Source organism: Streptomyces sp. SP18CS02, from assembly GCF_036322365.1.
In the GTDB taxonomy this organism is placed as follows: Bacteria; Actinomycetota; Actinomycetes; order Streptomycetales; family Streptomycetaceae; genus Streptomyces.
In genome coordinates this window covers 54,878-112,548 of sequence record NZ_JAQYXC010000254.1, presented here as the reverse complement: position 1 = coordinate 112,548, position 57,671 = coordinate 54,878, and the positions used below count along the sequence as shown (strand labels likewise).

The 57,671-nt window shown below is 72.0% G+C and carries 49 protein-coding genes and 2 pseudogenes (1 of these 51 cut by a window edge); 38 read left to right on the top strand and 13 right to left on the bottom strand.

What is annotated here, in order from left to right:
* Positions 1–613, bottom strand: partial view of a helix-turn-helix domain-containing protein gene (locus PUR26_RS04835; protein WP_329869527.1) — the 5' portion only. The gene continues 389 nt to the left of window position 1, outside the view; the window shows 613 of its 1,002 coding nt (coding positions 1–613); the start codon lies at positions 611–613; its stop codon lies off the left edge, out of view.
* A 104-nt stretch (positions 614–717) separates the two neighbouring features.
* Here PUR26_RS04835 and PUR26_RS04830 point away from each other — a divergent pair, with 104 nt between their 5' ends.
* Positions 718–1,596 (top strand): NAD(P)-dependent oxidoreductase, encoded by an 879-nt coding sequence (locus tag PUR26_RS04830; RefSeq protein WP_329869526.1) that lies wholly within the window; start codon positions 718–720, stop codon positions 1,594–1,596.
* A 23-nt stretch (positions 1,597–1,619) separates the two neighbouring features.
* Positions 1,620–2,912, top strand: a complete 1,293-nt coding sequence (locus PUR26_RS04825; protein WP_329869525.1) for a benzoate/H(+) symporter BenE family transporter — start codon at positions 1,620–1,622, stop codon at positions 2,910–2,912.
* On the opposite strand, the gene PUR26_RS04820 is transcribed toward PUR26_RS04825, so the two are convergent.
* Positions 2,876–3,703 (bottom strand): C40 family peptidase, encoded by an 828-nt coding sequence (locus PUR26_RS04820; RefSeq protein ID WP_329869524.1) that lies wholly within the window; start codon positions 3,701–3,703, stop codon positions 2,876–2,878. The genes PUR26_RS04825 and PUR26_RS04820 overlap by 37 nt on opposite strands.
* A gap of 691 nt (positions 3,704–4,394) precedes the next feature.
* On the opposite strand from PUR26_RS04820, the gene PUR26_RS04815 reads away from it, so the two are divergent.
* The 16 genes from PUR26_RS04815 (at position 4,395) to PUR26_RS04740 (ending at position 22,741) form a co-directional block, all read left to right on the top strand.
* Positions 4,395–4,754 (top strand): NADH-quinone oxidoreductase subunit A, encoded by a 360-nt coding sequence (locus PUR26_RS04815; RefSeq protein ID WP_329869523.1) that lies wholly within the window; start codon positions 4,395–4,397, stop codon positions 4,752–4,754.
* Positions 4,755–4,773: 19 nt separating this feature from the next.
* Entirely contained in the window at positions 4,774–5,328 is a 555-nt protein-coding gene (locus PUR26_RS04810; RefSeq protein WP_329869522.1) for a NuoB/complex I 20 kDa subunit family protein, read from the top strand.
* 144 nt (positions 5,329–5,472) lie between these two features.
* A complete protein-coding gene (locus PUR26_RS04805) occupies positions 5,473–6,225 on the top strand; it encodes an NADH-quinone oxidoreductase subunit C (RefSeq protein WP_329869520.1) in 753 nt (250 codons plus the stop codon).
* The gene (locus PUR26_RS04800) at positions 6,222–7,544 is read left to right on the top strand and encodes an NADH-quinone oxidoreductase subunit D (RefSeq protein ID WP_329869518.1); all 1,323 of its coding nucleotides are present in this window, start codon (positions 6,222–6,224) and stop codon (positions 7,542–7,544) included. The genes PUR26_RS04805 and PUR26_RS04800 overlap by 4 nt, the downstream gene beginning before the upstream one ends.
* A gap of 17 nt (positions 7,545–7,561) precedes the next feature.
* Complete coding sequence (gene nuoE / locus PUR26_RS04795) at positions 7,562–8,395, top strand: NADH-quinone oxidoreductase subunit NuoE (RefSeq protein ID WP_329869638.1); 834 nt, start codon at positions 7,562–7,564, stop codon at positions 8,393–8,395.
* The gene (gene nuoF, locus PUR26_RS04790; RefSeq protein WP_329869516.1) at positions 8,395–9,771 is read left to right on the top strand and encodes an NADH-quinone oxidoreductase subunit NuoF; all 1,377 of its coding nucleotides are present in this window, start codon (positions 8,395–8,397) and stop codon (positions 9,769–9,771) included. Before nuoE ends, nuoF begins: the two co-directional genes overlap by 1 nt.
* A complete protein-coding gene (locus tag PUR26_RS04785; protein WP_329869514.1) occupies positions 9,768–12,266 on the top strand; it encodes an NADH-quinone oxidoreductase subunit G in 2,499 nt (832 codons plus the stop codon). The genes nuoF and PUR26_RS04785 overlap by 4 nt, the downstream gene beginning before the upstream one ends.
* Before the next feature lie 151 nt (positions 12,267–12,417).
* The gene (gene nuoH / locus PUR26_RS04780; protein WP_329869512.1) at positions 12,418–13,785 is read left to right on the top strand and encodes an NADH-quinone oxidoreductase subunit NuoH; all 1,368 of its coding nucleotides are present in this window, start codon (positions 12,418–12,420) and stop codon (positions 13,783–13,785) included.
* On the top strand, positions 13,778–14,410 hold the full coding sequence (gene nuoI / locus PUR26_RS04775; RefSeq protein ID WP_443076970.1) for an NADH-quinone oxidoreductase subunit NuoI: 633 nt from the start codon (positions 13,778–13,780) through the stop codon (positions 14,408–14,410). The genes nuoH and nuoI overlap by 8 nt, the downstream gene beginning before the upstream one ends.
* On the top strand, positions 14,407–15,252 hold the full coding sequence (locus PUR26_RS04770; protein WP_329869508.1) for an NADH-quinone oxidoreductase subunit J: 846 nt from the start codon (positions 14,407–14,409) through the stop codon (positions 15,250–15,252). The genes nuoI and PUR26_RS04770 overlap by 4 nt, the downstream gene beginning before the upstream one ends.
* Entirely contained in the window at positions 15,249–15,548 is a 300-nt protein-coding gene (gene nuoK, locus PUR26_RS04765) for an NADH-quinone oxidoreductase subunit NuoK (protein ID WP_329869507.1), read from the top strand. The genes PUR26_RS04770 and nuoK (PUR26_RS04765) overlap by 4 nt, the downstream gene beginning before the upstream one ends.
* Before the next feature lie 10 nt (positions 15,549–15,558).
* The gene (gene nuoL, locus PUR26_RS04760) at positions 15,559–17,499 is read left to right on the top strand and encodes an NADH-quinone oxidoreductase subunit L (RefSeq protein ID WP_329869505.1); all 1,941 of its coding nucleotides are present in this window, start codon (positions 15,559–15,561) and stop codon (positions 17,497–17,499) included.
* Positions 17,500–17,504: 5 nt separating this feature from the next.
* The gene (locus PUR26_RS04755; protein WP_329869636.1) at positions 17,505–19,085 is read left to right on the top strand and encodes an NADH-quinone oxidoreductase subunit M; all 1,581 of its coding nucleotides are present in this window, start codon (positions 17,505–17,507) and stop codon (positions 19,083–19,085) included.
* Entirely contained in the window at positions 19,082–20,731 is a 1,650-nt protein-coding gene (gene nuoN / locus PUR26_RS04750; RefSeq protein WP_329869503.1) for an NADH-quinone oxidoreductase subunit NuoN, read from the top strand. Before PUR26_RS04755 ends, nuoN begins: the two co-directional genes overlap by 4 nt.
* Positions 20,732–20,880: 149 nt before the next feature.
* Positions 20,881–21,855, top strand: coding sequence for a helix-turn-helix transcriptional regulator (locus PUR26_RS04745; RefSeq protein ID WP_329869501.1), 975 nt, complete (start codon positions 20,881–20,883; stop codon positions 21,853–21,855).
* Positions 21,856–21,898: 43 nt separating this feature from the next.
* Complete coding sequence (locus tag PUR26_RS04740) at positions 21,899–22,741, top strand: dioxygenase family protein (protein WP_329869499.1); 843 nt, start codon at positions 21,899–21,901, stop codon at positions 22,739–22,741.
* Positions 22,742–23,260: 519 nt separating this feature from the next.
* On the opposite strand, the gene fahA is transcribed toward PUR26_RS04740, so the two are convergent.
* Both fahA and PUR26_RS04730 read right to left on the bottom strand, forming a co-directional pair.
* A complete protein-coding gene (fahA, locus tag PUR26_RS04735) occupies positions 23,261–24,478 on the bottom strand; it encodes a fumarylacetoacetase (RefSeq protein ID WP_329869496.1) in 1,218 nt (405 codons plus the stop codon).
* Between the two features lie 88 nt (positions 24,479–24,566).
* Positions 24,567–26,659: pseudogene (locus PUR26_RS04730) on the bottom strand (CocE/NonD family hydrolase).
* 349 nt (positions 26,660–27,008) lie between these two features.
* Here PUR26_RS04730 and PUR26_RS04725 point away from each other — a divergent pair.
* The 4 genes from PUR26_RS04725 to PUR26_RS04710 all read left to right on the top strand — a co-directional run bounded on the left by PUR26_RS04725 (position 27,009) and on the right by PUR26_RS04710 (position 31,723).
* The gene (locus PUR26_RS04725) at positions 27,009–28,019 is read left to right on the top strand and encodes a polyprenyl synthetase family protein (RefSeq protein WP_329869495.1); all 1,011 of its coding nucleotides are present in this window, start codon (positions 27,009–27,011) and stop codon (positions 28,017–28,019) included.
* 448 nt (positions 28,020–28,467) lie between these two features.
* Complete coding sequence (locus PUR26_RS04720) at positions 28,468–29,703, top strand: LolA family protein (protein ID WP_329869493.1); 1,236 nt, start codon at positions 28,468–28,470, stop codon at positions 29,701–29,703.
* 249 nt (positions 29,704–29,952) lie between these two features.
* Positions 29,953–30,891: an ABC transporter ATP-binding protein gene (locus PUR26_RS04715; protein WP_329869491.1), complete on the top strand. Its 939-nt coding sequence runs from the start codon at positions 29,953–29,955 to the stop codon at positions 30,889–30,891.
* Positions 30,878–31,723, top strand: a complete 846-nt coding sequence (locus PUR26_RS04710) for an ABC transporter permease (RefSeq protein ID WP_329869489.1) — start codon at positions 30,878–30,880, stop codon at positions 31,721–31,723. Before PUR26_RS04715 ends, PUR26_RS04710 begins: the two co-directional genes overlap by 14 nt.
* A gap of 192 nt (positions 31,724–31,915) precedes the next feature.
* Here PUR26_RS04710 and PUR26_RS04705 read toward each other — a convergent pair whose 3' ends face one another.
* Both PUR26_RS04705 and PUR26_RS04700 read right to left on the bottom strand, forming a co-directional pair.
* Positions 31,916–33,259, bottom strand: a complete 1,344-nt coding sequence (locus PUR26_RS04705; RefSeq protein ID WP_329869487.1) for a M28 family metallopeptidase — start codon at positions 33,257–33,259, stop codon at positions 31,916–31,918.
* Between the two features lie 196 nt (positions 33,260–33,455).
* Positions 33,456–33,908, bottom strand: coding sequence for a VOC family protein (locus PUR26_RS04700; RefSeq protein WP_329869485.1), 453 nt, complete (start codon positions 33,906–33,908; stop codon positions 33,456–33,458).
* A gap of 21 nt (positions 33,909–33,929) precedes the next feature.
* Between PUR26_RS04700 and PUR26_RS04695 the strand changes: the two are divergent.
* Positions 33,930–34,451: pseudogene (locus PUR26_RS04695) on the top strand (CGNR zinc finger domain-containing protein); the annotation flags it as partial.
* A gap of 81 nt (positions 34,452–34,532) precedes the next feature.
* Complete coding sequence (locus PUR26_RS04690; protein ID WP_329869634.1) at positions 34,533–34,946, top strand: SRPBCC family protein; 414 nt, start codon at positions 34,533–34,535, stop codon at positions 34,944–34,946.
* Between the two features lie 283 nt (positions 34,947–35,229).
* Here PUR26_RS04690 and rarD read toward each other — a convergent pair whose 3' ends face one another.
* Both rarD and PUR26_RS04680 read right to left on the bottom strand, forming a co-directional pair.
* Entirely contained in the window at positions 35,230–36,153 is a 924-nt protein-coding gene (rarD, locus tag PUR26_RS04685) for an EamA family transporter RarD (RefSeq protein ID WP_443076975.1), read from the bottom strand.
* Between the two features lie 259 nt (positions 36,154–36,412).
* On the bottom strand, positions 36,413–37,276 hold the full coding sequence (locus PUR26_RS04680; RefSeq protein ID WP_329869482.1) for an SDR family oxidoreductase: 864 nt from the start codon (positions 37,274–37,276) through the stop codon (positions 36,413–36,415).
* A gap of 92 nt (positions 37,277–37,368) precedes the next feature.
* On the opposite strand from PUR26_RS04680, the gene PUR26_RS04675 reads away from it, so the two are divergent.
* Positions 37,369–37,764, top strand: a complete 396-nt coding sequence (locus PUR26_RS04675) for a winged helix-turn-helix transcriptional regulator (RefSeq protein WP_329869481.1) — start codon at positions 37,369–37,371, stop codon at positions 37,762–37,764.
* Positions 37,765–38,090: 326 nt separating this feature from the next.
* Here the strand turns inward: PUR26_RS04675 and PUR26_RS04670 are convergent, their stop codons facing one another.
* The 5 genes from PUR26_RS04670 to PUR26_RS04650 all read right to left on the bottom strand — a co-directional run bounded on the left by PUR26_RS04670 (position 38,091) and on the right by PUR26_RS04650 (position 44,973).
* Positions 38,091–39,149, bottom strand: coding sequence for a 2-oxoacid:ferredoxin oxidoreductase subunit beta (locus PUR26_RS04670; protein WP_329869480.1), 1,059 nt, complete (start codon positions 39,147–39,149; stop codon positions 38,091–38,093).
* Positions 39,133–41,100, bottom strand: coding sequence for a 2-oxoacid:acceptor oxidoreductase subunit alpha (locus PUR26_RS04665; protein WP_329869478.1), 1,968 nt, complete (start codon positions 41,098–41,100; stop codon positions 39,133–39,135). Before PUR26_RS04665 ends, PUR26_RS04670 begins: the two co-directional genes overlap by 17 nt.
* Before the next feature lie 348 nt (positions 41,101–41,448).
* Complete coding sequence (locus PUR26_RS04660; RefSeq protein ID WP_329869632.1) at positions 41,449–42,108, bottom strand: response regulator transcription factor; 660 nt, start codon at positions 42,106–42,108, stop codon at positions 41,449–41,451.
* A 294-nt stretch (positions 42,109–42,402) separates the two neighbouring features.
* Complete coding sequence (locus PUR26_RS04655; RefSeq protein WP_329869475.1) at positions 42,403–43,716, bottom strand: sensor histidine kinase; 1,314 nt, start codon at positions 43,714–43,716, stop codon at positions 42,403–42,405.
* A 123-nt stretch (positions 43,717–43,839) separates the two neighbouring features.
* Positions 43,840–44,973 carry a sensor histidine kinase gene (locus PUR26_RS04650; protein ID WP_329869630.1) on the bottom strand — a complete coding sequence of 378 codons (1,134 nt, stop codon included), beginning with the start codon at positions 44,971–44,973 and terminating at the stop codon, positions 43,840–43,842.
* Positions 44,974–45,500: 527 nt separating this feature from the next.
* Here PUR26_RS04650 and PUR26_RS04645 point away from each other — a divergent pair.
* From PUR26_RS04645 to PUR26_RS04585, 13 genes are all read left to right on the top strand, one after another.
* Positions 45,501–45,920, top strand: a complete 420-nt coding sequence (locus tag PUR26_RS04645; protein ID WP_329869474.1) for an NADH-quinone oxidoreductase subunit A — start codon at positions 45,501–45,503, stop codon at positions 45,918–45,920.
* Positions 45,911–46,516 (top strand): NADH-quinone oxidoreductase subunit B, encoded by a 606-nt coding sequence (locus tag PUR26_RS04640; protein WP_329869472.1) that lies wholly within the window; start codon positions 45,911–45,913, stop codon positions 46,514–46,516. Before PUR26_RS04645 ends, PUR26_RS04640 begins: the two co-directional genes overlap by 10 nt.
* The gene (locus tag PUR26_RS04635; RefSeq protein WP_329869470.1) at positions 46,513–47,973 is read left to right on the top strand and encodes an NADH-quinone oxidoreductase subunit C; all 1,461 of its coding nucleotides are present in this window, start codon (positions 46,513–46,515) and stop codon (positions 47,971–47,973) included. The genes PUR26_RS04640 and PUR26_RS04635 overlap by 4 nt, the downstream gene beginning before the upstream one ends.
* Entirely contained in the window at positions 47,970–48,935 is a 966-nt protein-coding gene (locus tag PUR26_RS04630) for a complex I subunit 1/NuoH family protein (protein ID WP_329869467.1), read from the top strand. Before PUR26_RS04635 ends, PUR26_RS04630 begins: the two co-directional genes overlap by 4 nt.
* Before the next feature lie 2 nt (positions 48,936–48,937).
* Positions 48,938–49,612 (top strand): NuoI/complex I 23 kDa subunit family protein, encoded by a 675-nt coding sequence (locus tag PUR26_RS04625; protein WP_329869466.1) that lies wholly within the window; start codon positions 48,938–48,940, stop codon positions 49,610–49,612.
* Positions 49,609–50,160 (top strand): NADH-quinone oxidoreductase subunit J family protein, encoded by a 552-nt coding sequence (locus PUR26_RS04620; RefSeq protein WP_329869464.1) that lies wholly within the window; start codon positions 49,609–49,611, stop codon positions 50,158–50,160. Before PUR26_RS04625 ends, PUR26_RS04620 begins: the two co-directional genes overlap by 4 nt.
* On the top strand, positions 50,160–50,525 hold the full coding sequence (nuoK, locus tag PUR26_RS04615; RefSeq protein WP_329869462.1) for an NADH-quinone oxidoreductase subunit NuoK: 366 nt from the start codon (positions 50,160–50,162) through the stop codon (positions 50,523–50,525). The genes PUR26_RS04620 and nuoK (PUR26_RS04615) overlap by 1 nt, the downstream gene beginning before the upstream one ends.
* On the top strand, positions 50,522–52,513 hold the full coding sequence (locus PUR26_RS04610; RefSeq protein ID WP_329869461.1) for an NADH-quinone oxidoreductase subunit 5 family protein: 1,992 nt from the start codon (positions 50,522–50,524) through the stop codon (positions 52,511–52,513). Before nuoK (PUR26_RS04615) ends, PUR26_RS04610 begins: the two co-directional genes overlap by 4 nt.
* Before the next feature lie 27 nt (positions 52,514–52,540).
* On the top strand, positions 52,541–54,094 hold the full coding sequence (locus tag PUR26_RS04605) for an NADH-quinone oxidoreductase subunit M (RefSeq protein ID WP_329869628.1): 1,554 nt from the start codon (positions 52,541–52,543) through the stop codon (positions 54,092–54,094).
* A 29-nt stretch (positions 54,095–54,123) separates the two neighbouring features.
* Positions 54,124–55,722 (top strand): NADH-quinone oxidoreductase subunit N, encoded by a 1,599-nt coding sequence (locus tag PUR26_RS04600; protein WP_329869626.1) that lies wholly within the window; start codon positions 54,124–54,126, stop codon positions 55,720–55,722.
* Positions 55,723–55,808: 86 nt separating this feature from the next.
* Positions 55,809–56,264 carry an MscL family protein gene (locus PUR26_RS04595; protein WP_329869460.1) on the top strand — a complete coding sequence of 152 codons (456 nt, stop codon included), beginning with the start codon at positions 55,809–55,811 and terminating at the stop codon, positions 56,262–56,264.
* A 147-nt stretch (positions 56,265–56,411) separates the two neighbouring features.
* Positions 56,412–57,275: a zinc metalloprotease HtpX gene (htpX, locus tag PUR26_RS04590; RefSeq protein ID WP_329869458.1), complete on the top strand. Its 864-nt coding sequence runs from the start codon at positions 56,412–56,414 to the stop codon at positions 57,273–57,275.
* A complete protein-coding gene (locus PUR26_RS04585; RefSeq protein ID WP_329869457.1) occupies positions 57,272–57,664 on the top strand; it encodes a YccF domain-containing protein in 393 nt (130 codons plus the stop codon). The genes htpX and PUR26_RS04585 overlap by 4 nt, the downstream gene beginning before the upstream one ends.
* The last annotated feature ends 7 nt before the right edge of the window (positions 57,665–57,671 follow it).

Sequence of the window (57,671 nt, the reverse complement as noted above, 5' to 3'; positions counted from 1 at the left end):
CCGCACGGTGGGCGTGCACGACCAGGCGCCGGGCGAGGCGTCCCGCGACCCGGGCGCCCAGATCGCGGCGGACCAGGTGCAGGCACAGGTCGAGCGCCGCCGTGGCACCCGCGCTGGTCAGGACGGTGCCCTCGTCGGTGTAGAGGACGGAGTCGTCGACGATCACGGCCGGGTGGCGGGCCGCCAGTTGCGCGGCGTGCTGCCAGTGGGCGGTGGCGCGGCGGCCGTCGAGGAGTCCGGCCGCGGCGAGCGCGAAGGCGCCGGTGCACAGCGACACCATCCGCGCGCCCGAGGCGGCGGCCGTGCGCAGCGCCTCGACCAGGTCGGCGGGGACGTCGTCCCCGCCGTCGACCACCCGTTCCGGGACGGAGGGCACGATGACGGTGTCCGCCCCGGCGAGGGCGTCCAGGCCGTGCTCCGTGCGCAGTGCGAAGGGTCCGGCCGACGTGGGCGCGGCGGGGCCGCAGAGGCGGAGGTCGTACCAGTGCCCGGCCAGGTCCTGGTGAGGGATGCCGAAGACCGCGAGGGCGATGGAGAGTTCGTACATCTCCCAGGGCGAGATGCCCGTGCCCTCGTCCGGTACGAGGGCGATGGCGACGGTTCCCGGGCTCATGAACGCCGAGCGTACGGCGTCGGCCGGGGGTGCGGCAGGAATTTTGCGGAGGCGGTCAGTACCGCCGCTGTTGGCGGCCCCGGCGCGCTGCGAGTCTGATGATCATGAACAGCCACCACACCGAAGCCGGTGTCACCGTCCTGGGCCTGGGCCGGATGGGCTCGGCGCTCGCCGCCGCCTTCCTCGCCGCAGGCCACCCCACCACCGTCTGGAACCGCACGCCCGCCAGGGCCGACGAGCTCGCCGCGGCCGGCGCGGTCCGCGCGGAGACCGTCGCCGAGGCCGTCACCGCCAGTGACCTCGTCGTGGTCTGCGTCCTCGACCAGCCCGCCGTCACCGCCCTGCTGGACCCGGTCGCCGGGTCGCTCGCGGGCCGCACCCTGGTGAACCTGACGTCCGGATCGCCGGAGCAGGCCCGTGCGATGGCCGCCTGGGCGGCCGGGCACTCCGTCGCCTATCTGGACGGCGGCATCATGACGACGCCGGACGGCGTGGGCCTGCCGACGAGCATGTTCCTCTACGGCGGTTCGCCCGGGGCGCTCGCCGCCCACCACAAGACCCTGTCCGTGCTCGGCGACCCGGTGGACCTGGGCGACGACGCCGGGCTCGCCTCGCTGTACGACGCGGGGCTGCTGGGGCTGATGTGGTCGGTGTTCGGCGGCTGGCTGCACGCCACCGCGCTGGCCGGCGCGGACGGGGTGGCCGCGAGCGCCTTCACCCCGGTCGCCGTCCGCTGGCTGACGACGGTGAGCGGCTTCATGGAGCGGTACGCCGGCCAGATCGACGCCGGCCACTACCCGGGCGACGACGCCACCATCGACGTGCAGCTCGCGGCCATCGAGCATCTGCTGCACGCCGGCCGCGAGCGCGGGATCGACGGGCGGCTGCCGGAGCTGCACCGGGAGCTGATGGCCAAGGCCGTCGCGGAGGGCAACGGCGGCGACAGCTACGCCCGGCTGGTGGACGCCTTCCGCGGGCGCTGAACCGGGTACGGCACGATGGGCCCGTGATCAGTGACCAGCGTGGACCGATAGGCGTCGGTGGAGCCGTTCCCCTCACGGCGGTGACCGCCGGGACGGTCGCCATGGTGGTCTCGTACGCGGGGCCGCTCGCCCTCGTCCTGGCCGCCGCCTCGGCGGCCGGGCTCTCCGGGGCGCAGACCTCGTCGTGGGTGTGGGCCGTCTCCATCGGGGCGGGCGTCACCTGCGTCGGGCTCAGCTGGTGGAGCCGCGCGCCGGTCGTCACCGCCTTCTCCACGCCCGGCGCGGCGATCCTGGTGACCGCCCTGCCGCAGCACGGCTATGCCGAGGCCGTCGGGGCCTTCCTGGCCGCGGGCGTGGCGGCCACGGTGCTGACGGCGACCGGGGTGTTCGCGCGGGTGCTGGCCCGTATCCCGGCGGGTGTGATCGCGGCGATGCTCGCGGGGACCCTGTTCTCCTTCGGCACGGCCGTCTTCACCTCCGTGCGGGCGGCACCGCTGCTCGCCGGGGCGATGCTGCTGGCGTACCTGCTGGCGCGGCGCCTGGCGCCGACGTACGCGGTGGTGTGCGCGCTCGCGACCGGGCTGGTGGTGGCGGGCGCGAGCGGGGGGCTGCGGATGGAGCTGCCGGGCCTCGGGCTCGCCGTGCCGCACCTGACGGTGCCGGAGTTCTCGGTCGGGGCGCTGGTGGGGATCGGCGTACCGCTGCTGGTGGCGACCCTGGCCGGGCAGTACGCGCCGGGCATCGCGGTGCTCGACGCGGCCGGGTACCGGCCGGACAGCCGGGTCGTGTGCGGGACGACGGGCCTGGTGTCGGTGCTGCTGGCGCCGTTCGGGGCGCACGCGGTCAACCCGGCGGCCATCACGGCCGCCATCTGCACCGGGCCGGACGCGCACCGGGACCCGGCCAAGCGGTGGATCGCAGGGGTGACGTGCGGCATCGGCTACCTGGTGGTCGGCTGCTTCGGCTCCACGCTGGTGGCGCTGTTCACCGGACTGCCCGAGGCGCTGGTGGCCACGCTGGCGGGGGTGGCGCTGCTGGGCTCGATCGGCGGCAGCCTGGCCGGCACGGTCGCCGACGAACGTGACCGGGAGGCCTCCGTCATCACGTTCCTCGCCACCGCCTCCGGCGTCACGATCGCCGGGATCGGCTCGCCGTTCTGGGGCCTGCTCGCCGGCGTCGCCGCCCACGTCCTGCTCGGCGGGGGCCGGGGCACGCCGAAGGGCCGTCGCTCCCGCCCCGAGCGGGGGAGCGACGGCCCGTCAAGCCGTGTGCGGACGCCTCAGAGGAGACGGACCGCGCCGGACGGCGGGTCGTAGTCGAGCGGCCGCTCGACCACACCGGTGCCTGAGTTCTGCGCGCCGACGAAGTTGCCGCCGCCCACGTAGATCGCCACGTGGTACGAGCTGCTGCGGCCGCCCCAGTAGAGGATGTCGCCGGGCTGGAGGTTGTCGAGCGAGACGGAGGTGCCGCGGCTCGACTGGTCGGACGAGATCCGGGGCAGGTCGATGCCGGCCTGGCGGTAGGCGGCCTGGACGAGGCCGGAGCAGTCCCACGAGTTGGGGCCGGTGCTGCCCATGACGTACGCGTCGCCGACCTGGGCGCGGGCGAACGCGACGACCGCGGCGGCGGAGCCGGTGGCCTGCGAGGAGCCGTAGGAGGAGCCGCCGTCGTCCGAGGAGGACGAGCCGGCGGAGGCGGAGAGCGTGGTGCGCTCGGAGGAGCGGGAGGCGCGCTCGGCGGCCTCGGCCTTCGCCTTCGCCTCGGCCTCGCGCTTGGCCTCCGCCTCGGCCTTGCGGTCGGCCTCGGCCTTGGCCGTCTTGGCGTCCTTGGCCGCCTTGGCGGCGGCGGCGTCCTCCTGCGCCTGGAGCTCCAGGTCGAGTGCGACCTGCTGGGTCGCCTCGGCGGAGGCGGCGACAGCGCTCGACAGGTCCGCGTTGAGCGTGGGCATCTCGATGGTCTCGGTCACCGGCTCGGCCTGGGCCGGCCCGGCAGCACCGGCCACCGCGATGGTGCCGAGAACGCCACCGGCAACTCCGGCGCGCAGCGCGAGCTTCGAAGCGCTGCGGCGGGGCTTCCGGTGGCTGGGTATGTGAGCGGTGTGGGACATGAGTACAACCGCTATCAGGGCTTCACGGTTCCCATCAAGAAACGTGGGGTGCGCCACAGTTGCGTCCGGAGCGTGTGAATCCGCTTCTTGTGCGCCTTTATTGACGCCGTAACGGACAATCCGGGCGTAGATCATCAGGCCCGTGATCATGGGTTATCCGTGAAACGTCCGGATTGCCCCACGCCTACCACCCCTTCACACCGTTGGCCAAGCCCCGCTTTTGACGACCCGTAAGCATGTGACACAGGTCACAGCATGCCAACTCTCCCGTCACCTTCCGGCGTTCGTGAACGGGTGCACGCGTCCACCTCGCTCCCGGCGGTCCCCCCGGTCGGGTGACGAGGGGCTATATCACCCACGTCAGTCCATCGCGAATTTGCATGTAGTGGCCATGGCTTGATAAGGCGACGCCCCCCCGGACCAGCGGTAACACGCTTAATTGTCACGTCTGGTGACCACTTGGCTACTTGGTGTGCGAAGATCACCGTTCATCCGAATTCATGATCGTTCGCCTCGTGGTGGAGATCACAAAGTCGTTGCCGTACCCCGTGTCGCAGATCACACAGCGACAGGCATAGGATGCGAAGCAGTCGGGCTTGTGAACTGCCTCACATGTACGCGATCTTCGAGGCGGCGAGACGGATGCCCGGTGCGGTCCAACGGTCAAGGACGACTGGAAGGAGCGAGGAGCGTGAATGCCTACGCGCCCATCCTCGTGCTCGGCGCCCTCGGGGCAGGGTTTGCGATCTTCTCCGTGGTCATGGCCACGCTTATCGGCCCAAAGCGGTACAACAGGGCGAAGCTTGAGGCGTACGAGTGCGGTATCGAACCCACCCCCACTCCGGCTGGAGGCGGCCGCTTCCCCATCAAGTACTACCTGACGGCGATGCTCTTCATCGTCTTCGACATCGAGATCGTCTTCCTCTACCCCTGGGCCGTCACCTTCGACGCCCTGGGGCTTTTCGGGCTCGTGGAGATGTTGCTCTTCGTGCTCACCGTCTTCGTCGCCTACGGCTATGTCTGGCGGCGCGGCGGCCTGGAATGGGACTGAGGGGCTGAGAGGCACACTCATGGGACTCGAAGAGAAGCTGCCGAGCGGTTTTCTGCTGACGACGGTCGAACAGGCCGCGGGCTGGGTGCGCAAAGCGTCCGTCTTCCCCGCGACCTTCGGTCTCGCCTGCTGCGCCATCGAGATGATGACGACCGGCGCCGGCCGCTACGACCTGGCGCGCTTCGGCATGGAGGTCTTCCGCGGCTCGCCGCGCCAGGCCGACCTGATGATCGTGGCCGGACGGGTGAGCCAGAAGATGGCGCCCGTCCTGCGGCAGGTCTATGACCAGATGCCCAACCCCAAGTGGGTGATCTCCATGGGGGTTTGCGCCTCATCGGGCGGAATGTTCAACAATTACGCAATTGTGCAGGGCGTTGACCACATCGTCCCCGTTGACATCTATTTGCCGGGCTGTCCGCCACGTCCGGAGATGCTCCTCGACGCGATCCTCAAGCTCCACCAGAAGATCCAGGGCTCCAAGCTCGGCGTCAACGCGGAAGAAGCGGCCCGCGAGGCGGAGGAGGCGGCGCTGAAGGCGCTGCCCACGATCGAGATGAAGGGGCTGCTGAGGTGAGCGACGCAGTCGCGGCCGCCTGGCCGCGGTCGACGAGGAAGGGAGAGCCCCGGCTCCCCCTGCCGCCGGTGGGCGCCGCCCCCGGCGCAGGCGGAGAAGGGGGCACCGCCCGGGCGTCGGCGCCGGGAGAGGAAGGGGTGCGCGGTGAGTGACCAGCCCAATCCCGAGAAGGACCTCGGCGCGCAGAACCTGCCGGGGCAGCGCGGTGACCACGGTGAGGAGGTACGCGTCCAGCGCGGCATGTTCGGAGCGGCCAACGGCGGGGACACCTCCGGCTACGGCGGCCTCGTCCGTTCCGTACGGCTGCCGGGCCCGGCCACCCGCCCCTACGGCGGGCCGCGCGGCGGCGGCGCGTACGGGTACTTCGACCAGGTCGCCGACGAGCTCGAAGGCGCCCTGGAGGAACAGGGCCTCGTCCCCGGGAACGCCATCGAGAAGACGGTCGTCGACCGCGGCGAGCTCACCTTCCACATCGCGCGCGAGCACCTCGTGCGCGTCGCCCGCACCCTGCGCGACGACCCGGCCCTGCGCTTCGAGCTCTGTACGGGCGTGAGCGGCGTGCACTACCCGGGGGACAAGGGCCGCGAGCTGCACGCCGTGTACCACCTGCGCTCGCTCACCCACGGCCGGATCATCCGGCTGGAGGTGAGCGCCCCGGACGGCGACCCGCGGATCCCCTCCCTCGTCCCGGTCTATCCGACCAACGACTGGCACGAGCGCGAGGCGTACGACTTCTTCGGGCTGGTCTTCGACGGTCACCCCGCCCTCACCCGGATCATGATGCCGGACGACTGGCAGGGCTTCCCGCAGCGCAAGGACTACCCCCTCGGCGGCATCGCCGTCGAGTACAAGGGCGCCCAGATCCCGGCTCCGGACCAGCGGAGGTCGTACTCGTGACCACCCCATCTGCAAGCCCGCGCGAGACCACCGAGGGAACCGTCTACACGGTCACCGGCGGCGACTGGGACGAGGTCGTCGAGTCGGCGGCCAAGGCCGACGACGAGCGGATCGTCGTCAACATGGGCCCCCAGCACCCCTCCACGCACGGTGTGCTGCGCCTGATCCTGGAGATCGACGGCGAGACCGTCACCGAGGCCCGCTGCGGCATCGGCTACCTCCACACCGGCATCGAGAAGAACCTCGAGTACCGGACCTGGACGCAGGGCACCACCTTCGTCACGCGCATGGACTACCTGACGCCGTTCTTCAACGAGACGGCGTACTGCCTGGGCGTGGAGAAGCTGCTCGGCATCGAGGACCGGATCCCCGACCGGGCCTCCGTGATCCGCGTCCTGCTCATGGAGCTCAACCGGATCTCCTCCCACCTGGTGTGCATCGCCACCGGCGGCATGGAGCTCGGCGCCACCACGATCATGATCTACGGCTTCCGTGATCGTGAACTCGTTCTCGACCTCTACGAGCTGATCACCGGTCTGCGGATGAACCACGCGTTCGTCCGCCCCGGCGGGCTCGCCCAGGACCTGCCCCCGGGCGCCGTCGACCAGCTCCGCGAGTTCGTGAAGACGATGAAGGGCAACCTGCCGGAGTACGACAAGCTCGCCACCGGCAACCCGATCTTCAAGGCCCGCATGCAGGGCGTCGGCCACCTCGACCTGACCGGCTGCATGGCGCTCGGCGCCACCGGCCCGGTCCTGCGCTCGGCGGGCCTGCCGCACGACCTGCGCAAGACCGACCCGTACTGCGGCTACGAGACGTACGACTTCGAGGTGCCGACCGCCGACAGCTGCGACGCGTACGGCCGCTTCCTCATCCGGCTCGAAGAGATGCGCCAGTCGCTGCGGATCATCGAGCAGTGCCTGGACCGGCTGGCCCCCGGTCCCGTGATGGTCGACGACAAGAAGATCGCCTGGCCCGCGCAGCTCGCGCTCGGCCCGGACGGGCTCGGCAACTCGCTCGACCACATCAAGAAGATCATGGGCACCTCGATGGAGGCCCTGATCCACCACTTCAAGCTGGTGACCGAGGGCTTCCGGGTCCCGCCCGGCCAGACCTACACCGCGGTCGAGTCGCCCAAGGGCGAGCTCGGTGTGCACGTCGTCTCCGACGGCGGCACCCGCCCCTACCGGGTCCACTTCCGCGACCCGTCCTTCACCAACCTCCAGGCCATGGCGGCGATGTGCGAGGGCGGCCAGGTCGCCGACGTCATCGTCGCCGTGGCGTCCATCGACCCCGTGATGGGAGGCGTCGACCGGTGACAGACGTCAGCCTGGGGATGCCCCAGCTCCCCGCCCCCGACTACCCGGCCGACGTACGCGCCCGGCTCGACGCGGACGCGGCGGAGGTCGTCGCCCGGTACCCCGACTCGCGCTCCGCGCTGCTCCCCCTGCTGCACCTGGTGCAGTCCGAGGAGGGCTACGTCACCCGCACGGGCATGAGGTTCTGCGCGGAGACCCTCGGCCTGACCACCGCCGAGGTCACCGCGGTCGCCACCTTCTACACGATGTACCGGCGCAAGCCGTCCGGCGACTACCAGGTGGGCGTCTGCACCAACACCCTGTGCGCCGTCATGGGCGGAGACGCCATCTACGAGGAGCTGAAGGAGCACCTCGGGGTCGGCGGCGGAGCCGACGACACGACCGAGGACGGCAAGGTCACCCTCGAACACATCGAGTGCAACGCGGCCTGCGACTTCGCGCCCGTGGTGATGGTCAACTGGGAGTTCTTCGACAACCAGACGCCCGAGTCCGCCAAGCGGCTGGTCGACGACCTGCGCGCGGGCCGCACCGTCGAGCCGACGCGCGGCGCCCCGCTGTGCACGTACAAGGAGACCGCCCGGATCCTGGCCGGCTTCCCCGACCCGCGCCCGGGCGCCGTCGAGGCGACCGGCGGCGCGGGTCCGGCCTCCCTGATCGGGCTCCGGCTCGCCAAGGGCGAGGCCGCCCCCGCGCGCGTGGTCCACCCCCGGGGCGAAGCCGCGCGGGACACGGCCCCCCGCGACGAGCCGCAACCCGGCTCCGGCCACCTCAGCTCGCACGACGCGCCGCAGCGGACGTCGGCATCCGATCCCGCCAACCCGTCCGGTCCGGTCACCGAGGAGGGGGAGTGATGACCTTGTCCGCCCAGTACGGGGACACCACCCAGCCGCCGGCCGGCGGCGGGACCAGTCCCGAGAAGCTGCTCGCACCGGTCCTGTCCGCCTTCTGGGACCAGCCGGACTCCTGGACGCTGGACACCTACCAGCGCCACGACGGGTACGAGGGGCTGAAGAAGGCCCTCGCCATGTCGCCCGACGACCTCATCGCGTACGTCAAGGACTCCGGTCTGCGCGGCCGCGGCGGCGCCGGCTTCCCCACCGGCATGAAGTGGCAGTTCATCCCGCAGGGCGACGGCAAGCCGCACTACCTCGTCGTCAACGCCGACGAATCGGAACCGGGCACCTGCAAGGACATCCCGCTCCTGTTCGCCAACCCGCACTCCCTCATCGAGGGGATCGTGATCGCCTGCTACGCCATCAGGTCGTCGCACGCGTTCATCTATCTGCGCGGGGAGGTCGTGCCCGTACTGCGCAGGCTGCACGAGGCCGTACGCGAGGCCTACGCGGCGGGCTACCTCGGCACCGACATCCTCGGCAGCGGACTCGACCTCGAACTCACCGTGCACGCCGGCGCCGGCGCGTACATCTGCGGCGAGGAGACCGCGCTGCTCGACTCGCTCGAAGGCCGCCGCGGTCAGCCCCGGCTGCGTCCCCCCTTCCCCGCGGTCGCCGGTCTGTACGCGTGCCCCACCGTGGTGAACAACGTCGAGTCGATCGCCTCCGTTCCCGCGATCCTCAACCGGGGCAAGGACTGGTTCAAGTCGATGGGCAGCGAGAAGTCCCCCGGCTTCACGCTCTACTCGCTCAGCGGCCACGTCACCAACCCCGGCCAGTACGAGGCGCCCCTGGGCATCACCCTGCGCCAGCTGCTCGACATGAGCGGCGGCATGCGGGCGGGCCACCGGCTGAAGTTCTGGACCCCCGGCGGCTCGTCCACCCCGATGTTCACCGAGGAACACCTCGACGTACCGCTGGACTACGAGGGCGTGGGCGCCGCCGGGTCGATGCTCGGCACCAAGGCGCTCCAGTGCTTCGACGAGACGACCTGTGTGGTGCGGGCGGTCACCCGGTGGACCGAGTTCTACGCCCACGAGTCGTGCGGCAAGTGCACCCCCTGCCGCGAGGGCACCTACTGGCTCGTGCAGCTGCTGCGTGACATCGAAAGCGGGGCGGGCACCATGGGCGACCTCGACAAGCTGAACGACATCGCCGACAACATCAACGGCAAGTCGTTCTGCGCCCTCGGAGACGGCGCCGCGTCGCCGATCTTCTCCTCGCTGAAGTACTTCCGCGCGGAGTACGAGCAGCACATCACGGGCCGCGGCTGCCCCTTCGACCCGGCCAAGTCGACCGCCTGGGCGGACAATCACCTGGAGGTGCGGGCATGACCGTCACCACGTCGGCCGCCTCCGCCGGAGGCGGCGAGGCGGCGATCCCGCCGGAGGACCTCGTCACCCTGACCATCGACGGCATCGAGATCTCCGTCCCCAAGGGGACGCTGGTCATCCGCGCCGCCGAACAGCTCGGCATCGAGATCCCCCGGTTCTGCGACCACCCCCTCCTCGACCCGGCCGGCGCCTGCCGCCAGTGCATCGTCGAGGTCGAGGGCCAGCGCAAGCCGATGGCCTCCTGCACCATCACCTGCACCGACGGCATGGTCGTCAGGTCGCAGCTCACCTCCCCGGTGGCCGAGAAGGCCCAGGTCGGTGTGATGGAGCTGCTGCTCATCAACCACCCGCTGGACTGCCCGGTCTGCGACAAGGGCGGCGAGTGCCCCCTGCAGAACCAGGCCGTCTCGCACGGGCAGGGCGAATCCCGCTTCGACGGCAGGAAGCGGACCTACGAGAAACCGGTGCCGATCTCCACCCAGGTGCTGCTCGACCGCGAACGGTGCGTCCTGTGCGCCCGCTGCACCCGCTTCTCCCACCAGATCGCGGGCGACCCGATGATCGAGCTGATCGAGCGCGGCGCCCTCCAGCAGGTCGGCACCGGTGAGGGCGACCCCTTCGAGTCGTACTTCTCCGGGAACACCATCCAGATCTGCCCGGTCGGCGCGCTCACCTCGGCGGCGTACCGGTTCCGCTCGCGCCCCTTCGACCTGGTCTCCTCGCCCAGCGTCTGCGAGCACTGCGCGGGCGGCTGCGCGACCCGCACCGACCACCGGCGCGGCAAGGTCATGCGGCGCCTGGCGGCCGACGACCCGGAGGTCAACGAGGAGTGGCTGTGCGACAAGGGCCGCTTCGGATTCCGGTACGCGCAGCAGCGTGACCGCCTCACCACCCCCCTGGTACGGGGCGCGGACGGCACCCTGGCACCGGCCTCCTGGCCGGAGGCGCTGGAGGCGGCCGCCCGCGGACTGGGCGCCGCCAGGGGCCGGGCCGGCGTCCTGGCGGGCGGCAGGCTCACCGTCGAGGACTCGTACGCGTACGCCAAGTTCGCGCGGGTCGCCCTGGACACCAACGACATCGACTTCCGGGCCCGCCCGCACAGCAGCGAGGAGGCCGACTTCCTGGCCGCCCGGGTCGCCGGCCACGGCCGTGACCTGGACGGCGGGGGCCTCACGTACACCGCGCTGGAGGCCGCCCCGGCGGTGCTGCTCGCCGGCTTCGAATCCGAGGAGGAGGCGCCCGGCGTCTTCCTGCGGCTGCGCAAGGCGTGGCGCAAGCACGGGCAGCGGACCTTCTCGCTGGCCCCCTTCGCCACCCGCGGCCTGGAGAAGGCGGGCGGCACCCTGCTGCCGGCCGCCCCCGGCACCGAGACCGAATGGCTCGACGCGCTCGCCGCCGGCACCGGACTGGACGAGGCCGGCGCGCGCTGTGCCGAGGGGCTGCGGGAGCGGGGCGCCGTCCTCCTCGTCGGCGAGCGCCTGGCCACCGTGCCCGGCGCCCTGACCGCCGCCGTCCGGACCGCCGCGGCGACCGGCGCGGAGCTGGTGTGGATCCCGCGCCGGGCCGGTGAGCGCGGGGCGGCCTGGGCGGGCGCGATCCCGTCGCTGCTGCCCGGCGGACGCCCGGCGACCGACCCCCGCGCGCGCGAGGAGACCGCGGCGGCCTGGGGCGTACGCGAACTGCCGCACCGCTACGGCCGGGACACCGGCCAGATCGTCGAGGCCGCGGCCACCGGAGAGCTGGGCGCCCTGGTCGTCGCGGGCGTCGAGGTCGCGGACCTGCCCGACCCGCGGCGCGCCCGTGAGGCGCTCGACGCCGCGTTCGTGGTCTCGCTGGAGCTGCGGCCGAGCGAGGTGACCGAACGGGCGGACGTGGTCCTGCCGGTCGCCGCGGTCGCCGAGAAGTCCGGCACCTTCCTCAACTGGGAGGGCCGCGCGCGGATGTTCGAGGCCGCGCTGAAGCCCGAGCAGATGACCCGGACCCCGGCACCGTCCGACGCCCGGGTGCTGCACATGCTGGCCGACGCGCTGGACGTCCACTTCGCGCTGCCGGACCTGACGTCGGTGCGCCGCGAGCTGGACCGGCTCGGCGGGTGGGACGGGGAGTGGGCGGGCGAACCGGCCGAGCCGGGCGTACCGCTGCCCCTGGCCGGTGACGGCGAGGCCGTCCTGGCCGGACACCGCATGCTGCTCGACCTCGGCCGCCTCCAGGAGGGCGACGAGGCCCTGGCCGGCACCCGGCACGCCTCGGTGGCACGCCTGTCGCCGGCCACGGCGGCCGAGACCGGCGTCAAGGACGGCGACCTGCTGTCGGTGACCGGCCCGGCCGGCTCGCTGCGCATGCCGCTCCAGGTGACCGAGATGCCCGACCGGGTGGTCTGGCTCCCGCTCAACTCCACGGGCCGGGGCGTCCTGTCCGACACGGGCGCGGCCCCCGGCCGGCTGGTCCGGATCAGCCCCGCGGACCCGGCCGAGGACACGGAGGTGCGGTCATGAACCGGCCGAGCGCCCTCCGTGGCGTCCGTGGCGTCCGTGCCCTCCGTGTCGTCCGTGCCGTTCGCGGGACGCGCGCCACGGGCCGCGGGCCCCACCTGTCCGTCGTCCGGCCGGGCAGCGGCCCGGCTCCCGCCGCATCGGAGGTGCGCGCGTGAACCCCGTCCTCCTCGCGGCCGAGGACCTGTCCCTGTTCGGCCGCGACCCCTGGTGGCTCGTGGTGATCAAGGCGGTCTTCTGCTTCGCCTTCCTGATGATCACCGTGCTCTTCTCCATCGTGTGGGAGCGCAAGGTCGTCGCCTGGATGCAGCTGCGCATCGGCCCCAACCGGCACGGCCCCTGGGGCCTCCTCCAGTCCCTCGCGGACGGCGTCAAGCTGATGCTGAAGGAGGACGTCGTCGTCAAGCGGGCCGACAAGGTCGTCTACATCCTCGCCCCGGTCGTGGCCGCGATCCCCGCGTTCATGGCCATCGCCGTGATCCCCTTCGGCCCGGCGGGCAACGAGGTGTCGATCCTCGGGCACCGCACCACGATGCAGCTCACCGACCTGCCGATCGCGATGCTCTACATCCTCGCGGTCGCGTCCGTCGGCATCTACGGCATCGTCCTCGCGGGCTGGTCGTCCGGCTCGACCTATCCGCTCCTCGGCGGACTGCGCTCCTGCGCGCAGATGATCTCCTACGAGATCGCCATGGGCGCCGCGTTCGCCTCCGTCTTCCTCTACTCCGGCTCCATGTCGACCTCGGCCATCGTCGAGGCCCAGGCCGACCGCTGGTTCGTCCTGCTGCTGCCGGTGTCGTTCATCATCTACATCGTCACGATGGTCGGTGAGACCAACCGCGCCCCGTTCGACATGCCGGAGTCCGAGGGCGACCTGGTCGGCGGCTTCAACACCGAGTACAGCTCCATCAAGTTCGCGCTCTTCATGCTCGCCGAGTACGTGAACATGGTGACGGTGTCGGCCGTGTCGGTGACGCTCTTCCTGGGCGGCTGGCGGGCGCCGTACCCGGTCTCCGCCTTCTGGGAGGGCGCGAACCACGGCTGGTGGCCGATGCTCTGGTTCGTCCTCAAGGTGCAGCTGCTGCTCTTCTTCTTCATCTGGCTGCGCGGCACGCTGCCCCGCGTCCGCTACGACCAGCTGATGAAGCTCGGCTGGAAGGTCCTCATCCCGGTCTCGGTCGTCTGGCTGATGCTGGTGGCGACCGTCCGGGCGCTGCGCAACGAGAACTACGACTTCCAGCAGATCGTGCTGTACGTGGCGGGCGCGGTGATCGCGGTCCTGCTGCTGTCCTTCGTCGCCGACATCTTCCGCGACAGGAAGTCCAGGGAGGACGAGCGGGCCGACGAGGCCGCCGCACCCGAATTCGACCCCATGGCCGGCGGGTTCCCCGTACCGCCGCTGCCCGGGCAGACCCTTCCGCCGGTGCCCCGCCGACGGTCGCGCCAGGAGCGCGAGTTGATTGTCAGTGGTGGCCCCGATACTGCTACTGCGAGTGACGGAAAGGAGACGGACGGTGTCTGACTTCCAGAACCCGGTGGCGGGCTTCGGCGTGACCTTCAAGGCCATGTTCAAGAAGCGGCTGACCGAGCAGTACCCCGAGCAGGAGAAGACGACCGCGCCGCGCTTCCACGGCCGGCACCAGCTCAACCGGCACCCGGACGGGCTGGAGAAGTGCGTCGGCTGCGAGCTGTGCGCCTGGGCGTGCCCGGCCGACGCCATCTACGTCGAGGGCGCGGACAACACGGACGAGGAGCGCTACTCGCCCGGTGAGCGGTACGGCCGCGTCTACCAGATCAACTACGCCCGGTGCATCCTGTGCGGCCTGTGCATCGAGGCGTGCCCCACACGCGCGCTGACGATGACCAACGAGTTCGAACTGGCCGACAGCTCCCGCGAGAACCTCATCTACACCAAGGAGCAGCTCCTGGCGGGGCTCGACGAGGGCATGGTCGAGGCGCCGCACTCCGTCTTCCCGGGGACGGACGAGCAGGACTACTACCGGGGCCTGGTCACCGAGGCCGCGCCGGGCACGGTCCGGCAGGTCGCGGTGAGCAAGGGCGAGGCGCCGCAGGAGGCCGCGTCGGTCACCGGCGAGAACGAGCCGGCGGCGCGGCGGCCCGCGACGGGGAAGGCGGTCGACGCATGAGCGCGCTCACCGCCTACGCGGCCGACGCCGCCTCGACCGGCGAGGCGGTCCAGTTCTGGATCCTCGGCACCGTCGCCGTCGCCGGCGCGCTGGGCACCATCCTGATGAGGAAGGCCGTGCACAGTGCGCTGAGCCTGGCCGGGACCATGATCATCCTGGCGGTCTTCTACCTGGCCAACGGGGCGTACTTCCTGGGCGTCGTGCAGATCATCGTCTACACCGGCGCGATCATGATGCTCTTCCTCTTCGTCGTCATGCTGGTCGGTGTCACCGCCGCCGACTCGCTCAAGGAGACCCTCAAGGGCCAGCGCTGGTGGGCCGCCCTCTGCGGTCTGGGCTTCGGGATCCTGCTCGCCGCCGGGATCGGCAACGCCTCGCTGGAGACCTTCAACGGACTCGGCGCGGCGAACGCGGGCGGCAATGTGGAGGGCCTCGCGGCGCTCATCTTCACCACGTACGTCTTCGCCTTCGAGATCACCGGCGCCCTGCTGATCACGGCCGCGGTCGGCGCGATGGTGCTGACGCACCGGGAGCGCACCGAGCGGGCCAGGACCCAGCGGGAGCTCGCGGAGCAGCGCGTGCGGGAAGGCAGGCACCTGCCGCCGCTGCCCGCCCCCGGCGTCTACGCCCGGCACAACGCCGTGGACGTCGCCGGACTGCTGCCGGACGGCACCCCGTCCGAGCTCACCGTCAACAGGACACTGCGGGCGCGCGGCCAGATCCGCGACGTGTCGACCGAGGCGCTCGACGATCTGCGGGCGCTGGAGCAGCGGTCCGAGGAGCGCCTGGGCCGTACGGCCGGGCCGAAGGCGCTGCGGCGTGAGGAGGAGAACGCCCAGTGAATCCGGTCAACTACCTCTACCTCGCGGCCCTGCTGTTCACCATCGGTGCGGCCGGGGTGCTGATCAGGCGTAACGCGATCATCGTCTTCATGTGCGTCGAGCTGATGCTCAACGCGTGCAACCTCGCGTTCGTCGCCTTCTCCCGTATGCACGGCAATCTCGACGGCCAGATCATCGCCTTCTTCACGATGGTCGTCGCCGCCGCGGAGGTCGTGGTCGGGCTCGCGATCATCGTGTCGCTGTTCCGTTCCCGCCACTCGGCCTCGGTCGACGACGCCAGCCTGATGAAGCTGTGAGGGGCTGATTGTGGAGAACCTGATCGCGCTGCTCGTCGCGGCGCCCCTGCTCGGAGCGGCCGTCCTGCTGTGCGGCGGCCGCCGGCTGGACGGGGCCGGGCACTGGCTCGGCACCCTGCTCGCCGGCGCTTCCTTCGTGGTCGCCGCGGTGCTCTTCTTCGACATGCTCGGCCGGGGCGCCGAGGAGCGCTCGCTGCACCAGCGGCTGTTCAGCTGGATCCCGGTCGAGGGCTTCCAGGCGGATGTCGCCTTCCAGCTCGACCAGCTGTCGATGACCTTCGTCCTGCTGATCACCGGGGTGGGCACGCTCATCCATGTGTACTCCATCGGGTACATGGAGCACGACGAGCGCAGGCGCCGCTTCTTCGGCTACCTGAACCTGTTCCTCGCGGCGATGCTGCTGCTGGTCCTCGCCGACAACTACCTGCTGCTGTACTTCGGCTGGGAGGGTGTCGGTCTCGCCTCCTACCTGCTCATCGGCTTCTGGCAGCACAAGCCCGGCGCGGCCACCGCCGCCAAGAAGGCATTCCTGGTCAACCGGGTCGGCGACATCGGCCTGTCCATCGCCATCATGCTGATGTTCACCACCTTCGGGACGTTCGCCTTCGGGCCGGTGCTCGGGGCGACGGGCGAGACGTCCGAGGGCACGCTGACGGCCATCGGGCTGATGCTGCTGCTCGCCGCGTGCGGCAAGTCCGCCCAGGTGCCGCTCCAGTCCTGGCTCGGTGACGCCATGGAGGGCCCGACCCCGGTCTCGGCCCTCATCCACGCCGCGACCATGGTGACCGCGGGCGTGTACCTGATCACCCGGTCCGGTGCGATCTTCAACGCCGCCCCCGACGCGCAGCTGGCCGTCGTGGTGGTCGGCGCGGTGACGCTCCTCTTCGGTGCGATCGTCGGTTGCGCGAAGGACGACATCAAGAAGGCCCTCGCGGGCTCGACGATGTCCCAGATCGGCTACATGATCCTCGCGGCCGGTCTCGGCCCGATCGGGTACGCCTTCGCGATCATGCACCTGGTGACACACGGCTTCTTCAAGGCCGGGCTGTTCCTCGGGGCCGGTTCGGTCATGCACGGCATGAACGACGAGGTCGACATGCGCAAGTACGGCGGCCTGCGGAAGTACATGCCGGTCACCTTCGTGACCTTCGGGCTCGGCTACCTCGCGATCATCGGCTTCCCCGGCCTGTCCGGCTTCTGGTCCAAGGACAAGATCATCGAGGCGGCCTTCGCCAAGGGCGGCACCGAGGGCTGGATCCTCGGCGCGGTCACGCTGCTGGGCGCGGGCATCACGGCGTACTACATGACCCGCGTGATGATCATGACGTTCTTCGGTGAGAAGCGCTGGCAGCCCGCTCCCGACCCGGACGCGGCGGCCGATGTCGAGCCCGGCGCCGAGGCCCGGCCCGGTGAGCTGCCCCACCCGCACGAGTCGCCCCGGTCGATGACCGTGCCGATGATCGTGCTCGCCTTCGGGTCGGTCTTCGCGGGTGGTCTGTTCTCCCTGAACAGCGCCTTCGTGCACTGGCTGGAGCCGGTGACGCAGTTCGAGCACGGCCATCCGCCGCTGAGCGCCGGAGCGATCACCGCCTCCACGGTCGTCGTGCTGCTGATCGGCGTCGCCCTCGCGTACGCGCAGTACGGCCGCAGGCCCGTCCCGGTCGTCGCGCCGCGCGGCTCGCTCCTGACCCGGGCCGCCCGACGCGACCTGCTCCAGGACGACTTCAACCACGTGGTGCTGGTCCGGGGCGGCGAACACCTCACCCGCTCGCTGGTGTACGTCGACCACACCCTGGTCGACGGGGTCGTCAACGGCACCGCCGCCTCGGTCGGCGGACTCTCCGGCCGGCTGCGCACACTGCAGAACGGCTACGCCCGCTCCTACGCGGTCTCCATGTTCGGAGGTACGGCGGTGCTGATCGCCGCGACCCTGCTGATGAGGGCGGTGTGAACCAGATGTCCTTCCCACTGCTCACCGCGACGGCCGCGCTCCCGGCGGTCGGTGCGATCGTCACGGCCGCCGTGCCGGCTGCCCGCCGCACCGCCGCCAAGTGGCTCGCGCTGCTGTTCTCGCTCGCCACGTTCGTGCTCGCCGCGATCGTGACGGTCCGTTTCGAGCCCGGTGGCGACCGCTACCAGCTCGTCGAGTCCCATGCCTGGATCAAGGACTTCGGGGTCCGGTACGAGCTGGGCGTGGACGGCATCGGGGTGGCGCTCATCGCGCTCACCGCGCTGCTGATCCCGTTCGTGATCCTCGCGGGCTGGCACGACGCCGACCCCGTGGAGACCGAGGCGCCGGCGGGCTCGCGCTGGCGGCCGACCCAGGGCTTCTTCGCCCTGATCCTGATGGTCGAGGCGATGGTGATCCTCTCCTTCGAGGCCACCGACGTCTTCCTCTTCTACATCCTCTTCGAAGCCATGCTCATCCCGATGTACTTCCTCATCGGCGGCTTCGGGGACCGGGCGCACAAGGGCAGCGACGAGAACGCCGCGGCCCAGCGCTCCTACGCCGCGGTCAAGTTCCTGCTCTACAACCTGGCCGGCGGACTGATCATGCTCGCCGCCGTCATCGGGCTGTACGTCGTCGCGGGGAACTTCTCGCTCACCGAGATCGCCGAGGCCCGCGCCGACGGCTCCCTCGACATGGCGACCACCACCGAACGGCTGCTGTTCCTGGGCTTCTTCTTCGCCTTCGCGGTCAAGGCGCCCCTGTGGCCGCTGCACACCTGGCTGCCCAACGCGATGGGGGAGGCGACCGCCCCGGTGGCCGTCCTCATCACGGCCGTGGTCGACAAGGTCGGCACTTTCGCGATGCTGCGCTTCTGCCTCCAGCTCTTCCCGGAGGCATCGAAGTGGGCCACGCCCGCCATCATCGTGCTGGCCCTGATCAGCATCGTGTACGGGGCGCTGCTCGCGGTCGGCCAGCGGGACATCAAGCGGCTGGTCGCCTACGCCTCGATCTCGCACTTCGGCTTCATCATCATGGGCATCTTCGCGATGACCAGCCAGGGGCAGAGCGGGGCGACGCTCTACATGGTCAACCACGGGATCTCGACGGCCGCGCTGATGCTGGTGGCCGGGTTCCTGATCTCACGGCGCGGCTCGCGCCTGATCGCCGACTACGGCGGGGTGCAGAAAGTCGCGCCGGTACTCGCCGGAACCTTCCTGATCGGCGGTCTGGCCACGCTCTCGCTGCCCGGTCTGGCGCCGTTCGTCAGCGAGTTCCTGGTCCTGGTCGGCACGTTCGCCCGGTACCCGGTGGCCGGGATCATCGCGACCACCGGCATCGTCCTCGCCGCGCTCTACACCCTCGTCCTGTACCAGCGGACGATGACGGGCCCGGTGAAGGAGGAGGTGCGGTCGATGCCTGACCTCAGGCCGCGCGAACTCGCGGTGATCACGCCGCTGATCGCGCTGCTGCTCCTCCTGGGTGTCTACCCGAAGCCGCTGACCGAGATCGTCGACCCGGCCGTGCGGCACACCATGTCCGACGTACAGCAGAAGGACCCCCGGCCCGACGTGGAGGCGGCGAAGTGAGTGCAAACGCTGTCCACAGCCTGTGGACGACAGCCGCCGAGCCGGTCGACAAGATCACCGCGCCGGTCATCGAGTACACCCAGCTGGCACCCACGCTGATCGTGGTGGGCGCGGCCGTCGTCGGCGTCCTGCTCGAAGCCTTCGTGCCGCGCCGCAGCCGCTACTACGCCCAGGTCTTCCTGACCGTCGTGGCGCTGGCCGCCGCCTTCGCGGCGGTGGTCGCCCTCGCGGCGGGCGGGTACGGCAGCACCAAGGCGCGGATCGCCGCGATGGGCGCCATCGCGGTCGACGGGCCCGCGCTGTTCCTCCAGGGCACCATTCTGCTGGCCTCGCTGGTCGCCGTGTTCACCTTCGCCGAGCGGCGGCTCGACCCGGCCCGCCACGGCCACCGGGTCGACTCGTTCGCCGCCGAGGCCGCCGCCGTACCGGGCAGCGACCAGGAGAAGGCGGCCGTCAAGGCCGGGTTCGCCACCACCGAGGTGTTCCCGCTGGCCCTGTTCGCCGTCGCGGGCATGCTGGTCTTCCCGGCCGCCAACGACCTGCTGACGCTCTTCATCGCGCTGGAGGTCTTCTCCCTGCCGCTGTACCTGCTGTGCGCCGTCGCCCGCCGCAAGCGGCTGATGTCGCAGGAGGCGGCGGTCAAGTACTTCCTGCTGGGCGCCTTCTCGTCGGCGTTCCTGCTCTTCGGCATCGCCCTGCTGTACGGGTACGCGGGCTCCGTGTCGTATGCCCGGATCGCCGACGTCGTCGACGGGTCGGTCTCCTCCGTGGACCCGGCGCTCGCCGCCACCATGGGCAACGACGTCCTGCTGCTCATCGGCTTCGCGATGGTCCTGACGGGTCTGCTGTTCAAGGTGGGCGCGGTGCCGTTCCACATGTGGACGCCGGACGTCTACCAGGGCGCGCCGACGCCGGTCACCGGCTTCATGGCGGCGGGGACCAAGGTGGCCGCGTTCGGCGCGATGCTGCGGCTGCTGTACGTGGTGCTGCCGGGCCTCGCCTGGGACTGGCGGCCCGTCATGTGGGCCGTCGCCATCGTCACCATGCTGGCCGGTGCCGTCGTCGCGATCACCCAGACCGACATCAAGCGGCTGCTCGCGTACTCCTCGATCGCCCACGCCGGCTTCATCCTGGCCGGTGTCATCGCGGCCAACCCGGACGGTGTCTCGTCCGTCCTCTTCTACCTGGGCGCCTACTCGTTCGTGACGGTCGGCGCGTTCGCGGTCGTCACGCTGGTCCGCGACGCGGGCGGCGAGGCGACGCACCTGTCGAAGTGGGCCGGACTGGGGCGGCGTTCACCCCTGGTCGCGGCGGTCTTCGCGGTGTTCCTGCTGGCCTTCGCGGGGATTCCGCTGACCTCCGGCTTCACCGGGAAGTTCGCCGTGTTCAAGGCGGCGGCGGAGGGCGGCGCGGGAGCCCTGGTCGTGGTCGGCGTGATCTCCTCGGCGATCGCCGCGTTCTTCTACATCCGGGTCATCGTGCTGATGTTCTTCAGCGAGCCGAAGGCCGACGGCCCGACGGTCGCCGTCCCGTCGCCGCTGACGATGACCACCATCGGGGTGGGGGTGGCGGTCACCCTCGTGCTGGGGCTGGCGCCGCAGTACTTCCTCGACCTGGCCAACCAGGCGGGCGTCTTCGTGCGCTGACCGGCTGTCCGCGCCACCCGAAGGGCCCGGCTCCCCGTGGGGGACCGGGCCCTTCGCCCTGTTCCGCCCACGGGGCCGCTCGTGCCATCGTGGACCATCACCGGATATTGGTCTGGACCTGTCAGGGGTCGGGGCGAGGGGAGCGGACGATGCGCGGCACCACGGTGTTACCAGGGACGGGATGCGCGGACGTGGAGGAGGGGGCACTGCCCATGCACCGGCTGGAGGTGCCGATGCCCAATGTGATGCCCTTCGCCATCGGCACCTTCGACACCATCGGCCCGATGTCCCGTGCGTCCTTCCCGCACCGGCACACCTTCTACGAGATCGTCCATGTCACCGGCGGCACGGGGACCCATGTCATCGACCTCACCGGCTGGCGACTGCACCCGCCGCACCTCTGCGTCATCGCCCCCGGCCAGGTCCACCACTGGCAGGACGCGACGGGCCTGGAGGGCTCCGTCGTCCTGTTCACCGAGGACTTCCTGATCGACCACCCCGGCGACCGGGACCACCTCAGACGCCTGGGCGAACGGCCCTGGCTGACGCTGGACGAGGCCGCCCACGCGTGGACGGGGCGGCTCGTCGCCGAACTCGACGACGAGTACCGGCGAGGGGCGGCCGGATTCGAGTCCGTACTCCGGGCCCTGCTCCACATCCTCGTCGTCCGGGCGGGGCGGCTGCCCGGACCGGACACGGCACCGGAGCCCGTGCCCGCCCCCTCCGGCCCCGCCGCGCCGCCCGCCTCCCGTGCCGCCTCGGTGGCGGAGGAGTTCACCCGGCTGATCTCCGGTACGGACCCGTCGCTGTGGGCGGTCGGCAGCTGCGCCGAGCGCATCGGGGTCACCACCGGCTACCTCGCCGAGGCGGTCAAGGCCGCCACCGGCAGGACCCCCGGCCAGCTCATCCGGGAGGCCCGTACGCACGAGGCCAAACGGCTGCTGGCCAGGACCGACCTGACCGTACGGCAGGTCGCCGACCGCGTCGGGCTCGCGGACCCCGCGTACTTCTGCCGCTTCTTCCGGCGCGAGACCGGGGTCAGCCCGGGCGACTTCCGGCGCGGCGGCGATATACACCACGACCACCGGATCGAGTCCATCGCCCGTACCGGACCCGCTGCGTAGGTTCATTGCCGACCCCACCACCGCCCCCTCATGAGGAGCAGGCATGGACGGCGAACCCACGACCCCCGCCCGATCCACCGGTCACCCCAGCCGCAAGGCGGTGCTCCGCGCCGCGCTCGCCGCCTCCATCGCGGCACCCGCGGTGCTGATGGGAGTACCGGCACTGGCCCGCACTGTCAGCGGCAGCGGTCAGGCCCCCGCCCTGACACCGTCCTGCGACGACGGGGACGACCCGACCCCGGCACAGATGGAAGGGCCGTACTTCAAGCCGAACTCGCCCCGGCGCACCTCCCTGCTGGAGCCGGGCGGCCAGGGCACCCGCCTCACCGTGACCGGTTATGTCTTCGGGCTGGCCTGTCTGCCGCTGAGCGGGGTCCTGCTGGACTTCTGGCAGGCGGACGTGAACGGCGCCTACGACAACGTGGGGTTCCGCTTCCGCGGTCACCAGTTCACCGACGCCAAGGGCGCGTTCACGCTCACCACGATCGTGCCGGGCCTCTATCCGGGCCGCACCCGCCATCTGCACGTCAAACTGCAGGCACCCGGCCGCCCCGTCCTCACCACCCAGCTCTACTTCCCGGGCGAGCCGCGCAACAACACCGACTCGCTGTTCGACCCGCGGCTGCTGATGACCGTGCGCGACGCGGGCGGCGCCAGGGAAGCCGCGTTCGACTTCGTGCTGAACGTCCCGCAGACCCCCGGGCCCGGCCCCACCCCGAGCCCGACCACTCCTCCCCCCGGCGGCTCGGCCTGGGCGGTGGGCACCACCTACCGCCCGGGCGACCGCGTCACTCACGGCGGGCGGGGCTACACCTGCCTCCAGAGCCACACGGCGCAGGCCGGCTGGGAGCCGTCGTCGGCACCGGCGCTGTGGCGGGCCGAGTGACGGTCGCGGGCCGGTGACCCGGCCGGGCACCGGTTTTGAGGGAGACCGGTGACCCGGCCGGGCACGCCCGGGGAGGGGAGGGCCGGTGGTCCGCGGTCACCGGCCTTGGGGAGCGTCCGGAAGGTCCGGCCCGCCCGCCCGAGGGCGGGCCGGGCGGGACCCATGGACACGAACCCCGGGCGGCGGTGTCCGGCAGGCCCCACCTGCCGGACACCGCCGCCCGGCGGCGCGTTCGGGCGCGGGAGGCGTACGCCCGGTCGGAGTCCGGGGCGCCGACGCCGACGCCGGTGCGGGTGCGGTGCGGGGTACGCATCGTCCGCCAGGTGCTCGGTCGGCGGCACGGCAGGGGCGCCTCTCCCGGGCACCTCGGCGAGGTCCGTCCCGAGCCGGTCGAGCCGGTCGAGCCGGTCGACCGCGCTGATCCGCCTGATCCGCCTGATCCGCCTGATCCGCGCTGACGGGGTCAGCGTGCGGGATGCGCCACTACCGCCCGCCACGCCCCCGCCACCACGGCAGCCGTCACGGGACGATCCGGCCGGTGACCTCGCCCAGGCCGACCTTCATGCCGTCGGGACCCGGCGCCCAGGCCGTGAGGGTGACCTCGTCGCCGTCCTGGAGGAACGCCCGCTTCCCGTCGGTCAGCTCCAGCGGCTCCTGGCCGTTCCAGGTCAGCTCCAGCAGCGAACCGCGCTGGTGCACCTCCGGGCCGCTGACCGTGCCGGAACCGAAGAGGTCACCCGTGCGCAGCGAGGCTCCGTTGACCGTCATATGGGCCAGCTGCTGCGCCGCCGTCCAGTACATGGTGGCGAACGGCGGCTCGGAGACGACCTCGCCGTTGATCCGCACGGTGATCCGCACGTCGAAGCCGCCGGGCTCCTCGTCCGCCGCGTCGTCCAGGTAGGGCAGGAGCGGGAAGTCCCGCGCCGGCGGGTCGACCCGGGCCGCGTCCAGGGCCTCCAGCGGGGTCACCCACGCGGAGACGGAGGTGGCGAAGGACTTGCCCAGGAACGGGCCCAGCGGCACGTACTCCCACGCCTGGAGGTCGCGCGCCGACCAGTCGTTGAGCAGCGACAGCCCGAAGACGTGGTCGCGGAAGGCGCCGAGCTCCACCGGGCGGCCGTGCTCGGAGGGGGCGCCGACCACGAAGCCGACCTCCGCCTCGATGTCGAGCTTCACCGACGGCCCGAACACCGGGGCGGGGTCCGAGGGCGCCTTGCGCTGACCCGAGGGGCGTACGACATCGGTACCGGAGACGACGACCGTGCCGGAACGGCCGTGGTAGCCGATCGGCAGGTGCTTCCAGTTGGGCGTCAGCGCCTCGCCGTCGGGGCGGAAGATCCGGCCCACGTTGGTGGCGTGGTGCTCGCTCGCGTAGAAGTCGACGTAGTCCGCGACCTCGTACGGCAGGTGCAGGGTGACCTCGGACAGGGGGTGCAGGTGCGGCTCCACGCCGGCCCGGTGCGCGGGCACCGTCACCCAGGCGGTGAGCGCCCGGCGCACGTCGCGCCATGCCGTGCGCCCCGCCGCCAGCAGCGGGTTGAGGCTCGGCTGTGCCAGCAGCGCCGCGTAGGGCGAGCCCAGGGCGTGTGCCGCCGCGCCCGCGTCCAGCACATGGTCGCCGATGCGGACGCCGACACGGCGGCCGGGCTCGTCGGCGGTGCTGAAGACGCCGTACGGGAGGTTGTGCGGGCCGAAGGGGTCGCCTTCGGCCAGGTCGAGCGGGCTCTGCTCGGGCATCGGTGCTTGCCTCGCTTTCCACGTGTGTGGGGGACACGTTACGACGGCGTCCGGTGCCGGCGGCAGGGGCTCAGGAGTGCCCGGGGCATCAGGCGGTTGTACGCGGAACGTGTTTCTCCCAGGTGCGGTGGAAGACCACCTCACCGCCGTCCTTGCAGATCACCTCGGAGCGGGTGTGGAAGCGGGCCGCGTCGCAGGTGATCTCGGAGCGCGTCTCGACGTCCACGTCCCATGCCAGGTCCGGGCGGTGCAGGCGGACCTTCCACTCCGCCCGGGTGCGGGCGGAGAGCGGGTCGTCCTCGTCGACGGTGTACGTCTCCAGGGCGTCCTCGGTGCATTCGAGACCGTCCGGGTGGACCCGCGTGCCCTCATGGCGGGGATCGGCCTCCAGACGCCATTCGCCCCGGGCGACATCGCGGACGACCAGCCGCTCGGGACGCTGCTCGTCGAGTGTCGCCGGGACGTGCACGCCCAGCGGCTCGGCCTGCTCGGGCTCCTCGAAGGTGATCCCGTCGGTGGTGTGCGCCCGGACGGGCAGCAGGAGGAAGCTGCCGGCCGGGTCGAGGGTGAAGCCGCCGGCGTCCGGCCGGGGCCAGATCCAGGGCCAGTACGAGGAGGAGAGGGCCAGCCGGACGCGGTGGCCGGGCCGGAACGCGTGGCCGATGCCGCTCAGCTCCAGGACGGTGTTCCCGGCGGGCTGGGCGGGCCCTGCGGTCCCGGCCTTCTCCTCGTCGGGCGCGTGGGGTGCCTGGGGTGCCTGGGGTGCGTGGGGTGCGTGGGGTTCGGGGTCCGGGGGCGCCTCCGCCCGGGAGAGGTTGAGCGCGCCACGGGTGACCAGGGTGGAGGACCCGTCGGGAGCGACGTCGCAGAGCCGGGCGGCGATCTGTCCAGTCGGGCCCTCGGCGCGCAGCGCGAGGCTCACCCGTGGCCGGCCGAGGATCTCGATCGGGCCGCCGTCCGGGGGGACGGGGAAGTCGAAGCAGGCCGAGTGGGCGTCCTCGGAGCGCTGGTCGGACGGCAGGTCCGCGTCGTTGCCGACCGGGCGGAAGGAGCCGGCGTCCAGCCCGGTCCACTGCGGGGAGCGGACCCGTACGGGGGCGCCCCCGAGGGCGTACCGGACGGCGGCGACGTGCGGGGACGGCCAGCTGTCGTCCCCGACCCAGCGGCCGGGGGCCCGGGCGGGCCGCCGGCTCCCGGCGTCTCCCCGCCGAGGGCGGAGGAGGGCGCCGCCCCGGCGATCCAGGAGCGCAGCAGGGGCTCGGACATGATGCCCGTGTCGGTGCCCCTGAGGTGGTGGTCCCACCAGCGCAGGGTCTCCTGGAGGAAGCCGATCGCCGGACCCGGCGGCGCACCCCGGTCCGGATATTGGTGCGGCCAGAGGCCGATCAGGCCCCGTACCCGGTCGGAGGGCAGGTCCCGGACCAGGCGCAGGACGGTGTCGTGGTGCGGATCGGGCCAGCCGCCGACCGCGAGGACGGCCGCCCGGATCGCGGAGCGGCCCTCACCGAGGCCGGCGTGACGCCAGTACGCGTCGCGGGTCTGGTGCTCCAGCCAGAGGGGGAGGAGGGGCGTCACCGCTTCGAGCCGCTCCAGCCACATCCCGCGCCACGCGTCACCCGTGTACAGGGGGTCCGGCGGCCGGGACACGAGCGACAGCAGGGCCGCCGCCGAGGAGTGCGCGCCGGCGGCGAGGAGCGAGCCGCCCCTGTAGTGGACGCCGTTGTCGTAGGGGTCGTCCGTCGAGCAGACGGTGACGACCGCCTTCAGCGGCCCGGGTGCGAGGGCCGCGATCCGCAGCGGGTCGCAGCCGCCCCCGGAGATGCCGAACATGCCCACCCGGCCGTCGCACCAGGGCTGTCCGGCCACCCACTCGACCACGGCCACGCCGTCGGCCGGCCCGGCGGCGCCGTACGGGTCGCCGGGGAGCCCCTCGCTGTTGCCGTGGCCGCGCGCGTCCACCCGCACCGAGGCGTAGCCGTGCCCCGCGTACCAGGGGTGGCGCTGCCGGTCGCGGGGCGCGGTGCGGTCGGTCGACCGGTCCGGCAGGTACTCCACGAGGGCGGGGACGGGCCCGTCGGTGAGCGGGCGCCAGATCCGGGCGTACAGCCGGGTGCCGTCCGGGAGGGGGACGCGGGTGTCCTCGTGGGCCGTCTCGTAGGGGAAGGAGGTGCGGATGCGCATGGCGGGACCTCGGTGGGCGGGGGCCTCAGGGGACGGGTGCGGGCGCCGGCGCCCGGGTGCCGGGGCGGGATCCGGGCGCCGGCGACGGCTGCGCCCGGATCCCCCGGCCGCGCGGAGAGGGCATGATCGTCCTCGGGGGCGGCTTCTTGACGTTCCCGCCCGACTCGTCGATATCGCTCATGGTTCGGGACAAATGCCTTGCTCCTGGTCGTATCAGCTGTTCCTGAACATACCGGGGGTGGCGGGAAGGCGCCCATGGTGATCGAAAGGCGACCGGATACGCTGACTTGAGTGAATCCAGCGACACATCGACAATCCGTGTGATCGTCAGCAGACAGGAGATCCCCTCGTGACCGTCGTCGGGCCGTTCGGGCTGAGCGTGCGGGACCAGGCTCTCGAAGCCGATGTCCAGGCCGGATTGGCGGCTGTCGAGGCAGGGCTCCTCGATGCCACCAAGAGCGAAGTGCCGTTCATCACGGAGGCAGCCCAGCACCTGGTACGGGCCGGCGGCAAGCGCTTCCGCCCGCTGCTGGTGATGCTCGCCGCGCAGTTCGGCGACCCCTACGCGCCGGGCATCGTGCCCTCGGCCGTGGTGGTCGAGCTCACCCACCTGGCCACGCTCTACCACGACGACGTCATGGACGAGGCCGATGTACGCCGGGGCGTGGACAGCGCCAACGCCCGCTGGGGCAACTCGGTCGCCGTCCTGACGGGTGACTTCCTGTTCGCCCGCGCTTCACACATTCTGGCGGACCTCGGGCCCGAGGCCGTACGCATCCAGGCGGAGGCGTTCGAGCGCCTGGTCACCGGCCAGATCCTGGAGACCGCCGGTCCGCGCGACGGGCGCGACCCGGTCGAGCACTACCTGGACGTCATCGGCGGCAAGACCGGCTCGCTCATCGCCGTCTCCGGGCGGTTCGGCGCGATGATGTCGGGCGCCGACGAGCGCGTCGTGGACATCCTCACGCAGTACGGCGAGCGGCTCGGCGTCGCCTTCCAGCTCGCCGACGACGTGCTGGACATCGCCTCGGACTCGCACGAGTCCGGCAAGACCCCCGGTACGGACCTGCGCGAGGGCATCCCGACCCTCCCGGTGCTCCGCCTGCGGGCGCGGGCGGCGGCCTCCGGGAAGCCCGAGGACCTCGCCCTGGTGGAGCTGCTGGACAGCGACCTCACGGACGACGGGCGGCACGCCGAGGCGCTGCGGCTCCTGCGGGCCCACCCGGCGCTGGAGCAGGCCCGCCGCGACACCGTGCGGTACGCCCAGGAGGCCCGGGCCACGCTGGCGCCGCTGCCGGAGTGCTACGCGAAGGCCGCGCTGGAGGAGCTGTGCGACCTGGTGGTGCACCGGGCCGGCTGACGGCCTCTCCGGCGCGCCCCGCGTGCGCCGGACCCTATGCCGCCGCGTGCCCCTGTGCCCGTGTGCCCGCGTGTTTGTCCCTGTGCCCGTGTGTCCGTGTGCCCGTACGTCTCGCCGCCGGGCGCCGGTCGCGGCACCGGGGCCCGGACGTACGCCATTCGGCGGTATGCGCCGGGGTGAGCCGTACCCCTTCGCGTGCGGGCGGGCGGCTGCGCCGTGGAGCTGCCCGGACGGGACGCCGGGCGCCGTGCGGGGGAGCCGTCTCAGGGTCGGGTCATCCCAGAGCAGTACGCCAAGTTGATCCCCGGGACTGACGCTTCCGAGGGCGCCTTCCGGTCAGATGATGAGTACCACTCCTCACGTACCCGGCCGGTCCGGGTGACAATGGCGGCGCGGGGTGGACGGGTGCAGACCGGACGGCAGGCCGCCGACCACGGAGGTAGCGCACATGGCACCGAACGACAGCACACAGACCACCGAAGAGAGCCGGGATCCTTCCACCGGTCGCCGCAGGGCGGCCCGGTACGTGGTTCCGGTCGCGGTGGCCGGGGTGGCGGCGGCGACCATCGGGCTCGTCCCGGCGCTCGCGGCCCCCGGCGACCCCGAACTGCCGAAGATAACGGCCCAGCAGCTCATCGAGAGGATCGCCGCGTCGGACGTCGAGCAGCTCTCCGGCACGGTGAAGGTCACCACGGACCTCGGTCTGCCGTCGCTGGCCGGCCTGGAGGGCCTGGCCCCCGGCGGCGGCTCGGGATCCGGGTCCGCCGCTCCGCAGGACAAGTTGATGGAACTGGCCTCCGGCACGCACACCCTGCGGGTGGCGGCCGACGGACCGGACCGGCAGAAGCTGTCCGTGCTGGACAAGGCGGCGGAGTACAGCCTGATCCACAACGGCGCCGACGTGTGGGCGTTCGACAGCGCCTCGAACGAGGTGTTCCACGACAGGGCCGAGGCCCCCTCGGGCGCCCGGCCCGACGCCGCGAAGCCGGAGGCACCGGCCGGCAAGGACATCCCGGCCACGCCGAAGGACTTCGCCGACGAGGCCCTCAAGGCGGTGGACGACACCACGTCGGTGACCGTCGACGGGACGACCCGGATCGCCGGCCGTGACGCGTACCAGCTGGTCATCAAGCCCAAGCAGGGCGGCTCGACCATCGGCTCGGTCAAGGTCGCGGTCGACGCCGAGAAGGGCGTTCCGCTGAAGTTCACGCTGATGCCGAGCGGTGGGGGCAAGGCCGCGATCGACGCGGGCTTCACCACGGTGGACTTCGCCAGGCCGGACGCCTCCACGTTCGACTTCAAGGCGCCGAAGGGCGCCAAGGTGACGGAGGCCGACGAGGCCGGGAAGGCGGCCGGGGTCCCCGAGGGTCACGGCAAGCCGTCCGCCGACGACCTGGCGGCCCTGGAGGACTTCCAGGGGCTGAACGTCCTGGGCAAGGGCTGGACCTCGGTCGCCGAGATCTCCGCCCCGGGCGGCAAGGGCGTCCCGAAGGGCGAGGGCGGCCTCCCGGCGGAGGCCCAGGGCTTCCTGGACGCGCTGGGCGACAAGGTGACCGGCTCGTTCGGCTCGGGCACCGTCTTCAAGACCCGCCTGGTGAACGCCCTGATGACGGACGACGGCAGGATCTCCGTCGGCGCGGTCACCCCGGACACCCTGGTCGCCACGGCGAACGCCGCGAAGTAGCCGAGAGACGGCAGGTCGCGCACCGGCCCGGGGCACGTACCCGGGCCGGTGCGCCTGTACGGGCCGGCGCAGGCACGACGGCGGGCCGGCGCACGACGGCGGGCCGCGGGCGTCCGCCGTCGTAGCCTGGGCCGGGAAGCGGCCCGGCAGGCGTGCCCGGCAGGGATGTAACCGCAGGGATGTGCGGCGGGCAGGCGACGAGCAGGGCAACGGACAGGGCGACGGGCAGGCCGGCGGGCGAGGAGGGGCATGAGCGCCGTCATCGAGACGCGGGGACTCACCAAGCGGTACGGGGGCGGCCGGCCGGCCGTCGACGGGCTGGACCTGGACGTGCCCGCCGGAAGCGTCTTCGGCTTCCTGGGGCCCAACGGATCGGGCAAGACCACCACCATCCGGATGCTCCTGGGACTCGTCGAACCCACCGGTGGCACCGCCTCCGTGCTCGGGCGGCCCATGCCCCGCGCCGGCCGCACGGTGCTGCCGCAGGTGGGCGCGTTGATCGAGGGGCCCGCCCTGTACGGGCACATGAGCGGACGCGACAACCTGGCCCGCTACGACGCGGCCGACCCCACCGCCGATCCCCGCACCCGGCGGGCCCGGGTCGGCGCGGCCCTGGAGCGCGTCGGCCTGACCGCCGCCGCCGGAAGGAAGGCCAAGGCGTACTCGCTCGGCATGAAGCAGCGGCTCGGGCTCGCCGCCGCGCTGCTCCAGCCGCGCAGGCTGCTCGTCCTGGACGAACCGACCAACGGCCTCGATCCCCAGGGCATGCGGGAGATGCGGACGCTGGTCAGGGAGCTGGCCGCGGACGGTACGACCGTCTTCCTCTCCTCGCACCTGCTGGACGAGATCGAGCAGGTGTGCACGCACGTGGCCGTCATGGCACAGGGCCGGCTGATCACCCAGGGACCGGTCGCCGGGCTCGCGGCGGGCGCCCGTGGGCGGCTGGTGGTCACCACACCGGACCTGGGCGACGCCGCCCGGCTGCTCAAGGAGCTGGGAGTGACCGATCTCGTCGTCGCCGAGGACCGGGTGAGCGGGGAAGTCCCGGACGTGACGGCGGAGTTGGCCGACCTCAACGCGCGGCTCGTGCGCGGCGGCGTCCGGGTCCGCGGCTTCGGCGTCGAGCGGGCCTCGCTGGAGGACGCGTTCGTCGCCCTGACCGGGGAGGGCTTCGATGTCGCGGGCTGACACGCTCGTACGGTCGCTCGGTCTGTTCCGCTCGGAGCTCGGCATCACGTTCCGCCGGGGCCGGACGCTCGCGCTGCTCGGCGTCCTCGCCGCCGTACCCGTGCTCATCGGGATCGCCCTCAGGATCCAGACGGGACCGGACAGCGGCGGGGCCGCGCACGGACCCGCGTTCCTGACGCAGGTCACCAACAACGGGCTGTTCCTGGTCTTCGCCGCACTCGCCGCGACCCTGCCGGTCTTCCTGCCGATGGCCGTCGGGGTCGTGGCCGGGGACGCCGTCGCGGGCGAGGCACACGCCGGGACCCTGCGCTATCTGCTGGTCGCCCCGGCCGGGCGGACCCGGCTGCTGTGCGCCAAGTACGTCGCCACGCTGGCGTTCTGCCTGGTCGCGACGGCCGTCGTGGCGGTCTCCGCGCTCGTCGTGGGCGCTGCGCTCTTCCCGCTGGGAGAGGTGACGACCATCTCGGGGACGACGATCCCGTTCACCGAGGGGCTGGCGCGGGCGGCCGCGATCGCCGTCGTGGTGGCCGCGTCCCTCGCCGGTCTCGCGGCGCTCGGCCTGTTCGTGTCGACCCTGACGAGCAGCGGTGTCGCGGCGATGGCGACCACCGTCGGCCTGCTGATCACCGCTCAGATCCTGGACACGATTCCGCAGCTGGACGCGATCCACCCCTATCTGTTCCCGCACCACTGGCTGTCCTTCGCGGATCTGCTGCGCGAACCGGTCCACTGGGACGGGGTGCTGGACAACCTCGCCCTCCAGGGCCTGTACGCCGCCCTCTTCGGATCGGCGGCCTGGGCGCGCTTCGCCGCGAAGGACATCACCACCTGACCGGGCCGGCGGGGCGGGCGGCTCGCAGGGGCTTCGCCGGGCAGGGGCTGCCCGGGCACGGGGAAGCGCAGGTGCCGGGGCCGGGAACCCGGGCACCTGCGCCGGAGAGGCCGCGCCGGAAGGAGTCCGTCCGGAGGGCGGCTGGGCCGGGGCCAGGGGTCGGGCCGTCGTCAGGCCCCTGGCCCCGGGGTCTCAGAAGGTCAGGCGGAAGGCGTTGATGTAGCCGGTGTCCTGAGCCGCGATGTCCTGGACCCGCAGCTGCCACGCGCCGTTCGCCGCCTCGCTCGACGCGTCGACCGTGTAGGTGGTCTGCACGTTGTCGGCCGAGTCGTTGCTGCTGCTGTTCTTCAGGCGGTACGCCGTGCCGTCCGGCGCGACGAGGTCCACGACCACGTCACCGCGCCAGGTGTGGACGATGTCGACGCCTGCCTTCAGCGTGGCCGGGGCGTTCCCGGTACGGCCGGAGACGTTGACCGTGGACGTGACGGCCGTGCCGTTGTCGGGGATGGCGACATCGGCGGTGTTCTCGTACGTGTCACCGGCCGGCGGCTCCGTCGTACCGGCGGACAGCGTCCATACGGCGTGCGCGACGGCGTCGCTGTTGCGGTCCAGCGCGGTGTCGTTGATGTTGGCGGTGGTGTCGCAGGAGGAGTGGTAGCAGCGGTCGAACGCCTGGCCGGCCGTTCCGCCCCACTTCTGTACCTGGGCGCTCGTCTTCGTACGGCTCGCACCGGTGAACAGGCCGCCGACGGGGATGCCGACGTTCTTGAACGAGGCGTGGTCGGATCGGCCGTCGCCCTCGGTCTCGATCTCCGTCGCGACGCCGAGACCGGCGAAGTAGTCCTTGAAGGTCTTCTCGATGGCCGGGTCGTCGTCGTAGACGAAGTAGCCCGGGTTGGGCGAGCCGATCATGTCGAAGTTGAGGTAGCCGGAGAACTTGGCGCGCTCGGTGGACGGCAGGCTGTTGACGTAGTACTTGGAGCCCACCAGGCCCAGTTCCTCCGCGCCCCACCAGCCGAACCTGAGGTGCTTCGCGGGCTTCAGCTGGGCGCGGGAGACGGCGAGCGCGGTCTCCAGCACCGCGGCGGAGCCGGACCCGTTGTCGTTGATGCCGGCTCCGGAGGAGACGGAGTCGAGGTGGGCGCCGGCCATCAGGACCTGGTTGGCGTCGCCGCCCGGCCAGTCGGCGACGAGGTTGTAACCGGTGGCACCGCTGGAGGTGAACTGCTGGACCGTGGTGGTGAATCCGGCGGCGTCCAGCTTGGCCTTCACGTAGTCGATGGACGCCTTGTAGCCCGCGCGGCCGTGCGCGCGGTTGCCGCCGTTGGCGGTGGCTATCGACTGGAGCTGGGCGAGGTGCGCCTTGACGTTGGCTATCGGTATGTCCGGCGCGGCGGCGGCCGCGGCCGCCGAGGGTGCGGCGGCGGCCGAGGGCGCCGCGGTGGCGGCGGGTGCGGCGGTGGCGAGCAGACCGGCCAGGACGAGCGCCGTGGCGGTCGCCGTGCGTCTGGACACGCGGTACGCGGAGAGGTTCATGTGGGGGCTCCGGATTCCGTACGGGGACAGGACGGAACGTGCGAGACGCCCCGCGGCGTCGGTGGCGCGGGGCGTTGGAGCTGCTGGTGCGGGTGCGAGGTGCGTGTGAATGTTCGATGCGCGCCTGATGTGGCGTCAAGGGCGTAATCCGGTCACCGGTGTTCGCTGAACGGACAGCCGGCGTCCCCCTGCCGTTCTACTGCACGCAGAATTCGTTGCCCTCGGGGTCGGCCATGACGGTCCACTCGCCGCCCGGCTCCTTCACGTGGCGCAGCACGGTGGCCCCCAGCGCGGTCAGCCGGGTGACGTGTTCGTCCCGCCGGGCGGAGCCGGCGTGCAGATCGAGGTGCAGGCGGTTCTTGGTGGTCTTCGCCTCGGGAACGCGCTGGAAGAGCAGCCGCCTGCCGAGGCCGATGCCGGTCTCCTCCTCGCGGGGATCGTCCGGATGGCGGACAGCGATCAGATCGCGCCATGCGCGGCGGCCGTTCACCTCGACGACGTCATCCGCCGATACGTACCCCTGGGCGAGGAGGCGCTCGATGAGGGCGCTGTTGTCCTCGACCAGGTAGCCGAGCGCCTGGGACCAGAAGGCGGCCTGGGCGTGCGGGTCGGAGGCGTCGATCACGAGTTTCCACTGGAGCGTCGTCATGTAACCACTTATAGTGGTTACATGACGGAGTCGGCAACGGGTCTCACCCTGTACACGCCGGAGGGTCGCCCCTACGGGTTCGATCCCGGCGCCCTGTGCCTGGAGCTGCTGCCGACCGGCGGCCCGGGGCCCCTCGCCCGCTACGAGGTGCTGGACACCCCCGCCGGGTTCCGTTCCTGGGTGGCGGCCTGCCGTCTGGCGCCCGGCCTCGACCTGGATGCCGGGGAGGAGGAACTGGCCGCCGTGCGGGAGCTGCGGGACGCCCTGCTCGGACTCGCCGCGGCCCGGGCCGGTGGCCGGGCGCTGCCGGGAGCGGGCCTGGCCGTGGTGAACACGGCCGCGAGCCTCCCGCCCCTAGCCCTGCGCATGACGCGGGACGGCGCCCGGGAGTGGGCGCCGGGTGCCACGGTCCCCGGGCTGCTGTCGACGCTCGCCCGCGATGCGATCGACCTGTTCACCGGCCCGTACGGGGACCGGATACGCGCCTGCGAGGCGCACGACTGCGCGCTGCTGTTCGTCGACACCTCACGCCCCGGCCGGCGCCGGTGGTGCGCGATGGAGCGGTGCGGCAACCGTCACAAGGTCCGGGCCCATCGCGCCCGTACCCCTCCGGAAGGACACACCATGCCCACAGGTCTCACCCGGGACGCCGGCTGGGAGATCGGCGTCTCGAAGACCCTGCCCCTGTCGGCCGCCGAGGTCTGGGACTTCCTCGCGAGCCCCGAGGGCGTCGCCCTGTGGCTCGGCGCGGACGGGCCGCTCCCCGCGGAGAAGGGCGCGGCCTATGTGACGGTGGACGGTGTGCGCGGCGAAGTGCGCGGCTACCGCCCCGGTGACCGTATCCGCGTCACTCACGGCAGTACGACGGTCCAGGTCGCCGTCTCCGGCGCGCCGAACGGCAAGGCCGTGCTCCGCTTCCATCAGGAACACCTGTCGAGTGCGGCGGAGCGCGAGGAGCGCCGTACGCACTGGCGTGCCGTTCTGGCGACGGTGGAGGAGGCGCTCTCCGCAGGCGCGGAGCGCCGGCGAGGGGACTGAACCGGGAGGACGGCGGCCCCGGCGGCCCGGCCCGGGCGGGTCACGGCCGGGACCGCAGCGGAACCGGGTGCCGTCGGCTGCGGTCGGGTGAACGGCGCCGCCGGTCCGGGGCGCAGGCCCCGGCGAAGACGGCCGGCCGAAGCCCGGGGCGCCGCGAGGGCCCGACCTGCCACAGGCGCTCACCTGTACGCGCGGGACACGGGTGTTGACCGGAACCGGGCAGCCCGTGCGGGCCGGCCCACACCTGCGCGCCCGAGACCTTGGGCCCAAGGTCCCCGCGGGGTCAGACCCGCGGGGACTCCGTCTGCTGCGGCAGCGCCGGCTCGGGCACGACCGCGCCCCCCGCGGCGGCCGCGGCCAGCCGCAGCGCCTCGGCCCGGTTGCGGCGGGCGGTGCGCAGCGCGTCCCAGGTCAGAAGGGTGAGGGCCAGCCAGACCAGGGAGAAGCCCGCCCACCGCTCCGCGGGCATCGCCTCGTGGAAGTAGACGACGCCCAGCAGGAACTGGAAGACCGGGGCCAGGTACTGGAGCAGACCCAGCGTCGACAGCGGCACCCGGATCGCCGCCGCCCCGAAGCAGATCAGCGGCACGGCGGTGACCAGGCCGGTCGCCGCGAGGAGCGCCGCGTGGCCGGTGCCGGAGGCGCCGAAGGTGGCCGTGCCCTGGGAACCCAGCCAGATCAGATACGCCAGCGCGGGCAGGAACTGGACGGCGGTCTCGGCGGCCAGCGACTCCAGGCCGCCGAGGTTGACCGTCTTCTTCACCAGGCCGTACGTGGCGAACGAGAACGCCAGCGTCAGCGAGATCCAGGGCGGCCGCCCGTAGCCGATCGCCAGTACCACCACCGCGGCGAAGCCGATGCCGACGGCCGCCCACTGCACGGGCCGCAGCCGTTCCTTCAGAAGGATCACGCCCATGGCGATGGTGACCAGTGGGTTGATGAAGTAGCCGAGCGAGGCCTCCACCACATGGCCCGTGTTCACGGACCAGATGTAGAGCCCCCAGTTGACCGTGATCACGGCCGCGGCGACGGTTATCAGGCCCAGCTTGCGGGGCTGGCGCAGCAGTTCGCGGATCCAGCCCCATCGGCGCAGCGCCAGGAGCGCGACAGCGACGACGGCCAGGGACCACACCATCCGGTGGGCCAGGATCTCGACCGCCCCGGAGGGCTTGAGGAGGGGCCAGAAGAGGGGGACGAGCCCCCACATGCCGTAGGCGCCTATGCCGCAGAGCAGCCCCACCCGCTGGTCGCCACCGCTCTTCGCCGTCACCGGTTCGTTCTTCCCCGTCACTGGCCCGCCGCCTTCCGCCCCGCCCTGCGCTGTCCTGTCGAAGAAGGTAGCGCCGCACGGGACGAGCTGTCATGTCCGTACCGCGATACGGTCATGACCAACGGGGTCCGCAGTCACCGGTCACCGGTCACCGGTCACCGGCAACCGGTCACGGGCCAGGGGTGGCGGTCCGCGCTCAGCGGTCCGCGAGCGCCCGCGCCACCGTGTCGGCCAGTGGGGTCGTCGGGCGTCCGATCAGCCGGGACAGGTCGCCGCTGGTGCGGGCCAGCAGGCCGCGGCCGATCGCCACGTCCACGTCGACCAGGATCGCGGCGAACGGCTCCGGCACGCCCGCCCCGGTGAGGACCGCCAGGTGCGCCTCGGCCGGGACGTCGTTGTACGTGACGGCCCTGCCGGACTGGCCGGCGACCTCGGCCGCGTACTCCGCGAGGGACCACGCCGTGTCGCCGCTGAGCTCGTAGGCCCGGCCCAGGTGGCCCTCCCCGGTGAGGACGGCGGCGGCCGCCGCCGCGTAGTCGGCGCGGGTGGCGGAGGCGACCCTGCCCTCGCCCGCGTTGGCGACGACGGCGCCGTGCTCCAGCACCGGGGCGAGGTGGTCGGTGTAGTTCTCGGTGTACCAGCCGTTGCGCAGGAAGGTGTACGGCAGGCCCGAGTCGATGATCAGCTGTTCGGTGGCCTTGTGCTCGGCGGCCAGCTGGAAGTCGGCGTCGGGGCCGCCCAGCACGCCGGTGTAGGCGAGCTGCGCGACGCCCGCGGCCTTGGCGGCGTCGATCACGGCGGCGTGCTGAGGTACGCGCCGCCCGACCTCGCTGCCGGAGATCAGCAGGACCCGGTCGCCGGCTTCGAAGGCGCCGGCGAGGGTCTCGGGGTGGTCGTAGTCGGCGATCCGCAGTTCGACGCCGTCCGCCGCCAGGTCCGCGCCCTTCTCCTTGTCCCGCACGACGGCGGCGATCCCGGCCGCGGGGACGCCCTGGGCCAGGAGGGAGTCGATGACGAGGCGGCCCAGCCGGCCGGTGGCTCCGGTGACAACGATGCTCATGGGGGGATTTCTCCGTTTCCTGTAGCTCTGCCACCGACTCTACGGCTAGCGCTAACTTATGGAAAGTACCCACTTTGAAGTAAGGTACTGGCATGAGCGTACGTACTGAGGGCGGTGCCGGACGGATTCCCCGGCCCGACGTGAACGAGGCGATGTGCCCGTCCCGTCTGGTGCTGGAGCACGTCACCAGCCGGTGGGGCGTGCTGGTGCTGGCCACGCTGCTGGAGCGCTCGCACCGCTTCAGCGAGCTGCGCCGGGCCATCGGAGGGGTCAGTGAGAAGATGCTCGCCCAGACCCTCCAGACGCTGGAGCGGGACGGGTTCGTCCACCGCGACGCCAAGCCCGTCATCCCGCCGCGGGTCGACTACTCGCTCACCCCGCTGGGCACGGAGGCCGCCGAGCAGGTGTGGGCGCTGGCCCGCTGGACGGAGCGGCGCGTGGACGCGGTGATGGCGGCCCGGTCGGCGTACGACGAGACCAGGGGCTGACGACGCACCGGCCCGGGGCCTCCGGGCCGGGACCCGGGGTCTTGGGGCGGGGGTCTCCGGGGCGCGGCGCCGGTGGGTCGGTTCCGAGAGTGCGGGGTGCGGGGTGCGGGGTGCGGGTGCCGGTTCCGAGGGCGTGGGGGCGGGTGCCCGTCCGGGGGCGGCGTTCCGGGGTGCCGGTTCCGGGGGCGGCGAAGGGCGCCCTCCACCGGAGGGCGCCCCTGGGGGTGTCTCGCCGATCTTGCCGGGCTCGCGGATCTTGCCTGATCGACAGGACACCCCCTTGGTTCCGGCTTTCCGCCAGGCCCGCCAGGCCCGCCAGGCTGTTCTCAGCCCACGACGGTCCAGGTGTCGTTCCCGGCGAGCAGCGCTCCCAGGTCGCCCTTGCCGTGCCGCTCGACGGCCGCGTCCAGCTGCTCGGACATCTGGACGTCGTAGACCGGCCGCTCGACGCTGCGGAACACCCCGATGGGCGTGTTGTGGAGCGTGTCGGCGTCGGCGAGCCGGGAGAGCGCGAACGCCGTCGTGGGGCTGGTGTTGTGCGCGTCGTGGACGAGGACCTGTGCCTCGTTCTCCGGGGTGACCGGGACGACCTTCAGATCGCCCGTCGCCGCGTCCCGGACGACGCCCTTGGACCGCTCGCGACCGAAACGGATCGGCTGACCGTGTTCCAGCCGGATCACCGCGTCCTCGGCCTGCTCCTTGTCCTTCAGCGCGTCGAAGGCGCCGTCGTTGAAGATGTTGCAGTTCTGGTAGATCTCCACCAGGGCCGTGCCCGGGTGGTCGGCCGCCGCCCGCAGCACCTCCGTGAGGTGCTTGCGGTCCGAGTCGACGGTACGGGCCACGAACGAGGCCTCCGCGCCGATGGCCAGGGACACCGGGTTGAACGGGGCGTCCAGCGAGCCCATCGGCGTCGACTTGGTGATCTTGCCGACTTCGGAGGTGGGCGAGTACTGCCCCTTGGTCAGGCCGTAGATCCGGTTGTTGAACAGCAGGATCTTGAGGTTCACATTGCGGCGCAGGGCGTGGATCAGGTGGTTTCCGCCGATCGACAGCGCGTCGCCGTCCCCGGTGACGACCCAGACGCTCAGGTCGCGGCGGGAGGAGGCGAGCCCGGTCGCGATCGCGGGCGCGCGGCCGTGGATGGAGTGCATCCCGTACGTGTTCATGTAGTACGGGAAGCGGGAGGAGCAGCCGATGCCGGAGACGAAGACGATGTTCTCCTTCGCCAGGCCGAGCTCGGGCATGAAGCCCTGCACGGCGGCGAGGATCGCGTAGTCACCGCAACCGGGGCACCAGCGCACCTCCTGATCGGACTTGAAGTCCTTCATGGACTGCTTGGCCTCGGCCTTGGGCACCAGTGTGAGCGTTTCATTCGCCTTGGGCATCGATGGCCTCCTTGAGCGCCGTGGCAAGCTGCTCAGCCTTGAACGGCATGCCGTTCACCTGGTTGTAGCTGTGCGCGTCGACCAGGTACTTCGCCCGGATCAGGGTGGCGAGCTGGCCGAGGTTCATCTCCGGGACGACCACCCTGTCGTAGCGCCCCAGGACCTCGCCGAGGTTCTTCGGGAACGGGTTGAGGTGGCGCAGATGGGCCTGCGCGATGGACTCGCCGGCCGCCCGCAGCCGCCGCACGGCGGCGGTGATCGGGCCGTACGTCGAGCCCCAGCCGAGCACCAGGGTGCGCGCGCCGTCCGGGTCGTCGGTCACCAGGTCGGGGACCTCGATGCCGTCGACCTTCGCCTGGCGCGTGCGGACCATCAGGTCGTGGTTGGCCGGGTCGTAGGAGATGTTGCCCGTGCCGTCCTGCTTCTCGATGCCGCCGATGCGGTGCTCCAGGCCGGGCGTGCCGGGGACGGCCCACGGGCGGGCCAGCGTCAGCGGATCGCGCTTGTACGGCCAGAACACCTCCGTCCCGTCCGCCAGCTCGTGGTTGGGGCCGGTCGCGAACCGGACGGTGAGGTCCGGCAACTCGGCGACGTCCGGGATCCGCCACGGCTCGGAGCCGTTGGCGAGGTAGCCGTCGGAGAGCAGGAAGACCGGCGTGCGGTACGTGAGCGCGATGCGCGCCGCGTCCAGGGCCGCGTCGAAGCAGTCCGCCGGGGTTCTCGGCGCCACGACCGGCACCGGGGCCTCGCCGTTGCGCCCGTACATCGCCTGGAGCAGGTCGGCCTGCTCGGTCTTGGTGGGCAGACCCGTCGAAGGGCCGCCGCGCTGGATGTCGATGATCAGGAGCGGCAGCTCCAGCGACACCGCGAGGCCGATCGTCTCGGACTTCAGCGCGACGCCGGGGCCGGACGTGGTGGTCACCGCGAGGGACCCGCCGAACGCGGCACCGAGGGCGGCGCCGATACCGGCGATCTCGTCCTCCGCCTGGAAGGTCCGTACGCCGAAGTTCTTGTGCTTCGACAGCTCGTGCAGGATGTCGCTGGCCGGCGTGATCGGGTAGGAGCCCAGGTACAGCGGCAGGTCCGCCTGCTGGGCGGCGGCGACCAGGCCGTAGGAGAGGGCCAGGTTCCCGGAGATGTTGCGGTACGTGCCGGTCGGGAAGGCGTGGGTGGCGGGCGCGACCTCGTAGGAGACCGCGAAGTCCTCGGTCGTCTCGCCGAAGTTCCAGCCGGCCCGGAAGGCCGCCACGTTCGCCTCGGCGATCTGCGGCTTCTTCGCGAACTTCTGCCGCAGGAACGTCTCGGTGCCCTCGGTCGGCCGGTGGTACATCCACGACAGCAGGCCCAGCGCGAACATGTTCTTCGAACGCTCGGCCTCCTTGCGGGGGAGACCGAAGTCCTTGAGCGCCTCGATGGTGAGGGTCGTCAGGGGAACGGGGTGGACACGGTAGCCGTCGAGCGACCCGTCCTCCAGGGGGGACGTGTGGTACCCGACCTTGGCCATCGCGCGCTTGGCGAACTCGTCCGTGTTGACGATCACCTCGCTGCCGCGCGGCACGTCGCCGATGTTCGCCTTGAGTGCGGCCGGGTTCATGGCGACCAGGACGTTCGGCGCGTCGCCCGGCGTGAGGATGTCGTGGTCGGCGAAGTGCAGCTGGAACGAGGAGACACCCGGCAGGGTGCCTGCGGGCGCCCGGATCTCGGCGGGGAAGTTCGGCAGCGTCGACAGGTCGTTGCCGAAGGACGCCGTCTCCGACGTGAACCGGTCACCCGTCAGCTGCATACCGTCGCCCGAGTCACCCGCGAAGCGGATGATCACCCGGTCAAGACGGTGGACTTCCTTCTCGACCCCGCGCGCGACCGGCGCGCCGCGCTGTTCCCCGACGAGGGCCTCATCGGCCTCGTCGACCTCGCCCGTCTGCTCCGCCGGGCTACTGACCTGGCTGGTCACTGAACTGGACCTCCCTCGAGGCAAGGGGTCTCCCCGCCGTCGGCGGGAGGACTTCTCAGGAGACGGCCGGACGACCGGTCGCCCCACAGCCCACCCTACGTCCGTAAGGGTCGCCTTCCCTGGAACGCTCATATGGTGGACGTCTTTTTGAGACGCCTATTCGTCCTGAATCATCACGCTTTGCCGCCCCCTATGTCCCCTCCGGACGACTCTCCCCTCTCATCCTTTGGTCCCCGGTCCCCCCGGCATATGCATCAGCGATTCAGTCGAGCGGGCGGCCCGGAGGATCCGTTCACCCGTCCGGGGGGCCGTCCGGGGGGCCATGCGGCCCCCGGACTCTCGTCGGTCTCAGGTGTTGAGGTACGTCAGCACCGCGAGGACCCGTCGGTGATCACCGTCGCTCGGTGACAGCCCCAGCTTCATGAAGATGTTGCTCACGTGCTTCTCCACCGCGCCGTCGCTCACCACGAGCTGCCGCGCGATCGCCGAGTTGGTCCGCCCCTCCGCCATCAGACCGAGGACCTCCCGCTCGCGGGGCGTCAGACCCGCCAGTACGTCCTGCTTGCGGCTCCTGCCGAGCAGCTGGGCCACCACCTCCGGGTCCAGCGCGGTGCCGCCCCGGGCCACCCGGACCACCGCGTCCACGAACTCGCGCACCTCGGCGACGCGGTCCTTCAGCAGATAGCCGACCCCACGGCTGCTCCCGGCCAGCAGCTCGGTGGCGTACCGCTCCTCGACGTACTGCGAAAGGACCAGCACCCCGATGTCCGGGTACTCCTTGCGCAGCTGCACCGCCGCCCGCACCCCCTCGTCGGTGTGCGTCGGCGGCATGCGTACGTCCGCCACCACCACGTCCGGCAGCTCCCCCTGACCGGCGAGGTCACCCACCGTCTTGACCAGCGCCTCACCGTCCCCGACACCCGCGACCACGTCGTGCCCCCGGTCGGTCAGCAGCCGGGTCAGGCCCTCCCGAAGCAGAACGGAATCCTCGGCGATGACCACCCGCACCCTGTCCTCCACGACCCTGTAGCCCCCACACCTCGACAGCTGGTGGCGCGCCCGGCGCGCCCGAGTCCCCAGCATCCCAGCATCGGCGCCGGGGAGAAGCACCTTGGCGCCTTCCGGCCTCGGCCGAGGGGGTACCCGGGGGCCCTGGGGGGACAGGAGGCGGGGAGGGGGGAACGAAGAGCGGGAGCGGGGAAGGGGGGAACGGGGAACGGAAACGGGGAACGGAAACGGGGAACGGGAAGGGCGAGCGGGGCCGGGCCGGGGGAGCGGGAAGCGGGGGCCGGCCGGGGTGGTTCAGCCGCGCCAGGGCAGTTCGGCGGTGACCGTCGTCGGCCCCCCGGCCGGCGAGTTGACGGCGAGGATCCCGTCCACCGCCTCCAGCCGCTCGCTCAGCCCGGCGAGTCCGCTGCCCCCGCCGATGTCCGCGCCGCCCCGGCCGTCGTCCCCGACCTGGAGCATCAGCCGGTCCTGCACCCGCCACACGTCGACGGTGGCCCGGGTCGCCCGGGAGTGCTTGGAGACGTTCTGGAGGAGCTCGCAGACGGTGAAGTAGGCGATGCCCTCGATGGCGGCGGCGGGCCGGGAGGGCAGATCCACCTCGACCGTGACCGGGACGGTGCAGCGGGAGGCGACGGCGGACAGGGCGGCGTCCAGGCCCCGGTCGGTCAGTACGGCCGGGTGGATGCCGCGCGCCAGGTCCCGCAGCTCCCGCAGCGCGGTCTTCACCTCGCCGTGCGCCTCGTCGACCATGATCGACGCTGCTCGGGGGTCCTCGGCCATCTTCTCCTTGGCCAGCCCCAGGTCCATGGCGAGGGCGACGAGCCGGGCCTGTGCCCCGTCGTGCAGATCGCGTTCGATGCGGCGCAGGTCGGCGGCGGCGGTGTCGACCACCACACCCCGGTCCGACTCCAGCTCCGAGACGCGCACCGCGAGCCGCGACGGCCCCAGCAGACCGGTCACCATCAGCCGGTCCACGGCTGCCAGCGCCCGGATCACCCAGGGCGCGACGAGGACGAGGGCCAGACCGACCGCGCTGGTCACCCCCATCTCGAAGGACGAGTCCAGGAAGAAGCCGCGCGTCCCGTCGCCGTACAGCTGGAGCCCGTCCACGCCCGCGTACACCGGGAACACCCACCGCCACAGCGGATACGTCAGCAGCGACCAGCCGGTGACCCACAGGACCGTCGCGACGGTGAAGGCGAAGACCGCCCACGGCATGTGCAGCACCGAGTAGAGGAAGTGCCGCCAGGACACCCCGCTCTTCAGCACGCCACCGACCCACGCCATCAGCCCGCCGCCCGGCCTGCCCCGCGCGGGGGCCGGGTCGTCGACCTCCGCGTGCAGCAGGCCACGCGCCCGCGCCCGCTCGACCTGGCCGAACCCGCGGCACATCGCGAGGCCGGCGGCCAGCACGGGGATGCCCAGGAAGGTGACGAGCAGCCCGGCGCCCAGCGAGACCATCGTGAGGGCGAGGGCGAAATAGGCCACGCTCAGCGGCAGGCTGAGCAGCAGATAGCCGAACTCGCGCCAGGTGCGGGCCTCGAAGGGCGCGCGCAGCGCCGCGGGGAGCCGGTGGTGCCGGGTGTCCGGTCCGTATGCCATGGGCATCGCAGTCGTCCGTTTCTGCTCGTTGCCGCGGGTCCGTGCCGCGCGCCGGGTGATGTCCCAAGACTGGTGGAGCGGGCGGCTGCGGACCATGGAGCCGGTATCCGTCCCGGGCGGGGGTTATCCCTACCGTGCGGGGCGGGTCGCGCCCCGGGGGCGCCAGGGCAGCTCGGCGGTGACCGTGGTCGGACCGCCGGCCGGGGACTCCAGCACGAACAGCCCGTCGACCGCGCCCAGCCGCTCGGCCAGCCCGGCCATGCCGGTGCCGCCGTCCAGCCGGGCCCCGCCGCGGCCGTCGTCGCGGACCTGGAGCATCAGACGGTCGCCCGCCCGCCACACCTCGACCGACGCGGTACGCGCCCGGGAGTGCTTGGAGACGTTCTGGAGGAGCTCGGAGACGGTGAAGTAGGCGATGCCCTCGATCGCCTCCGCCGGGCGTTCGGGCAGGTCGACGGTGACCCTGACCGGGACGGTGCAGCGGGAGGCGATGGCGGACAGGGCGGCGTCCAGGCCCCGGTCGGTCAGTACGGCCGGGTGGATGCCGCGCGCCAGGTCCCGCAGTTCCTGGAGCGCCAGCTTCACCTCGCCGTGCGCCTCCTCGACCATCGTGGCGGCCGCCTCCGGGTCCTCCAGGAGCTTCTCCTTCGCGAGTCCCAGCCCCATGGCGAGGGCGACGAGCCGGGCCTGTGCTCCGTCGTGCAGATCGCGTTCGATGCGGCGCAGGTCGGCGGCGGCGGTGTCGACCACCACACCCCGGTCCGACTCCAGCTCGGCGATCCGCCGCTCCAGCTCGTCGGAGGGGGAGAGCAGACCGCGCACCATCGCCCGGTCGGCGTTGCCCAGACCACGCGCAACGAAGGGGAGCAGCGGCCACAGGACGATCAGGCTCACCAGGGTGAGGACGAACGTCAGGACGCCCCACGGCAGCCGGACGAACTGGTACAGCATCGTCCGCCAGGCCACCGGGTCCTTCAGCCCCGCCCACAGCCACGCGAAGAAACCCCGGCCCGGCGGGCCGGGAAGGCGGCTCGGCTCGTCCACGCGCACGCCCAGCAGCGCGCGGGCCCGGGCCCGCTCCATCCTGCCCAGGACCCGCGCCCCGGAGAGGCCGAGGACCAGCAGCGGCAGCCCGACGACCGTGACGGACAGCCCCACGCCGACGGCGAGGACGAACACCACGTAGACGAACTCGAACAGCGTTACCGGCAGGTTGCACAGGAGGTGGGCGACCTCCTTCCAGACGTACCGGTCGAAGCTGATCCGGGCGGGCGGCGGCCGCCCGTCGTCCCCCGCGTCGCCGGGCCCACCCGTGTCGCTGGGCCCGCCCCGCGGGCCGTGCGCGCTGTGGCCGGCTCGCGCGCCGCGTGAGCCGCGTGAGCCGCGTGAGCTGCGTGAGCCGCGTGAGGCTCGTATGCCGGGCGAGGGGTTCCGGACGTTTTCGGGGTGTGTGGGGTGCCCGGTGTCGGAGCTGCTCGTGCTGCCTGTGCTGCTCGTGCTGCCTGTGTCGTGGGAGTTGCCAGATGTGCTTGTGCGATGCGATTGACCCGAGTTATGGGTGTTTTCCGGGGTGTTCGTGCCCTCGGGGGTGTGGCTGCGCGCGGTCATACCGCTCAGCCTGCCCGGGGCGGACCGGCCGGCGCCATGGGGTGCGTGGGTGGGGAGAAGTAGGGATAACCCCACCGGGAGTGCGGCACGGCTGACTACCTGTGCTGGGTCACCCCCTAGACTCCCGTGCGTACAGATCGCCGAAACGGCGCCGCGCAGGCAGGAGAGCGAGGGACACGGACGTGCCGGAACCGACCGTACCGACCGTACTCGCCGTCGACCCGGTCGACACCGTCGGCTACTTCGAGAGCTATTCGGTCGTCGGGCTGCTCGCCCTGATCGGTGTGCTCTTCGTGGCGGTGGCCTTCGGGGCGGGGCGGCTGCTGAGGCCCGTCGTGCCGACGCCGGAGAAGCTGCTCACGTACGAGTGCGGTGTCGACCCCGTCGGAGAGGGCTGGGCCCACACGCAGGTCCGCTACTACGTCTACGCTTTTCTGTACGTCATCTTCGCGGTCGACTCGATCTTCCTCTTCCCGTGGGCGACCGTCTTCGCCGCACCCGGCTACGGCGCCACGACGCTGGTCGAGATGTTCATCTTCCTCGGCTTCCTCGCCGTGGGGCTGCTCTACGCGTACAAGAAGGGCGTCCTGACATGGACGTGACCCCCGCCCCCGCCTCCACTCCCGTGGACCTTCCCGAACCGAAGCGGCTGGGCGTACTGTCCCGGCTCGCGCCCGAGCCGATGAAGGTGGTCCTGAACTGGGGCCGCCGCTACAGCCTCTGGGTCTTCAACTTCGGGCTCGCCTGCTGCGCCATCGAGTTCATCGCCGCCTCCATGGCCCGGCACGACTTCATCCGGCTCGGTGTGATCCCCTTCGCGCCCGGTCCCCGTCAGGCGGACCTGATGGTCGTGTCCGGAACGGTCACGGACAAGATGGCGCCCGCGGTGAAGCGCCTGTACGAGCAGATGCCGGAGCCCAAGTACGTCATCTCCTTCGGCGCCTGCTCCAACTGTGGCGGCCCGTACTGGGACTCGTACTCCGTGACCAAGGGCGTCGACCAGATCATCCCGGTCGACGTCTACGTGCCCGGCTGCCCGCCCCGCCCGGAGGCGCTGCTCCAGGGCATCCTCAAGCTCCAGGAGAAGATCGCCCGGGAGTCGCTGGGCGAGCGGTACGGCCACGCCCGCCCCTCGTCCACCACCGGCCAGCTGAGCAGCGGCCTGGTGCCCCCGCCGGCCCCGGGAGGCTCGGCGTGAACGCGTACGACACCCTCCCCGACGCGGTCGCCGAGATCTTCGGCGAGGAGTCCACGGCGGAGCGGGCCTACGACCTGCTGACGGTCGACGTCCCGGCCGGCGACTGGATCGCCGCCCTGGAGGTCGCCCGCTCCACGCTGGGCTGCACCTACTTCGACTGGCTGAGCGCGGTCGACGAACCGGGCACGGGCTTCCGGGTCTGCGCCCATGTCGTCGCGCTGGAGGGCGGCAAGGTCCGCCGGCTCCTGCTGCGCACCACCGTGCCGCACGCCGCGCCCGTCCTGCCGACGGCCGTGGGGATCTACGCGGGCGCGGGCTGGCACGAGCGCGAGACGCACGAGATGTTCGGCGTCACCTTCACCGACCACCCGCACCTGGTGCCGCTGCTGCTGCCCGAGGGCTTCGAGGGACACCCGCTGCGCAAGGACTTCGTGCTGGCGGCCCGCGTCGCCAAGGCGTGGCCCGGAGCGAAGGAGCCGGGGGAGCCGGCGGCGGGCGCCGGTCACGGCGGCCCCAAGCGACGCCAGATGCTGCCACCGGGGGTTCCCGACCCGAACGAATGGGGCCCGCTGAAGGGCCAGCTCCCCCCGGCCCCCGCCCGCCCCGCCCGCGCCGCGGCCGCCGGCGACCGCCCGCCCCGCCGCACCCGCACCACCACCGAGGGCTCCGCGAGTCAGACCGCTGACGCGCCGGCGACGACGGGTGCGCCGGCGGGTACCGGCACGACCGGCACGGGTGCTCCGGTGCGGCGGTCGCGTTCGGCGTCGGAGGGCTCTGCCAGTCAGGCCGCTGATACGGGTGCGGGCGCGGGTGCTCCGGCGCGCCGGTCGCGCAGCGCGAGTTCCGGCTCGGCGAGCCGGCGCGCCGAGAACGCTGACACGTCGGACACGACGGCGGCCGCGATGGACACGACGGCCACGACCCCGCCCGCGTCACCGCGTCCGGCGGCTCCACGCACCCGCAGCGCGGACGCTCCCTGGAACAACCCGCGTCCGGCCTTCGACCCGGCCGCGCCCGAGAGCACCGAGGACAACGAGCGCGCCGAGGACAATGAGCGCGCCGAGAGCTCCAAGGCCGCACAGCCACCTCAGCCCCCGGTGACCCCAGAAGCCCCAAAGGCTCGGGAGGCAGCCGAGCCCCCAGCGGCCCCCGGGCCCCCAGCGGCCCCCGGGCCCCCAGCGGCCCCCGGGCCCCCGGCACCTCCGGCGGCCCCAGAAGCGCCGACGGCCCCAGAAGCGACTGAGCCCCCAAAGGCTCCGGCGCCCCCCGAGTCCCCGGCGCCCCCCGAGTCCCCGGCGGCCCCCGAGTCCCCCGCGCCCGCGGGCCCCTCCTCCGACCCCGGCCCGGCCGCACCCGGTCCCGGCCCCGCGTCCGAGGCCGCTGCCCCGGAGGACGACGGGGGACGGCCCGGGACCGATGACGACAGTGACCGACGACGCCCCGAAGGAGACGCGTGAACGACGTACTCGACACCGCCCTCCGCCTGGTCGTCGTCTTCGCCGTGTTCCTGGTCCTCCCCCTGGTGATCGGTCAGACCGAGCACAAGGTGATGGCCCATATGCAGGGACGCCTCGGCCCCATGTACGCCGGCGGCTTCCACGGCTGGGCCCAGCTCGTCGCCGACGGCGTGAAGTTCGCGCAGAAGGAGGACGTGGTCCCGGCCGACGCCGATCGCCGCGTCTTCCAGCTCGCTCCCGCCGTCGCCCTCCTGCCTTACCTCCTCGTGCTCGTCGCCATCCCGGTCGGGCCGAGCGAGAGCGCCGTCGGGCAGGTCGTCGACGCGGGCATCTTCTTCGTGCTCGCCGTCATGGGCATCGGCGTGCTCGGGTCGCTGATGGCGGGTTGGGCCTCGGCCAACAAGTTCAGCCTCCTCGGCGGCCTGCGGACCGCCGCACAGCTCCTCGCGTACGAGCTGCCCATGCTGCTCGCCGCCGCCTCCGTCGCGATGGCCGCCGGCACCGTCTCCCTCCCGGGCATCCTCAACGCCTTCGAGTGGTGGTGGCTTCCCTGGCAGATCGTCGGCGCCCTGGTGTTCTTCGTCGCGGGACTCGCCGAGCTCCAGCGCCCGCCGTTCGACATGCCCGTCGCCGACTCCGAGATCATCTTCGGCGCCTACACCGAGTACACCGGTCTGCGCTTCGCGCTGTTCCTGCTCGCCGAGTACGCGGGCATCGTCGTCCTGTGCGGGCTGACCACCGTCCTCTTCCTGGGGGGCTGGCACGGACCCTTCGGCGCCGAGGGGCTCGGCTGGGTGTGGACCCTGCTGAAGACCGCCGTGCTCGCCTTCATCGTCATCTGGCTGCGCGTGACCTATCCGCGACTGCGTGAGGACCAGCTGCAGAAGCTCGCCTGGACCACGCTCGTCCCGCTCGCTCTCGGCCAGATCGCCCTCACCGGCGTCGTCAAGGTGGTGATGTAGTCATGGCTCCGATCCCTGGATCCGGCCTTGCCAAGGGGTTGGCCGTCACCCTGCGCACGATGACGAAGAAGACCGTCACCGCGCAGTACCCGGACGTCCAGCCCGAGCTCCCGCCCCGCACGAGGGGCGTGATCGGTCTGTTCGAGGAGAACTGCACGGTCTGCATGCTGTGTGCCCGGGAGTGCCCCGACTGGTGCATCTACATCGACTCCCACAAGGAGACGGTGCCCGCCGCCGCCCCGGGCGGACGCGAGCGCAGCCGCAACGTGCTCGACCGGTTCGCCATCGACTTCGCGCTCTGCATGTACTGCGGTATCTGCATCGAGGTCTGTCCCTTCGACGCGCTGTTCTGGTCGCCGGAGTTCGAGTACGCGGAGACGGACATCCACGAACTCACCCACGAGCGGGACAAGCTCCGCGAGTGGATGTGGACGGTCCCCGAACCGCCCGCCCTGGACCCCGGCGCGGAGGAGCCCAAGGAGATCGCCGCGGCCCGCAAGACCGCCGAGAAGCTCGCGGCCGCCCAGGCCGAGGCGACCCGGCCGGAGACGCCCGAGGCCCCGGCGACCAAGCCCGCCGGCCCCACGGGCCCCGCCGGCCCCACCCGTGCGATCGGCTCCGGCGCCCCGGCCTCCGGCCCGGAGGCACAGCCGCCGGCCGAGGGAGGCACCGCATGACGCTCGCCGCCGCGAACGCCCACGGTTTCCTCTCACCCACCGGCATCGAGATCGCCTTCCTGCTCGTCGGCATCGCCACCCTCGGCGCCGCCCTCGTCACGGTCACCACCCGGCAGCTGGTGCACGCCGCGCTCTGGCTGGTGGTGACGCTCGGCGGGCTCGCCGTCGAGTACCTGCTGCTCACGGCCGAGTTCATCGCCTGGGTCCAGGTCCTGATCTACGTCGGTTCCGTCGTCGTCCTCCTGCTCTTCGGCCTGATGCTCACCAGGGCCCCCATCGGCCGCTCGCCCGACGCCGACTCGGGCAACCGGCCCGCCGCCCTCGTCGTCGCCATCGCCTCCGCGGTCGCCCTCGTCTGGGTGGTCGTCGACGCCTTCCGCACCACCTGGATCGACCTGGACGGCCCGGCCCAGGGCTCCACCAAGGTGACCGGCGAGATGCTCTTCCGGCACTGGGTGCTGCCCTTCGAAGGGCTCTCCGTCCTTCTCCTCGCCGCGCTCGTCGGCGCGATCGTCCTGTCCCGCAAGGACAACGAGGGGAAGAACTGATGCACCTCGCCTATCCCGCGGTACTCGCCGTCCTCCTCTTCAGCGTCGGGCTGTACGGGGTGCTCGCCCGCCGCAACGCGATCCTGGTCCTGATGTCCGTCGAGCTCATGCTCAACGCCGTCAACCTCAATCTGGTCGCCTTCGACGTCTGGCTCCGCGACACCCTGCACGCCGGCCAGGCCCTCACCCTCTTCGTCATCGCCATCGCCGCCGCCGAGATCGGCATCGGCCTGGCGATCGTCCTGATGGTCCACCGCAACCGCGGCACCTCGGACATCGACAAGCTCCGCGACACCGCCGAGAAGCCGGACCCCGACGAGCAGGCCCTTGAGCAGGCCGACGAGAAGGCCGAGGCCACCGCGTGACCACCACCACCCTCGCCGTCCTCGTCCCCCTCCTTCCCTTCCTCGGCGCCGCCGCCGGCCTGCTGCTCGGCCGGACCGCCCCCGGCTTCGTACGCCCGCTGGCCCTCCTGCCGACGCTCGGCGCGTCGGTGCTCGCCGTCGTCGTCGCCGTCCGCCAGGGCGGCGGCAAGGCGATCGACGCCGCGACCCAGCTCACGCCCACCGGTTCCGTCCCCATCGATCTCGCCCTGCACGTGGACGGCTTCGCGGCCCTCACCGCCGTACTCGTCGGCCTGGTCGCGTCCTGCGTGCAGATCTACTCGACGGGCTACCTCCGCGACGACCCGCGCTACCCCTCGTACGCCGCGCTCGTCTCCCTCTTCACCTCCGCGATGCTGCTCGTCGTCTACTCGGGCGACCTGATGGTGCTCCTGGTCGGCTGGGAGATCATGGGCATCTGCTCGTACTTCCTCGTCGGCCACTACTGGGAGACCCCGGAGGCGCGGGCCGCCTCCCTCAAGGCGTTCCTGGTCACCAAGCTCGGTGACGTGCCCTTCCTGATCGGACTGTTCGCGCTGGCGGCCGACGCGGGCACCTTCCGGATCACAGGGATCCTCGGCGCCGTCGCGGCCGGCGGCATCGACCACCCCACCCTGGTGGCGCTGCTGCTCCTGGCCGGCGTCGCGGGCAAGTCGGCCCAGTTCCCGCTGCACACCTGGCTGCCCGACGCGATGGCCGGCCCGACGCCGGTCTCGGCGCTGATCCACGCCGCGACGATGGTCGCCGCCGGTATCTACTTCGTGGCCCGGCTCCTTCCCGTCTTCGCCGCCTCCGCGGCCGCCATGACCGTGCTCGCCGTGATGGCCGCGATCACCATGGTCGGCTCGGCGCTGGCCGCGCTCGCCCAGGACGACATCAAGCGGGTCCTCGCCTACTCGACCATCGGCCAGCTCGGCTACATGTCGGGCGCCCTGGCCGTCGGCGACCGTGGTGCCGCCGTCTTCCACCTCCTGTCCCACGGCGCCTTCAAGGCACTGCTGTTCCTCGCCGCCGGCGTGATCATCCACGCCGCCGGCACGAACTCGCTCGCCGCCATGTCGCGCATGCGCGGCCTGGCCAAGCGCATCCCCGACGCCTACTGGACGATGACGGTCGCACTGCTCGCGCTCGCCGCCATCCCGCCCTTCGCCGGCTTCTTCTCCAAGGAAGCCGTCCTCGTGGCCGCCGAGCACACCGCCCTCGGCGACGGGGAGGTCTCCCCGGCCGGCGCCGGCTGGCTCGTCCTCGTCTCCGGCCTGCTCACCGCCCTCCTCACCGCCGCCTACGCCATGCGCCTGTGGCTGCTCGCCTTCCGGGGCAGGGGCGTCGAGGCGCCCGACCACGGCAAGGAGCCCGTGGCCATGAACGCCGTGCTGTGGGTGCTCGCCCTCCCCTCCCTGGCCTTCGGCGTCACCGTCGGACAGCTCGAAGGCTGGTTCGACGGCCGCTCCCTCACCCCGACCGTCACCACCGCGGTCCTGGGCACCGGCATCGCCCTCGTCGGCGGCCTGGTCACCTACGGCGCATGGCGGCACACCACCGCGCTCGCGGCCCGCGTCCCGATCGGCGCCGTGGCCGCCCACCCCGAGGCCGAGCCCGCCGTGTCCGAGGCCGAGGCGATCGCGGCCCACATCCCCGTCTACGGCGACATCGCGGCCGCCCCCGACCCCGCCGACCCCGGACGCCTGCTGCTCGGTCCCCTGCACCGCCACGCCGCGGCCGGTTTTCACCTCGACGCCCTCTACTCCGCCCTGTTCGTACGCCCCGTCGCGGCGGCGGCCTCACTGGTCCGCTTCCTCGACCGCGAGGTCGTCGACACGTATGTACGCGGTGCGGGCACCGGCACGAACCTGCTGGGACGGGCCGTCCGGCTCGCCCAGACCGGCAACGTGCAGACCTACCTCAGCGCCCTGCTCGCCGGCTCCGTCGTCCTGGCGATCGCCGCCGTACTCGTCGCCGCCGGAGCGTGAGCCGTGATCGATATCAGCGAATCCGTGATGCAGTTCCTCCTCGCGTTCCTCCTCGCCGGACCGCTCATCGGCGCCGCCGCGGCCCTCCTGCCCGCCCCGCCCGGGCTGAGGGGGAAGTCCCCGGACCAGGCCGTGCTCCGCCACGGTGTGACCGTCACCGGCGTGATCCTGCTGGCCGCCGTCGTCCTCGCCGTCGGCTTCGACCACGGCCGGCCGTCGCGGATGCAGGCCACCACGGACATCGGCTGGATCCCCGCGCTCGACGTGCGGATCCACCTCGGCGTCGACGGCATTTCCCTCCCCCTCCTGGTCCTGACCGCGCTGCTGACCTTCCTGTGCGCGCTGTACAGCTACTTCAAGATGCCCGCGGGGCCCTCCCCGAAGGCGTTCGTCGCCCTGCTGCTCGTCCTGGAGTCCGGCACGCTGGCGACCTTCGCCGTCCTCGACCTGCTGCTGTTCTTCCTGGCCTTCGAGATGGTGCTCATCCCGATGTACTTCCTCATCGCCCGCTGGGGCGGCGAGGGACGGCAGGCCGCCGCCTGGAAGTTCATCCTCTACACGCTGCTCGGCTCGGTCGTGATGCTGCTCGGCCTGCTCCTCGTCGGGCTGAAGAGCGGCACGTTCGACATGGTGGCACTCGCCACTGACAACGGCCGTGACATCAGTACGTCCGTGCAGGTCATCGCCGTTCTGGCGATCGGCATCGGCCTCGCGGTGAAGACCCCGATGTGGCCCCTGCACAGCTGGCTCCCGGACGCCCACACCGCCGCCCCGACCGTCGGCTCGGTCCTCCTGGCCGGTGTACTGCTGAAGATGGGTACGTACGGATTCGTCCGGATCGTCCTGCCGATCACCCCCGACGGGATGCACGTCCTCGCGCCGTACCTCGCCGCCTTCGCCACCGCCGGGATCATCTACGGGTCGCTCGCCTGCCTCGCCCTCGCCAGGACCGGCGCCAAGGGCGACCTCAAGCGCCTGATCGCGTACTCCTCCGTCGGCCACATGGGCTTCGTGCTCCTCGGCATCGCGACCATGACCCCCACCGGCGTCAACGGCGCGCTCTTCGCCAACATCGCCCACGGCCTCATCACCGGCCTGCTGTTCTTCCTGGTCGGTGCGATCAAGGACCGCTACGGCACCGCCGACCTCGACACTCTCGCCGGCGCCACCGGAGCGGCCCTCTACGGCCGCGCTCCACGCCTCGGCGGCCTCCTCGCCTTCGCGGCCGTCGCCTCCCTCGGCCTGCCCGGGCTCGCCGGGTTCTGGGGCGAGATGCTCGCGCTGTTCGGCGCCTTCGACCCGGCCGAGGGCCTCAGCCGTCCCGCCTTCCTCACCTTCATGGCCATCGCGGCCTTCGGCACGCTGCTGACCGCCGCGTACCTCCTCGTCGTCGTGCGCCGCGTCTGCATGGGCGCGGCGCCCGCCGAGGACCGGCCGCGGCTCGACGACATCCAGACGTACGAATTCGCCGCCTGGACCCCGCTGGCCGCGCTCACCGTCCTCGCCGGCCTCTGGCCCGCGGTCCTCCTCGGCCTGACCGACCCGGCCGTGCAGAAGCTCCTCTCGGGAGGCAAGTCGTGACCGCCGCCACCGCGAGCGCCGCCGGCGCCGTGAACGCAGCAAACGCAGCACACGCCGAGAACGCCGCGAACGCTGCACACGCCGAGAACGCCGCGAACGCCGCGCATCTCGTCCAGTCCGTCGACTGGGCCGCGATCGCGCCCCCGGCCATCGCCGCCGCGGCCGCCCTGGTCGTGCTCGTCGCCGACCTGTTCGTACCGAGGCGGCGGCGGCAGCTCCTCGGCTGGACCACCATCGCCGCGCTCGTCGCCGCGCTCGTCGCCCTGGTGCCGCTGCGCAAGGGCGACCGGGCCACCTTCTGCCTCACCACCGATCCCGGCGTGTGCAGCTACACCGCAGACCACTTCACCCTGGTCATCCAGTTCCTCGTGCTCGGCGGAGCGCTGCTGACGGCCCTGCTGTCGCTGAAGGACACCGAGGAGGCGCTGCCCGCCGGAGAGTTCTGGTTCCTGCTGCTGTCCTCCGCCGCGGGCGCCGCCCTGCTGCCCGCCTCGCGCGACCTGGCCACGCTCGTCGTGGCCCTGGAGGTCGCCTCGCTGCCCGCTTTCGCGCTCGTCGGCCTCAAGCGCGGCGACCGCATGTCCGGGGAGGCGGCGCTCAAGTTCTTCCTCTCCTCGGTCACCGCGACCGCCGTGACGCTGCTCGGCGTGAGCTTCGTGTACGCCTCGACCGGCACCCTGCACCTCACGGAAATCGCCCAGGCACTGGACGACGTCCCGGCCCGGCTGGAGACCCTCGCCGAGGCGGGCGTCGCGCTGACCCTGGTCGGCTTCGCCTTCAAGACGGCCGCGGCGCCCTTCCACTTCTGGGTGCCCGACACCTACGTGGGCGCGCCGCTGCCCGTCGCGGCGTACCTCTCCGTGGTCGGCAAGGCGGTCGGCTTCACCGGCCTCATCCTGGTGACCGTCGTCGCCTTCCCGACGTACGCCGATGTGTGGGGTCCCGCGCTCGCCGTCCTGGCGGCGCTCACCATGACCGTCGGCAACGTCGCCGCCCTGCGGCAGGTGCCCACGCGCGCGTGGAGCGCGGTCCGGCTGCTCGCCTGGTCCTCCGTGGCCCAGGCCGGCTATCTGCTGGTGCCGATCGCGGCCGCCGCCTACTCCGGGGACGACCAGATCGGCTCCACCGTCGCGTACGCCCTGATGTACGCCGTGGTGAACCTCGGCGCCTTCGCCGTCGCCGCCCTGGTGGCCCGTACGCGCCCGCTGAACCGGATCTCCGACTACCGGGGCCTGTACGCCGACCGTCCCGTCGTCGCCCTCGTCATGGGCTTCTTCCTGCTCTGCCTCGCGGGTCTGCCGCCCGGCATCATCGGCCTCTTCGCCAAGGTGACGGTCTTCTCCGCGGCGGTCGACGCCGGCCTGGGGTGGCTCGCCGTCGTCATGGGCGCGAACGTCGTGATCGCCCTCTACTACTACCTGAAGTGGACCGCGGTCCTGTTCCGCCCGCCCGTGCCCGCGCCCGCTGCGGAGGCCGGACAGGAAGCCCCGCCGCGGGAGGGGCCGCCCCGGCGGGCCCCCGCCCCCGCGCCGATCACCCTGGCCATCGCGCTGACGGCCGTCGCCGGTGTGCTGCTGTCCGGTTACCCCCAGCTGGTCCTGCGTTTCGCCGCGGGCACCCTGTTCTGACCGGCGCGCCCCCCCACGCACACGGACCATCACCCCCCTACACGCACACGGACCATCACCCCCCCACACGTTCGAGGAGCAACGCCGTGCTGAGCGGATTCAAGGACTTCATACTCCGTGGAAACGTCATCTCCATGGCGATCGGTCTCGCCGTCGGTGCCGCCTTCACGGCGGTCGTCTCCGGCTTCAGCAACGCCTTCATCGCCCCTCTCATCGGCCTCGCCACGGGCTCGGTCGGCGACTACAGCAAGGCGTACTTCACCGTCGAGGGGACGAGGTTCCCGTACGGCCTGTTCATCAGCGCCGCCATCGCCTTCCTGATCACCGCCGCCGTGCTGTACTTCTGCGTCGTCGTCCCGATGATGAGGATCCAGAGCCGTTTCGCGCGCGACGAGCCGGTCGACATCAAGACCGCCGTACGCGACTGCCCCCGCTGCTACAGCGCGATCCCCGCCATCGCCAGCCGCTGCGGCCACTGCACCAGCGAGGTCGAGCCGGTGCGCGAGGCGCTGGAGAAGGCCGGTCTGCCCGCTCCGCGCTGAGCCACCCGGACGGCCCAGCCCCGCCCCGCGGCGCACAAGGGAACCAGCCGCTCCCGCCTGGCGTTGACCAGAACGGGAGGGTCCACTGGGGGAGTGGACCAGCACCAAGCGAAGGGTTCCCCTGCCGCACCACCTGGAGGGCGTACCGTGCACCGCCGGCACAACGGGCTGAAGACCGCCGTACTCCTCGGGGGGCTGTCCGCACTCATCATCCTGATCGGCAGTTTCTTCGGCCGCACGGGCCTGGTCATCGCGCTCCTCGTGGCGCTCGGCACCAACGCGTACGCCTACTGGAACAGCGACAAGCTGGCGCTGCGCGCCATGCGGGCCCGGCCGGTCAGCGAGTTCGAGGCGCCGCGGTTGTACCGGATGGTCCGCGATCTCTCCACCCAGGCCCGCCAGCCGATGCCCCGGCTCTACATCTCGCCCACCCAGGCGCCCAACGCCTTCGCTACCGGCCGCAACCCCCGCAACGCCGCCGTGTGCTGCACCGAGGGCATCCTTCAGATCCTCGACGAGCGCGAGCTGCGCGGTGTGATCGGTCATGAACTGAGCCATGTCTACAACCGGGACATCCTGATCTCGTCGGTGGCGGGCGCCCTCGCCTCGGTGATCATGTTCCTGGTGAACTTCGCGTGGCTGATCCCGGTCGGCCGCTCCAACGACGACGAGGGCCCCGGGCTGCTGGGCATGCTTCTGATCATGCTGCTGGGCCCGATCGCCGCCTCTGTCATCCAGCTCGCCATCAGCCGCTCCCGGGAGTACGAGGCGGACGCCTCCGGTGCCCAGCTGACCGGCGACCCGCTGGCCCTGGCCAGCGCGCTGCGCAAGCTGGAGGCGGGAACCAAGCAGCTTCCGCTGCCGCCCGAACCCAGGATCGAGACGGCGAGCCACATGATGATCGCCAATCCGTTCCGGCCCGGACAGGGCATGGCCAGGATGTTCTCCACCCACCCGCCGATGGCCGAGCGGATCGCCCGGCTCGAACAGATGGCAGGTCGCCGCCCGTGAAGACGATCCTGAATGTCATATGGCTCATCCTGTGCGGCTTCTGGATGTTCCTCGGCTACCTGCTGGCCGGGGTCCTGCTCTGCGTCACGGTCATCGGCATCCCCTTCGGCCTCGCCGCCTTCCGCATCGGCGTCTACGCCCTCTGGCCCTTCGGGCACATGGTGGTGGACCGCCGCGACGCCGGGGCCGCGTCCTGCGTGGGCAATGTGCTGTGGCTGATCCTGGCGGGCTGGTGGCTGGCGCTCGGCCACATCGTCACCGGGATCGCCCTGTGTGTCACGATCATCGGCATCCCGTTGGGTCTCGCCAACTTCAAGCTGATCCCCGTCTCGCTGCTGCCGCTGGGCAAGGAGATCGTCCCCACGGACCAGCCCTTCACCGGCCGCTGACGGCACG

Excerpts from the sequence above, each read along its gene's own strand:
- PUR26_RS04640 (WP_329869472.1), top strand. The coding sequence starts at position 45,911 with ATGGACGTGACCCCCGCCCCCGCCTCCACTCCCGTGGACCTTCCCGAA.
- PUR26_RS04785 (WP_329869514.1), top strand. The coding sequence starts at position 9,768 with ATGACCGTCACCACGTCGGCCGCCTCCGCCGGAGGCGGCGAGGCGGCG.
- PUR26_RS04620 (WP_329869464.1), top strand. The coding sequence starts at position 49,609 with ATGACGCTCGCCGCCGCGAACGCCCACGGTTTCCTCTCACCCACCGGC.
- PUR26_RS04705 (WP_329869487.1), bottom strand. The coding sequence starts at position 33,259 with ATGAACCTCTCCGCGTACCGCGTGTCCAGACGCACGGCGACCGCCACG.
- PUR26_RS04670 (WP_329869480.1), bottom strand. The coding sequence starts at position 39,149 with ATGCCCAAGGCGAATGAAACGCTCACACTGGTGCCCAAGGCCGAGGCC.
- PUR26_RS04625 (WP_329869466.1), top strand. The coding sequence starts at position 48,938 with ATGGCTCCGATCCCTGGATCCGGCCTTGCCAAGGGGTTGGCCGTCACC.
- PUR26_RS04700 (WP_329869485.1), bottom strand. The coding sequence starts at position 33,908 with ATGACGACGCTCCAGTGGAAACTCGTGATCGACGCCTCCGACCCGCAC.
- nuoK (WP_329869462.1), top strand. The coding sequence starts at position 50,160 with ATGCACCTCGCCTATCCCGCGGTACTCGCCGTCCTCCTCTTCAGCGTC.
- PUR26_RS04715 (WP_329869491.1), top strand. The coding sequence starts at position 29,953 with ATGAGCGCCGTCATCGAGACGCGGGGACTCACCAAGCGGTACGGGGGC.
- PUR26_RS04740 (WP_329869499.1), top strand. The coding sequence starts at position 21,899 with ATGGACGGCGAACCCACGACCCCCGCCCGATCCACCGGTCACCCCAGC.
- PUR26_RS04720 (WP_329869493.1), top strand. The coding sequence starts at position 28,468 with ATGGCACCGAACGACAGCACACAGACCACCGAAGAGAGCCGGGATCCT.
- PUR26_RS04810 (WP_329869522.1), top strand. The coding sequence starts at position 4,774 with ATGGGACTCGAAGAGAAGCTGCCGAGCGGTTTTCTGCTGACGACGGTC.
- PUR26_RS04755 (WP_329869636.1), top strand. The coding sequence starts at position 17,505 with ATGTCCTTCCCACTGCTCACCGCGACGGCCGCGCTCCCGGCGGTCGGT.
- PUR26_RS04820 (WP_329869524.1), bottom strand. The coding sequence starts at position 3,703 with ATGTCCCACACCGCTCACATACCCAGCCACCGGAAGCCCCGCCGCAGC.
- fahA (WP_329869496.1), bottom strand. The coding sequence starts at position 24,478 with ATGCCCGAGCAGAGCCCGCTCGACCTGGCCGAAGGCGACCCCTTCGGC.
- PUR26_RS04655 (WP_329869475.1), bottom strand. The coding sequence starts at position 43,716 with ATGCCCATGGCATACGGACCGGACACCCGGCACCACCGGCTCCCCGCG.
- PUR26_RS04680 (WP_329869482.1), bottom strand. The coding sequence starts at position 37,276 with ATGAGCATCGTTGTCACCGGAGCCACCGGCCGGCTGGGCCGCCTCGTC.
- PUR26_RS04605 (WP_329869628.1), top strand. The coding sequence starts at position 52,541 with ATGCAGTTCCTCCTCGCGTTCCTCCTCGCCGGACCGCTCATCGGCGCC.
- nuoF (WP_329869516.1), top strand. The coding sequence starts at position 8,395 with ATGACCTTGTCCGCCCAGTACGGGGACACCACCCAGCCGCCGGCCGGC.
- PUR26_RS04710 (WP_329869489.1), top strand. The coding sequence starts at position 30,878 with ATGTCGCGGGCTGACACGCTCGTACGGTCGCTCGGTCTGTTCCGCTCG.
- PUR26_RS04745 (WP_329869501.1), top strand. The coding sequence starts at position 20,881 with ATGCGCGGCACCACGGTGTTACCAGGGACGGGATGCGCGGACGTGGAG.
- PUR26_RS04690 (WP_329869634.1), top strand. The coding sequence starts at position 34,533 with ATGCCCACAGGTCTCACCCGGGACGCCGGCTGGGAGATCGGCGTCTCG.
- PUR26_RS04770 (WP_329869508.1), top strand. The coding sequence starts at position 14,407 with ATGAGCGCGCTCACCGCCTACGCGGCCGACGCCGCCTCGACCGGCGAG.
- PUR26_RS04830 (WP_329869526.1), top strand. The coding sequence starts at position 718 with ATGAACAGCCACCACACCGAAGCCGGTGTCACCGTCCTGGGCCTGGGC.
- rarD (WP_443076975.1), bottom strand. The coding sequence starts at position 36,153 with ATGTGGGGGCTCGTCCCCCTCTTCTGGCCCCTCCTCAAGCCCTCCGGG.
- nuoE (WP_329869638.1), top strand. The coding sequence starts at position 7,562 with ATGCCCCAGCTCCCCGCCCCCGACTACCCGGCCGACGTACGCGCCCGG.
- PUR26_RS04675 (WP_329869481.1), top strand. The coding sequence starts at position 37,369 with ATGAGCGTACGTACTGAGGGCGGTGCCGGACGGATTCCCCGGCCCGAC.